The 57,671-nt window shown below is 49.2% G+C and carries 53 protein-coding genes and 1 tRNA gene (2 of these 54 running past the window's edge); 37 read left to right on the forward strand and 17 right to left on the reverse strand.

Annotated features, from left to right (window positions below; translation table 11 throughout):
* From Q1A54_RS18010 to Q1A54_RS18085, 16 genes are all read left to right on the forward strand, one after another.
* Positions 1–337: the final stretch of a pyridoxal phosphate-dependent aminotransferase family protein gene (locus Q1A54_RS18010; RefSeq protein WP_299990885.1), read on the forward strand. It extends 905 nt beyond the left edge of the window; 337 of the gene's 1,242 nt are visible here — the last part of the coding sequence; its start codon lies off the left edge, out of view; it ends in the stop codon at positions 335–337.
* Complete coding sequence (locus Q1A54_RS18015) at positions 315–1,436, forward strand: hypothetical protein (protein ID WP_299990887.1); 1,122 nt, start codon at positions 315–317, stop codon at positions 1,434–1,436. Before Q1A54_RS18010 ends, Q1A54_RS18015 begins: the two co-directional genes overlap by 23 nt.
* A complete protein-coding gene (locus Q1A54_RS18020; protein ID WP_299990889.1) occupies positions 1,433–2,425 on the forward strand; it encodes an NAD(P)-dependent oxidoreductase in 993 nt (330 codons plus the stop codon). The genes Q1A54_RS18015 and Q1A54_RS18020 overlap by 4 nt, the downstream gene beginning before the upstream one ends.
* Positions 2,426–2,464: 39 nt before the next feature.
* The gene (locus Q1A54_RS18025; RefSeq protein WP_299990891.1) at positions 2,465–3,793 is read left to right on the forward strand and encodes an inositol-3-phosphate synthase; all 1,329 of its coding nucleotides are present in this window, start codon (positions 2,465–2,467) and stop codon (positions 3,791–3,793) included.
* Between the two features lie 9 nt (positions 3,794–3,802).
* Positions 3,803–4,264, forward strand: a complete 462-nt coding sequence (locus Q1A54_RS18030; protein ID WP_007657790.1) for a phosphatidylglycerophosphatase A — start codon at positions 3,803–3,805, stop codon at positions 4,262–4,264.
* Positions 4,265–4,636, forward strand: a complete 372-nt coding sequence (locus Q1A54_RS18035; protein WP_299990893.1) for a GtrA family protein — start codon at positions 4,265–4,267, stop codon at positions 4,634–4,636.
* Positions 4,623–7,226: a DUF5686 and carboxypeptidase-like regulatory domain-containing protein gene (locus Q1A54_RS18040; RefSeq protein WP_299990895.1), complete on the forward strand. Its 2,604-nt coding sequence runs from the start codon at positions 4,623–4,625 to the stop codon at positions 7,224–7,226. The genes Q1A54_RS18035 and Q1A54_RS18040 overlap by 14 nt, the downstream gene beginning before the upstream one ends.
* Positions 7,227–7,244: 18 nt before the next feature.
* A complete protein-coding gene (locus tag Q1A54_RS18045) occupies positions 7,245–7,964 on the forward strand; it encodes a CDP-alcohol phosphatidyltransferase family protein (RefSeq protein WP_196120660.1) in 720 nt (239 codons plus the stop codon).
* 16 nt (positions 7,965–7,980) lie between these two features.
* Complete coding sequence (locus tag Q1A54_RS18050; RefSeq protein ID WP_299990898.1) at positions 7,981–8,541, forward strand: DUF4833 domain-containing protein; 561 nt, start codon at positions 7,981–7,983, stop codon at positions 8,539–8,541.
* Between the two features lie 7 nt (positions 8,542–8,548).
* Positions 8,549–9,169 (forward strand): sterol desaturase family protein, encoded by a 621-nt coding sequence (locus Q1A54_RS18055; protein WP_299990900.1) that lies wholly within the window; start codon positions 8,549–8,551, stop codon positions 9,167–9,169.
* 1 nt (position 9,170) lies between these two features.
* On the forward strand, positions 9,171–10,121 hold the full coding sequence (locus Q1A54_RS18060; protein WP_299990902.1) for a phosphatase PAP2 family protein: 951 nt from the start codon (positions 9,171–9,173) through the stop codon (positions 10,119–10,121).
* 37 nt (positions 10,122–10,158) lie between these two features.
* Positions 10,159–10,788 carry an HAD family phosphatase gene (locus Q1A54_RS18065; protein WP_299990904.1) on the forward strand — a complete coding sequence of 210 codons (630 nt, stop codon included), beginning with the start codon at positions 10,159–10,161 and terminating at the stop codon, positions 10,786–10,788.
* Positions 10,789–11,123: 335 nt separating this feature from the next.
* A complete protein-coding gene (locus Q1A54_RS18070; RefSeq protein ID WP_299990906.1) occupies positions 11,124–12,035 on the forward strand; it encodes an ABC transporter ATP-binding protein in 912 nt (303 codons plus the stop codon).
* Positions 12,032–15,679, forward strand: a complete 3,648-nt coding sequence (locus tag Q1A54_RS18075) for a M1 family aminopeptidase (RefSeq protein ID WP_299990908.1) — start codon at positions 12,032–12,034, stop codon at positions 15,677–15,679. Before Q1A54_RS18070 ends, Q1A54_RS18075 begins: the two co-directional genes overlap by 4 nt.
* A gap of 75 nt (positions 15,680–15,754) precedes the next feature.
* A complete protein-coding gene (locus Q1A54_RS18080) occupies positions 15,755–17,272 on the forward strand; it encodes a histidine kinase (RefSeq protein WP_299990910.1) in 1,518 nt (505 codons plus the stop codon).
* Positions 17,273–17,315: 43 nt separating this feature from the next.
* Entirely contained in the window at positions 17,316–17,990 is a 675-nt protein-coding gene (locus tag Q1A54_RS18085; RefSeq protein WP_299990912.1) for a LytTR family DNA-binding domain-containing protein, read from the forward strand.
* Between the two features lie 90 nt (positions 17,991–18,080).
* Here the strand turns inward: Q1A54_RS18085 and purL are convergent, their stop codons facing one another.
* Positions 18,081–21,761 carry a phosphoribosylformylglycinamidine synthase gene (purL, locus tag Q1A54_RS18090; RefSeq protein WP_299990914.1) on the reverse strand — a complete coding sequence of 1,227 codons (3,681 nt, stop codon included), beginning with the start codon at positions 21,759–21,761 and terminating at the stop codon, positions 18,081–18,083.
* Positions 21,762–22,354: 593 nt separating this feature from the next.
* Here purL and tyrS point away from each other — a divergent pair.
* On the forward strand, positions 22,355–23,551 hold the full coding sequence (gene tyrS, locus Q1A54_RS18095; RefSeq protein ID WP_299990916.1) for a tyrosine--tRNA ligase: 1,197 nt from the start codon (positions 22,355–22,357) through the stop codon (positions 23,549–23,551).
* 106 nt (positions 23,552–23,657) lie between these two features.
* On the opposite strand, the gene Q1A54_RS18100 is transcribed toward tyrS, so the two are convergent.
* The 3 genes from Q1A54_RS18100 to Q1A54_RS18110 form a co-directional block, all read right to left on the reverse strand.
* On the reverse strand, positions 23,658–24,323 hold the full coding sequence (locus tag Q1A54_RS18100; protein ID WP_299990918.1) for a hypothetical protein: 666 nt from the start codon (positions 24,321–24,323) through the stop codon (positions 23,658–23,660).
* Entirely contained in the window at positions 24,320–24,667 is a 348-nt protein-coding gene (locus Q1A54_RS18105) for a PadR family transcriptional regulator (protein WP_007657775.1), read from the reverse strand. The genes Q1A54_RS18100 and Q1A54_RS18105 overlap by 4 nt, the downstream gene beginning before the upstream one ends.
* 199 nt (positions 24,668–24,866) lie before the next feature.
* Entirely contained in the window at positions 24,867–27,347 is a 2,481-nt protein-coding gene (locus Q1A54_RS18110; RefSeq protein WP_299990921.1) for a tetratricopeptide repeat protein, read from the reverse strand.
* Positions 27,348–27,666: 319 nt separating this feature from the next.
* Here Q1A54_RS18110 and mug point away from each other — a divergent pair, with 319 nt between their 5' ends.
* The 3 genes from mug (at position 27,667) to Q1A54_RS18125 (ending at position 29,731) form a co-directional block, all read left to right on the forward strand.
* A complete protein-coding gene (gene mug / locus Q1A54_RS18115) occupies positions 27,667–28,230 on the forward strand; it encodes a G/U mismatch-specific DNA glycosylase (RefSeq protein ID WP_299990923.1) in 564 nt (187 codons plus the stop codon).
* Between the two features lie 145 nt (positions 28,231–28,375).
* On the forward strand, positions 28,376–29,281 hold the full coding sequence (locus Q1A54_RS18120; RefSeq protein WP_299990925.1) for a cyanophycinase: 906 nt from the start codon (positions 28,376–28,378) through the stop codon (positions 29,279–29,281).
* A gap of 15 nt (positions 29,282–29,296) precedes the next feature.
* Positions 29,297–29,731: a hypothetical protein gene (locus Q1A54_RS18125; protein WP_299990927.1), complete on the forward strand. Its 435-nt coding sequence runs from the start codon at positions 29,297–29,299 to the stop codon at positions 29,729–29,731.
* Here Q1A54_RS18125 and Q1A54_RS18130 read toward each other — a convergent pair.
* Positions 29,728–30,195: a DoxX family protein gene (locus Q1A54_RS18130; protein WP_196120645.1), complete on the reverse strand. Its 468-nt coding sequence runs from the start codon at positions 30,193–30,195 to the stop codon at positions 29,728–29,730. The two genes, Q1A54_RS18125 and Q1A54_RS18130, sit on opposite strands and share 4 nt — an antisense overlap.
* 195 nt (positions 30,196–30,390) lie before the next feature.
* Here Q1A54_RS18130 and Q1A54_RS18135 point away from each other — a divergent pair, with 195 nt between their 5' ends.
* From Q1A54_RS18135 to Q1A54_RS18150, 4 genes are all read left to right on the forward strand, one after another.
* Positions 30,391–30,966 carry a TetR/AcrR family transcriptional regulator gene (locus Q1A54_RS18135; protein ID WP_299990929.1) on the forward strand — a complete coding sequence of 192 codons (576 nt, stop codon included), beginning with the start codon at positions 30,391–30,393 and terminating at the stop codon, positions 30,964–30,966.
* A gap of 164 nt (positions 30,967–31,130) precedes the next feature.
* Positions 31,131–32,465, forward strand: coding sequence for a TolC family protein (locus Q1A54_RS18140; protein WP_299990931.1), 1,335 nt, complete (start codon positions 31,131–31,133; stop codon positions 32,463–32,465).
* Between the two features lie 18 nt (positions 32,466–32,483).
* Positions 32,484–33,629: an efflux RND transporter periplasmic adaptor subunit gene (locus Q1A54_RS18145; protein WP_299990933.1), complete on the forward strand. Its 1,146-nt coding sequence runs from the start codon at positions 32,484–32,486 to the stop codon at positions 33,627–33,629.
* Between the two features lie 35 nt (positions 33,630–33,664).
* Positions 33,665–36,859 (forward strand): multidrug efflux RND transporter permease subunit, encoded by a 3,195-nt coding sequence (locus tag Q1A54_RS18150; RefSeq protein WP_196120641.1) that lies wholly within the window; start codon positions 33,665–33,667, stop codon positions 36,857–36,859.
* A 117-nt stretch (positions 36,860–36,976) separates the two neighbouring features.
* On the opposite strand, the gene Q1A54_RS18155 is transcribed toward Q1A54_RS18150, so the two are convergent.
* Complete coding sequence (locus Q1A54_RS18155; RefSeq protein WP_299990936.1) at positions 36,977–37,225, reverse strand: hypothetical protein; 249 nt, start codon at positions 37,223–37,225, stop codon at positions 36,977–36,979.
* Between the two features lie 93 nt (positions 37,226–37,318).
* Complete coding sequence (locus Q1A54_RS18160) at positions 37,319–37,789, reverse strand: hypothetical protein (protein WP_299990938.1); 471 nt, start codon at positions 37,787–37,789, stop codon at positions 37,319–37,321.
* Between the two features lie 763 nt (positions 37,790–38,552).
* On the opposite strand from Q1A54_RS18160, the gene Q1A54_RS18165 reads away from it, so the two are divergent.
* The 5 genes from Q1A54_RS18165 (at position 38,553) to Q1A54_RS18185 (ending at position 44,645) form a co-directional block, all read left to right on the forward strand.
* Complete coding sequence (locus Q1A54_RS18165) at positions 38,553–41,222, forward strand: PAS domain-containing protein (protein WP_299990940.1); 2,670 nt, start codon at positions 38,553–38,555, stop codon at positions 41,220–41,222.
* A 40-nt stretch (positions 41,223–41,262) separates the two neighbouring features.
* Entirely contained in the window at positions 41,263–41,895 is a 633-nt protein-coding gene (locus tag Q1A54_RS18170) for a response regulator transcription factor (RefSeq protein WP_196120637.1), read from the forward strand.
* A 452-nt stretch (positions 41,896–42,347) separates the two neighbouring features.
* Positions 42,348–42,704, forward strand: a complete 357-nt coding sequence (locus Q1A54_RS18175; RefSeq protein ID WP_299990942.1) for a hypothetical protein — start codon at positions 42,348–42,350, stop codon at positions 42,702–42,704.
* Between the two features lie 69 nt (positions 42,705–42,773).
* On the forward strand, positions 42,774–43,184 hold the full coding sequence (locus Q1A54_RS18180) for a response regulator (RefSeq protein WP_299990944.1): 411 nt from the start codon (positions 42,774–42,776) through the stop codon (positions 43,182–43,184).
* 159 nt (positions 43,185–43,343) lie between these two features.
* Positions 43,344–44,645 carry a DUF5690 family protein gene (locus Q1A54_RS18185; RefSeq protein ID WP_299990946.1) on the forward strand — a complete coding sequence of 434 codons (1,302 nt, stop codon included), beginning with the start codon at positions 43,344–43,346 and terminating at the stop codon, positions 44,643–44,645.
* 30 nt (positions 44,646–44,675) lie between these two features.
* On the opposite strand, the gene Q1A54_RS18190 is transcribed toward Q1A54_RS18185, so the two are convergent.
* The 3 genes from Q1A54_RS18190 to Q1A54_RS18200 all read right to left on the reverse strand — a co-directional run bounded on the left by Q1A54_RS18190 (position 44,676) and on the right by Q1A54_RS18200 (position 45,676).
* A complete protein-coding gene (locus tag Q1A54_RS18190) occupies positions 44,676–45,047 on the reverse strand; it encodes a hypothetical protein (protein ID WP_299990948.1) in 372 nt (123 codons plus the stop codon).
* Positions 45,020–45,316 carry a hypothetical protein gene (locus tag Q1A54_RS18195; protein ID WP_299990950.1) on the reverse strand — a complete coding sequence of 99 codons (297 nt, stop codon included), beginning with the start codon at positions 45,314–45,316 and terminating at the stop codon, positions 45,020–45,022. The genes Q1A54_RS18190 and Q1A54_RS18195 overlap by 28 nt, the downstream gene beginning before the upstream one ends.
* A 192-nt stretch (positions 45,317–45,508) precedes the next feature.
* The gene (locus tag Q1A54_RS18200; protein ID WP_299990952.1) at positions 45,509–45,676 is read right to left on the reverse strand and encodes a hypothetical protein; all 168 of its coding nucleotides are present in this window, start codon (positions 45,674–45,676) and stop codon (positions 45,509–45,511) included.
* A gap of 214 nt (positions 45,677–45,890) precedes the next feature.
* Between Q1A54_RS18200 and Q1A54_RS18205 the strand changes: the two genes are divergently transcribed.
* Entirely contained in the window at positions 45,891–46,754 is an 864-nt protein-coding gene (locus Q1A54_RS18205; RefSeq protein ID WP_299990954.1) for an SDR family oxidoreductase, read from the forward strand.
* 79 nt (positions 46,755–46,833) lie between these two features.
* Here the strand turns inward: Q1A54_RS18205 and ygiD are convergent, their stop codons facing one another.
* From ygiD to Q1A54_RS18225, 4 genes are all read right to left on the reverse strand, one after another.
* Positions 46,834–47,667 carry a 4,5-DOPA dioxygenase extradiol gene (ygiD, locus tag Q1A54_RS18210; protein WP_299990956.1) on the reverse strand — a complete coding sequence of 278 codons (834 nt, stop codon included), beginning with the start codon at positions 47,665–47,667 and terminating at the stop codon, positions 46,834–46,836.
* Positions 47,668–47,783: 116 nt separating this feature from the next.
* The gene (locus Q1A54_RS18215; RefSeq protein ID WP_299990957.1) at positions 47,784–48,236 is read right to left on the reverse strand and encodes a DoxX family protein; all 453 of its coding nucleotides are present in this window, start codon (positions 48,234–48,236) and stop codon (positions 47,784–47,786) included.
* Positions 48,237–48,256: 20 nt separating this feature from the next.
* Complete coding sequence (locus Q1A54_RS18220; protein WP_196120627.1) at positions 48,257–48,829, reverse strand: YceI family protein; 573 nt, start codon at positions 48,827–48,829, stop codon at positions 48,257–48,259.
* Positions 48,830–49,035: 206 nt separating this feature from the next.
* Positions 49,036–49,614, reverse strand: a complete 579-nt coding sequence (locus Q1A54_RS18225) for a Crp/Fnr family transcriptional regulator (protein ID WP_299990960.1) — start codon at positions 49,612–49,614, stop codon at positions 49,036–49,038.
* Between the two features lie 410 nt (positions 49,615–50,024).
* Here Q1A54_RS18225 and Q1A54_RS20380 point away from each other — a divergent pair, with 410 nt between their 5' ends.
* The 3 genes from Q1A54_RS20380 to Q1A54_RS18235 all read left to right on the forward strand — a co-directional run bounded on the left by Q1A54_RS20380 (position 50,025) and on the right by Q1A54_RS18235 (position 52,225).
* Positions 50,025–50,192 (forward strand): hypothetical protein, encoded by a 168-nt coding sequence (locus Q1A54_RS20380; protein WP_366915839.1) that lies wholly within the window; start codon positions 50,025–50,027, stop codon positions 50,190–50,192.
* 340 nt (positions 50,193–50,532) lie between these two features.
* Positions 50,533–51,057 (forward strand): DUF488 family protein, encoded by a 525-nt coding sequence (locus Q1A54_RS18230; RefSeq protein ID WP_299990963.1) that lies wholly within the window; start codon positions 50,533–50,535, stop codon positions 51,055–51,057.
* Positions 51,058–51,259: 202 nt separating this feature from the next.
* On the forward strand, positions 51,260–52,225 hold the full coding sequence (locus Q1A54_RS18235) for a DUF5996 family protein (protein WP_299990965.1): 966 nt from the start codon (positions 51,260–51,262) through the stop codon (positions 52,223–52,225).
* A 457-nt stretch (positions 52,226–52,682) separates the two neighbouring features.
* Here the strand turns inward: Q1A54_RS18235 and Q1A54_RS18240 are convergent.
* Positions 52,683–52,754, reverse strand: a tRNA-Glu gene (locus tag Q1A54_RS18240).
* A 183-nt stretch (positions 52,755–52,937) separates the two neighbouring features.
* Here Q1A54_RS18240 and gap point away from each other — a divergent pair.
* The 4 genes from gap to Q1A54_RS18260 all read left to right on the forward strand — a co-directional run bounded on the left by gap (position 52,938) and on the right by Q1A54_RS18260 (position 56,331).
* A complete protein-coding gene (gap, locus tag Q1A54_RS18245) occupies positions 52,938–53,930 on the forward strand; it encodes a type I glyceraldehyde-3-phosphate dehydrogenase (RefSeq protein ID WP_196120622.1) in 993 nt (330 codons plus the stop codon).
* Positions 53,931–54,115: 185 nt separating this feature from the next.
* Positions 54,116–54,961, forward strand: a complete 846-nt coding sequence (locus tag Q1A54_RS18250) for a universal stress protein (RefSeq protein WP_299990969.1) — start codon at positions 54,116–54,118, stop codon at positions 54,959–54,961.
* Positions 54,962–55,083: 122 nt separating this feature from the next.
* On the forward strand, positions 55,084–55,965 hold the full coding sequence (locus tag Q1A54_RS18255; protein ID WP_299990973.1) for a diacylglycerol kinase family protein: 882 nt from the start codon (positions 55,084–55,086) through the stop codon (positions 55,963–55,965).
* An 18-nt stretch (positions 55,966–55,983) separates the two neighbouring features.
* A complete protein-coding gene (locus tag Q1A54_RS18260; protein ID WP_299990975.1) occupies positions 55,984–56,331 on the forward strand; it encodes a translation initiation factor in 348 nt (115 codons plus the stop codon).
* 169 nt (positions 56,332–56,500) lie between these two features.
* Here the strand turns inward: Q1A54_RS18260 and Q1A54_RS18265 are convergent, their stop codons facing one another.
* Together Q1A54_RS18265 and kdsB are read right to left on the reverse strand one after the other, a co-directional pair.
* Positions 56,501–56,926: a hypothetical protein gene (locus Q1A54_RS18265; protein WP_299990977.1), complete on the reverse strand. Its 426-nt coding sequence runs from the start codon at positions 56,924–56,926 to the stop codon at positions 56,501–56,503.
* Between the two features lie 169 nt (positions 56,927–57,095).
* Positions 57,096–57,671 carry the 3' portion of a 3-deoxy-manno-octulosonate cytidylyltransferase gene (gene kdsB, locus Q1A54_RS18270; protein WP_299990979.1) on the reverse strand. 168 nt of this gene lie beyond the right edge of the window, so 576 of the gene's 744 nt are visible here — the last part of the coding sequence; its start codon lies off the right edge, out of view — the gene reads right to left on this strand; its stop codon occupies positions 57,096–57,098.

Raw genomic sequence — 57,671 nt, forward strand, 5'->3', positions numbered from 1 at the left:
CCGTGAGCAGCTTTGGCTTAACACCAACTATGCGATAGAACTCCTGACGGCCGCTGGCCTGGAGCTGGGCCCGACGGAAACACCGATCATTCCGGTATATGTCCGGGACAACTACCAGACCTTTATGGTGACGAAATTGCTGCAGGACAACGGTATTTTTGTGAACCCGGTGGTAGCGCCGGCAGTTCCTGCTGATTCTACCCTGCTGCGTCTCTCCATTATGGCTACACATACCTTCGACCAGATCGAAGAGGCGGTTACTAAAATTGCTGATGCATTTAAACTGCTCGGCATCAACTCCCGAAATACATCTTATGAAGAGAGTACTGCCTGTTGATACCAAGCAGCAATTGAAAGCCTTCATTGACTTTCCGCATGCCCTATATAAAGACGATCCGCACTACGTGCCGGAGCTTTATATGGCGCAAAAGGATCTGTTGACGCCAGGCAAACATCCGTTTCACGACCACTCCGAAGTACAGCTATACCTGGCCTACGATGGTGACAAACTCGTCGGGCGGATTGCGGCTATACTCAACAACAATCACAACGCCTTCAACAATAGCCGGGACGGTTTTTTTGGATTTTTTGACTGCGTGAATGACGGAGCGATAGCCAGTATGCTCATTCAGAAGGCACAGCAATGGCTGCTGGCAAAGCAGGTGACCACCATGATCGGCCCGGTGAACTTCTCTACAAATGAAACCTGCGGCTTGCTGGTGGAGGGTTTTGAAAGCTCGCCGGTGGCCATGATGCCCTATAACTACAGTTATTACATACAGCTGCTGGAGAAGCTGGGCTTCCGGAAAAAGGTGGATTTGCTGGCTTACCAGTTCCTGTCAGAAGGCTACAACGACAAAGCTGCCCGCATGGCAACAGCTCTACAGGAGCGTTTGGCACAGAAAGGCATTATCATCCGACCGATCAACCTGAAAAACTATAAGCAGGAAGCAGAGAGCCTGCGTGAGATCTACAACTCAGCCTGGGACAAGAACCTGGGCTTCGTGCCGATGACACCAAAGGAGTTTGACTACATGGCCAAAGACCTGAAGCTGATCGTGGACCCGGATTTCTGTCTGATTGCCGAGCATAACGGGAAAGTGATAGGCTTTTCACTGGCTATACCTGACATCAACCAGATCCTGAAAAAGATCAGAAGAGGACGTTTGCTGCCAACCGGTATTTTTAAGTTGCTGCTGTTGCGCAAAAAGATAACGGCCGTGCGGATCATCGCGCTGGGCGTGGTGGAAGGGTATCGAAAAATGGGGATAGAGGCCTGTTTTTACGGCGCTGCCATGCATAAGCACCGGGAAAAGAAGATGCATTCAGCTGAGGCCTCCTGGATACTGGAGAATAACGTGCTAATGAACCAGGGGCTGCTGAAAATGGGTGCTACACCTTATAAAAAATACAGGATCTACGAGAAGGCGATATGAAGGAGCGTGTACTGATAACGGGAGCAAGCGGCTTTGTGGGGCACCACCTGGTGGAGGCTGCCGTGCAGGCAGGGCTGGAGGTATACGCCGCCGTACGCCCTTCCAGCGAGGTAGCGCACCTGCAGGCTTTTGACATCCACTACACTTCCCTGCACTTCAACGTCTCCGCAGCACTGGTAAAGGAGCTGGAAGAGAAGCAGTACCATTACATCATCCATGCGGCGGGCATCACCAAAGCCAAAAGCGAGCAGGAGTATAACAGTGTAAACGCCGGCTATACCCAAAAACTGGCTTTGGCAGCTATGGAGGCCGATATACCACTGAAGAAGTTTGTCTTCATCAGCAGTCTGGCGGCGCTGGGCCCGGTGGTATACAGCGACACAACGCCTATACATGAGCAGAGCAAGGCACAGCCGGTAACGGCCTACGGCAAAAGCAAGCTCCTGGCCGAGCAGTACCTGGCGGAGCTAAAGGATCTGCCCCTGGTCGTGCTGCGTCCGACGGCGGTGTATGGTCCGCGGGAGAAAGATATTTTCATCGTTCTCAAGACCCTGAACCTGGGGCTGGAGCCCTACATCAGCAACAAGCCGCAGTGGCTGAGCTTTGTGTATGTGAAAGACCTGGCAAGGGCGGTGATGCAGGCACTGGGCGCAGAAATACACCATGCCTGCTACAATGTGTCCGACGGCAACAGCTACGATCGTTACGCCCTGGCTACTATTACCAAGCGCATTCTGGGCAGGAAGGCCATACGCTTTCATTTACCGATGGGGGTGGTAAGTGTGATGGCCCGGCTACTGGAGGCAGCCTACGCGAGCAGCAGTAAAATGCCGGCCCTGAACAAAGAGAAGCTCAACGAGCTGGCCGCCGAGAACTGGAACTGCAGCATCGACCGGATCCGGCAGGACCTGGGCTTTGTGCCGGAGTACGACCTGGAGAAAGGGCTGGCACACACATTAAAATGGTATAAAGAAAACAATTGGCTATAAGTATTGATTTAAAACAGTTTTAGACTTTAAGTGAATAAGATGGAATATCAAGTAAAACCAGCCGAAGGGCGCTTGGGTATCCTGCTTCCGGGACTGGGAGCAGTTGCCACCACATTTATTGCAGGAGTAGAGGCGATCAGAAAAGGTTTCTCGCAGCCTGTAGGTTCACTTTCTCAGATGGGCAACATCCGCCTGGGTAAGCGTACAGACAACCGCAACCCGCTGATCAGGGACTTTGTGCCACTGGCAAACCTGAACGACATCGTTTTTGGTGGCTGGGACGTGTACGAAGACAACGTATTTGAAGCGGCCGTAAACGCGAAAGTGCTGGAGCCGATGCTGCTGCACTCGATCAAGCCGGAGCTGGAGGCCATTAAGCCGATGAAAGCTGTGTTTGATAAAGCCTATGCTAAAAACCTGGATGGTACCAACGTAAAAGAGGCTGCTACCAAATACGAATTGGCCGAGGCGCTGATGGACGACATGCGTACCTTCAAAGAGGAGAACGGCTGCGACCGCCTGGTGATCGTGTGGTGTGGCTCTACGGAGGTATACACCGAAATAAGCGATGTGCACGAAACAGTAGCTGCTTTTGAAGAAGGCCTGCGCAACAACGACCCGCGCATTGCACCAAGCATGATCTACGCTTACGCGGCGATCAAAATGGGTGTGCCTTATGCAAACGGTGCTCCTAACCTGACAGTAGACATTCCGGCACTTCTTGAGCTGGCAAAAGAAAAAGGAGTAGCCATTTCCGGCAAAGACTTCAAGACAGGTCAGACGCTGATGAAAACCATCGTAGCGCCAGGTCTGCAGGCTAGAGCGCTCGGCATCAACGGCTGGTTCTCTTCTAACATCCTGGGTAACCGCGATGGTCTTGTACTGGACGATCCGGATAACTTCAAGACAAAAGAAGTATCGAAACTGGGCGTGCTGGAAGACATTCTGCACCCGGAGGACAACCCGGAGCTGTACGGCGATCTGTACCACAAGGTACGCATCAACTATTATCCTCCTCACGGCGACAACAAAGAGAGCTGGGACAACATCGACATCTTTGGCTGGCTGGGTTACAAGATGCAGATCAAGATCAACTTCCTGTGCCGCGACTCAATTCTGGCTGCACCGATCGTGCTTGACCTTGCCCTGTTCACCGACCTGGCGCAGCGCTCAGGTATGAGTGGCATACAGGAGTGGCTGTCGTTCTACTACAAGTCGCCGCAGACAGCGGAAGGCCTGCGTCCGGAGCATGACATCTTCAAGCAACTGATCAAGCTGCAGAACACCCTGCGCCACATCATGGGCGAAGACCTGATCACGCACCTTGGCCTGGACTACTACGAAGACATGGTAGAAGAGTCGCTGTAAGCTGAATATATGCTGAAATTACACAAATTGGTTTCCACCAGCCTGGGCATTGGCTACATAGGCAAGGGGGGCGGTACAGTAGCTGCTGTGGCGGTCTGCCTGTGCCTGTATGCGCTGCCGCAGGCAGGTGGAAGCCAGCTTGTTATCTGGCTTCCTGTCATCACCCTGCTGCTCACGGTGCTGGGCGTTTGGTCGGCCAACGAAGTAGAGCCGCACTGGGGCAAAGATGATAAGAAAGTAGTGATAGACGAAGTGGCAGGCATGCTGATCACCATGCTGTTTATACCTGTGTCGCTCAGCACCCTGCTGGCCGGACTGGTGTTGTTTCGCTTCTTTGATATTGTGAAGCCGCTTTATATCCGAAAGCTGGAGAAAGTGAGGGGAGGATTAGGCGTGATGCTGGACGACGTAGTAGCGGGTGTTTACGCAAATATTGTTTTACAAATATTGCTTTACCTGAAGCTATTCTAAATGTTTACCTTTCTGAAGGCGCAGGCTGCTTCTCTGGTAGCTTCCGCTGTCGACTTTCTGGTCACAGTGCTGGTGGTGGAACTGCTCGGCATTTGGTATGTGGCAGGCACCGTAACAGGTACTATTTCAGGGGGCATAACACATTTTGCACTCGGCCGGAACTGGGTGTTCCAGGCTTCACATAAAACTGTGCCGTCTCAGGCAGCTAAGTATCTGATCATCTGGAAGGGGAGCCTGGTGCTCAACGCATCAGGGGTGTATGTGATCACGCACTATGGTGGTCTGCCTTACCTCTATTCCAAAATTATCACCTCTCTGCTTGTTGGCTTTTTCTACAATTACATTTTTCAAAAACGATATGTATTCAAATAAGAATATGTATAGCGTATACCTATACCGGCTGATTTGCTTCATGCTGCTTATTGCGGCAGGAGCACAGGCCACACCAGTGATGGCCCAGGGCCTCACCACAATTAAAGGCACCGTTAAAGACGCTGCCACCAACGAGGCGCTCATCGGCGTTTCTGTTTTTATACCTGGCACCAGTACTGGTACCAGCACCGACTACGAGGGAAACTTCCAGATCCGGACAAACCAGATCGTTAATAAAATACAATTCTCATACCTGGGATACCAGACCGCCACGATGGCCGTGACGCCGGGGCAGGAGCAGACGCTGCACGTGAAGCTGCAAACCGATGCCAAAGTGCTGAACGAAGTAGTGGTGGTAGGTAAAAAGCGCAAGGTAAAGTATAGCAACAAGGATAACCCGGCGGTTGACCTGATCAGGCTGATCGTGGACAACAAAGCCAAGAACAGGCCGGAAAGCTACGACTACGTGCAGTATGAGCAGTACGAGAAAACACAGATGTCGCTGGTGAACACACCGGAAAAACTGAAGCGCAATCTTCTGCTGCGCAAGTACGACTTCATTACTAACAACATCGACACTACCGTGCTCGCGGGCAGAGCGATTCTGCCTTTCTTTATACAGGAGGAGCTGACGGAGCAGTATTACCGCAAGTCGCCGCAGACGCGCAAGACCGTGGTGAAGGCCGAGAAGAAAGTAGACTTCGGGGAGTTTGTCGACAACCAGGGCATCATGGCCTACATGCAGCACATGTACCAGGACGTGGACATCTACGACAACAACATCACCATCCTGACAAACCAGTTCCTGAGCCCGATCGCCGACATGGCGCCTACGTTCTACAAGTTCTACCTGAAAGACACGGTGACAGCCGAGGGTGGTCAGCAACTGGCCAGACTGCAGTTTGAGCCGCGTAACCCATCAGCCTTTATGTTTACCGGCAGCCTGTACGTGACGCTTGACGGCACCTACGCCGTGCAGAGTGTGGACATGGAGGTGAGCAAGGGCGTAAGCATCAACTGGGTGCGCGACCTGAAGATCAAGCTGGACTTTGAGAAGAACCCGGACGGCCGTTACCACCTGAGCAAAAGCGGACTAAAAGCCGACTTCGGACTGACGCAGAACAGCGACATGGGCTTTTATGGGGAGCGTGTGGTGTCGTTTAAGGACTACAAGATAAATGAAGCACAGCCAGCCTCACGCTACGAAGGTGAGGCCATTGTGCGGGCGCAGGAAACTGCCGGACACGGAGAGGACTTCTGGCAGGCCAGTCGGCACGACTCACTTTCGGCCGTGGAGGTGAATACCTATACCAACATCGACAGCCTGGTGAACATGAAGTCTTTCAGGCGCACCATGGACTGGGGCACCGCCCTGATCGCGGGGTATAAGCGGGCAGGTTCCAAGATCGAGATAGGTCCGATCAACACTTTCTACAGCTTCAACCCGGTGGAGGGCTTCCGTCTGCGCTTTGGTGGACGTACGACAAACAACTTCAGTAAAAAAGTAATGCTGGAAACTTACACCGCCTACGGTTTCAAAGACGAGAAGTGGAAATACTACCTCGGCGGCACCTATTCGCTCACCGACCGCTCCATCTGGGAGTTTCCGGTTAGGGCAATTCGGGTGAGCTATCAGAAAGACACCAACATACCGGGTCAGGAACTGCAGTTTGTGCAGGAAGACAATTTCCTTCTTTCCTTTAAGCGTGGCGAAAACGACAAGTGGCTCTACAACGAGACCTACAACATCGATTACCTGCGGGAGTTCGAAAACCACATGTCATACCGCATCGGCTTCCGGAACTGGAGACAGGCCCCGGCCGGTTCACTGCAATACATCCCGGTAGGCGATGCCACCGGTGAGGACGAATCGCTGCCACTCCAGCACCTCACCACCACTGAGGCTTCGCTTGAACTGCGCTGGGCTCCGAACGAGCAGTTTTTGCAGGGTAAGATCTACCGCACACCAGTTGCTAACCGGCACCCGGTGTTTACGCTGCGGGCGGCTGCCGGTCTGAAAGGTACGTTCGGGGGACAGTTTGAGTACCAGAAGGTAGCCCTGAATGTGAGCAAGCGCTTCTACCTGTCGCAACTGGGTTATTCGGATGTAGTAACGGAAGGCGGCTACATTTTCGGGCAGGTACCATTCCCGCTGCTGTCGATTCACCGTGCTAACCAGAGCTATTCTTACCAGCTGCAGTCTTACAACCTGATGAACTTCCTGGAGTTTGTGAGCGACCAGTATGCCAGCGTGCACATCGACCACAGTTTCAACGGCTTTATCTTCAATAAGCTTCCTTTGATCAAGAAAACGAAGCTGCGGGAGTTTGTCACTTTCAAGGCGCTGTATGGCAAAGTGCGCGAAGAAAACATGCCTCACGAAAACCCGGATCTGCTGCGCTTCCCGACAGATGCCAATGGTTTGCCACTCACGTATACTCTTGAAAACAAGCCTTATATGGAGGCGAGCGTAGGTATAGGTAACATTTTTAACTTCTTCAGAATTGACGTAGTGAAGCGTCTGACCTACCTGGATCATCCAAATGTGTCCGATATAGGTATAAGGGGCAGGTTTAAGTTTGATTTTTAATACTTACAACATAGAAGTATGGACATGAAATCAGTGCGCGACGCGTTGCAGCAGGGAATCTACACGGTGATTAACCCTTTTGTGCGACTTCTGATCAGGCTGGGGTTCACACCCAACGCTGTTACCACCACCGGGCTTATCCTGAACATCGGGGTTGCGGCCATTTTTATCTGGGGTGGCGAAACCAGCAACAGGGGTGAGCTCGAATACGTGGGCTGGGCCGGAGCGCTGGTGCTGTTTGCCGGCGTGTTCGACATGCTCGACGGGCAGGTGGCCAGGCTGGGCAATATGAAGTCCACTTTCGGGGCCATGTACGACTCGGTGCTCGACCGCTACAGCGAAATGATCATGTTCATGGGCATCTGCTATTACCTGATTTCGCACCACTACCTGCTCAGTTCACTCTTTGCCTTCATCGCCCTGATCGGCTCGATGATGGTGAGCTATACCCGGGCCCGCGCCGAGGGGTTGGGTGTGGAGTGCAAGGGCGGCCTGATGCAGCGACCGGAGCGGGTCGTACTGATTGGGGTGTCGGCTATCGCCTGTGGTGTTACCTACTACTTTGTGGGGGCCGATTACAAGGTATACGTGCCGGGTATCCCGTTCCATGTGTTCGAGACCATGTCGGTGTTTACGCTACCCATTACCGTGATGGCGGTGATGACGAACATTACGGCTTATAATAGGCTAATGGACTCCAAAAAAGCCATGGAGCAGAAGGAGATGGCAACACGCTAAGAAGAAGCTTAACAACGTGAGAAAAATATTTTACCTGGCACTCCTGCTGCTTTACGCAGGTATAGGCAGTGCCAGCGGCAACAGTCTGGCAGGTATAGCCGAAGCAAAAGCCGACACACTGCCGGTGCCGAAGGGCATCAAAGAGCTGCTGTTTTACGTGCAGCGCGACCCGAATGCCAACACGGTGGTGTACGAGCTGAACCGGACGGCGCAGGGAGGGCTGAACGATACGGAGCCGATTTACCCGTTCTGGATTCGGTATGCGGATGGGGGAGAGCAGAAAGAGCTGAACTACATTCAGCGCAAATTTGCCTACGGTGTGAACACCAAAAAACTGGGCAAAGACCACTATGAGGTGAAGTTCGTGAGTTATGGCAAACTCGCCCTATACCTGCGCAAGGCAGGCGATGGCAAGTACCGTGTCTATACCACCATAAACAAGAAAGAAGCTATACTGGACCGCGTGTTTGTGCGGATCGAAGGCGGTACATTTTGGGTGCCCAATGTGTTGTATGTTGAGCTGAGCGGCCGCGATGCCGCTACCGGAAAGGCAGTAACAGGACGATTTAAACCTTAGTTTACAGATGAAAAAGAATTTCGTGTCTAACTCGCAGGAGTCTGTCAGGATGTTCAGATATGATTGGATGGAAGCCCTGTCCAAAGTGCACTGGACGGTGCCGCTTTACATTTACGTACCGGTCATCCTCTTCCTGAGCTGGCTAGCGCTGTACGGGGAGCAACTGTCTGTGCTTAACTTTATAGGCTATGCCGCACTTGGCCTGTTTGTCTGGACGCTGACCGAGTATGTGCTGCATCGCTTCGTGTTCCATTATGTGCCGAAGGCGAAGTGGGCCCTGCGCCTGCACTTCATTTTCCATGGCGTGCACCACGACTATCCAAACGATGCCAGGCGGTTGGTGATGCCGCCGTCTGCCAGCATTCCCATGGCCACGGCGCTGTATTTTTTGTTTGCATTGGTGTTGTCAGGCGGAGAACTTTATGCTTTTTTTGCGGCCTTTCTGCTGGGCTATCTGTTCTATGATATTTCGCATTATGCCCTGCACCACTTCAACTTTAAAGGTGAGTTCTGGAAGAAGCTAAAAAAGCACCACATGCTGCATCACTACTCCGATGCTACAAAAGGCTACGGGGTGAGTTCTTCTCTCTGGGATAAGATTTTCGGTTCTGATTTTGACAAAAAATAAAATGAGTTTAACAACTACGGCAACAGAGGGGAAGGCGAAAGTAACACGGAAGAATGCCCTTGTTGTAGCTGCCCTTACGATCGGTTACCTGCTGCTCTCGTACCTGCTGGTGGGCTTCAAGTCTGATCAGCTGGTGCTGGTGGGGCTGGCAAACGCCCTGTATTTTGCGACGCCCATCACCCGTAAGTTTATCACCGGCTTCTCGATCTTTATCGTGTTCTGGGTGCTTTACGATTACATGAAGGCCTTCCCGAACTACTGGTTCAACGCCGTACACATCGAGGACCTGTACAATGCCGAGAAAGCAGTGTTCGGCATCCGGAATGCCGAAGGTATACTGAGCCCAAATGAATTCTGGCAACAGCACAGCAACGCCTTTCTGGATGTGATGAGTGGTATCTTCTACCTCAGCTGGATACCGGTGCCGCTGGCCTTTGCCGGCTTTCTGTTTTTCTGGAACCGGCAGCAGTTCGTGTACTTCTCGCTCACGTTTCTGCTCGTCAACCTGCTGGGTTTTGTGGTTTACTACCTCTACCCGGCTGCACCGCCCTGGTATGTGGAGCTGCATGGCTTCGAGTTCATCTCCAAAACACCCGGTAACACAGCTGGTCTGGTGCGCTTCGATGAGTTTTTCGGCATAACAGTATTCCATTCGCTCTATGCCAAGGGCTCCAATGTGTTTGCCGCCATGCCTTCACTTCACTCTGCTTATCCGCTCATCGTGCTTTATTATGCTTTGAAGAACAGGCTGGGGGTAGTAGCTAAAGTGTTTTTCACCATCATTACGGTTGGTATCTGGTTTGCGGCCGTCTATACCTCGCACCACTACGTGCTGGATGTGCTGGCAGGTATAGTATGCGCTTCCTGTGGCATCCTCTTGTTCAACTGGCTGGTGGCCAGAGAAGGTGCTGTGAGCAGAGCCATTGGCCGGTTTGTAGCCGCCATTCGCTAACAAGGCCTGTAACCAGGCAAAACTTAATCTACACAACATGACAGAAGACAACTTCGCCATACAAAACAAGCGTCTCTATGAGCAGCTGCTTAGGCTAACAGCAGGGGACTACCAAGCCTTTCTGTACGACTGCGACGGTACGCTGGCAGATAACATGCAGGCACACAAAGATACTTACGTAAAAGTCGCTGCCGGTCAGGGCATCACCATTGATCCTGCCATTGTAGACGAGTTTGCAGGGCTGCCTATACCTGCTGTGGTTGTTGAGATCAACAAGCGGTACGGGAGCAGCTTCGACCCGGAGGCATTTGAAAGATCAAAATCTGAGCTGTTCTACCACGAGTTCATCTCCGAGACAAAGCCCGTGCAGTTTGTGGTAGACCACCTGGTAGCCCATGCCGGCAAAGTGAGGATCGGAGTGGTGTCAGGTGGCTCCAGGAAGATGATTCAGAAGACGCTGGAGGTGCTGCAGATCGACCACCTGGTAGAAGTGCTGGTATGTGCCGACGACACAGGGAAGGGCAAGCCTTTTCCAGATCCGTTTTTGCTGGCTGCAGAAAAGCTGGGCGTAGCACCCGAACATTGCCTGGTGTTTGAAGACGGAGTGCCCGGCGTGCAGGCTGCTGAAGCAGCAGGTATGCAATGGGTGAGGGTAGACGAGATATAGGGGACAGGCCATCTACTTTGGATTTATGTGAAAATCAGAAATAGCGCTAATTTTTAGACGAAAGTAAAACCGCTCCTGTCGTTCAGGAGCGGTTTTTTTTATGGCTTTGGCAACGAATACCTCAAAGTAGAAACAAGAGTTGGACTGTATGAACAGGTTACAATAGCTACCGCGTTGGAGGGCAAAATCAAACCGATCCTCCGTTTATCACATCTTTTCAGCGTTTCATCACTTTTAGTTGAAGTCCTGTTTGCTGTTTTCTAATCTTACTCCTGTTAAAGGCCTGGTAATCAGCTGGGCGGGTGCAAAAGGAACAAGACCAGACAGAAGAAACGATGAAATTAACGATCAGAAACATCTCCAAAACCTATCCGAATGGGGTGCAGGCCCTGCACAACGCCAGTTTGACAATTCCAGCAGGTATGTACGGATTGCTGGGACCGAATGGCGCCGGCAAATCCACATTGATGCGCATACTGGCCACGCTGCAGGAGCCGGACGAAGGGCAGATCTTATTCGGAGACATCGACGTGGTGCGGCAAAAAGAGAAAGTGCGCGAAACGCTGGGCTATCTGCCGCAGGAGTTCGGCGTGTACCGAAACGAAACAGCCGAGCACCTTCTCGATCACTTCGCCATCTTGAAAGGGATCACCAGCCGTGCCGACCGCACCGAGGTGGTACAGCAACTGCTGCGGCAGACCAACCTTTGGGAGGTACGCAAACAGAAGCTGGGTGGCTACTCAGGCGGCATGCGGCAGCGCTTTGGTGTGGCAGTGGCCTTGCTTGGCAACCCGAAACTGCTGATCGTGGATGAACCTACTGCCGGGCTGGACCCTTCGGAGCGTGTACGGTTTCTGAACCTACTCTGTGAGTTGGGTGAAAACAGCATCGTGATTCTTTCGACGCACATTGTGGAGGATGTATCGGAGCTGTGCACGCACATGGCCATCATCAATAAAGGGGAAATACTCTTGGAAGCAGAGCCGCTGCAGGCAATAGATGCCATGCAGGGGCAGGTATGGCGCAAGGTGATCCGGAAAGAGGATCTCACGGAAATACAGCGTACACATGCCGTTATCTCGACCAGGTTGCAGGCCGGGAAGTTTGTGGTGCGCGTCTGCAACAGCAGTTTGCCAGGCATAGGGTTTGAGCCTGTGGAAGCCACACTGGAAGATGTTTATTTCAGCACGATGGCCGGGCTTAGCGGCAAACAGCAAGTGCAAGCCGGAAAGGAGGTGGTGCTATGATGTTCTGGGCGATGTTCCGGTTTGAGCTGCGCTACCTGCTGCGCCGCGTTTCCACCTGGATTTACTTCGGCATTTTCCTGCTGCTGACTTTTGCCATGGTGCTGAGCTTTACCGACAATGTATACAGCGGTGATTATTTCCTGAACGCACCCGTTGTGATCGCGGGTATTTCGGCAATCGCCAGTTTGCTGGCACTGTTGGTGATAGCAGCCGTGTCCGGCGAAGCAGCGACACACGACTTGCGGGCCAGAATAGATCCACTGCTGTTTACAACGCCTGTCAGTAAGTTTGCCTACCTGGGTGGTAAGCTGATGGGGGCTTTTGCCGTGGTCGCACTGGTCATGCTGGCGCTTCCGTTGGGCCTGTTGCTGGCGCTAGTGGTGCCAGGTATAGACGCTGCCCTTTTTGGTCCGTTCCAGTTTTCACCCTACCTGAGTTCCTTTTTGGTGATCGCACTTCCCTCTGCCTTTGTGGCCACGGCTATCCTGTTTTCGCTGGCCTTGCTGAGTCGCCAGGCCATGCTGAGCTTCTTGGGCGGCGGACTGCTGTTTATGGTGGCGCTGATAAGTAGAGAGATGCTGGCAGACCATCTGGGCCTTTGGGATTTAGCCAGGCAGCTGGACTTCTCCGGCTTTACGATCGTAAGTGAGTTCCGGAAAACACAGACTCCCCTCGACATCAATACCCAATTGGTGCCGCTAGGAGGCTGGCTACTCTGGAACCGATTGCTCTGGCTGCTGATTGCGTTTGGCTTTATGGCTATTGCCTACGGTCGCTTTCGATTTGCACACCATGCCAGTTCAGGTTGGTGGAGCCGGATCATGAAGCGCAAATCAATAGAGGCACCGATCGTAGAGGCAATACCGATTGCCGTTCCAGAGGTTCAAAAGAACTTCCGGTTGCGCTCCCGGCTGCGTCAGACGGCTGCCATCGCTTTACAGACCTATCGGGAGAACATGAAAAGCTGGGGCTGGCTGGTGTTGCTAGGTATAGCGGGACTACTACTGGTGCTTTTGCCGGAGTGGCTGGAGGGCTCGCTCGGAGTGCCGACAATTCCCACGACTGCCCGCATTACAGCCATTTACAACCTGTTCATGTTACGCCTGGTGGTAGTAGCGGTCATGGTGGTATACGCCGGGCAGCTTATCTGGCGTGAGCGGGACGCCCGCATCAGTGAAATAACCGACGCGACCCCCGTACCTGACTGGGTTTTGCTGCTGAGCAAACTGGGAAGCCTGGTTTTGATGCTGCTTAGTCTGCAACTAGTTTTTCTGCTGGCAGGTATAGCCACGCAACTATCGCAGGGATATGAGGTGCTGGAGATCGGCCTATACCTGCGCATGCTCTTCGGACTACAGTTGACAGACTATTTACTGCTTGCGATACTGGTTATGACCGTTCACGTGATGGTGAATCATAAATACCTGGCACACATCATCGCTTTTGTTGCCTTTCTCTTTGGTATGTATGCCCAGGAACTGGGAGTGGACAACAGGCTATGGGTTTACGGTGCAGACTTAGGCTGGTCTTACTCAGATGTGCGTGGTTTTGGGTCGCAGTTAACTTCTTGGTTTTGGTTTAAACTATACTGGGCAACCTGGGCGCTGTTGTTGGTGCTGCTTACTTTCAGGCTTTGGGTGAGGGGCCGGGAAACAGGTATAAGCCAGAGGGTACGTCGCGCAGTGCTACACCCGGCAAAATCACTGGTGTTGGTAGCTGTTTTCGGCTTGCTGGCGATTTTTTCGCTGGGTGCTTTTGTGTTCTACCAGACGGATGTGCTGACTGAGCAACTGTCAAAAGAGGAGCTGCTTGCACGACGAGCTACTTACGAACTGCTCTATGGAAAGTATCATGGTGTACCGCAGCCAACGCTGACAGCCATCAGCCTGCATGTAGAGTTTTTTCCGGATCAAGAGGAAGCGTGGGTGAGCGGAGTTTATACCCTTCAGAACAGAAGCCAGGTCGCCATTGACACGATACACATTGCCACAGCTTATGGGGTAGATACCAGGGATATGCAGTTGAGCCAGGCTACCAGAACGCAACTTGAAGATCAGGCGCATCGCCATTCCATTTTCATCCTCGAAAAAGCCCTGCAACCTGGCGACTCGCTGGAACTGAGTTTTGATCTGCAGTACAAGCCAAGAGGCTTTGCCAGGAAAGGGACAGACCATGCCGTGACAGCAAATGGCAGCTACTTTCTGAACCATGCGTGGCTGCCTGCCATCAGCTACCAGTCAAACCGGGAACTGTACCTTGCACGTGACCGGCAGGCACATCAGCTTCCTCCAAAACCGGCTATTCAGCCACTGCAGGATGGGGAAGTGCAGCAATATAACGCTGATCAGGCGCGAATCCGCTTTGAGGCAGTGGTCGGTACTTCCGCAGACCAAACAGCCGTTACAAGCGGCGCCCTACAGCATACCTGGACAGAGAACGGGAGGCGCTACTTTTACTACGTGGCTGACACACCCATACGCAACCTCTACACTTTCTATTCGGCTGCCTATGCCATGCGCGAAACCGAGTGGCAAGACATTCTGGTCCAGGTGCTATACCACCCGGCACATGCCCATCAGGCGGATCGGCTACTCCAAAGTGCGGAAGCGTCGCTGACATACTATACCCGTCACTTTGGGCCTTACCCGCACCGCCAAATCCGCTTGGTCGAGTATCCCGGGGCAGGAGGCGGGGCATCGGCTTATCCGGGTACCATTGCCCTGACGGAGAATTTCTCCATGCTGAACCCTGACGAAGACTGGCGGGATATAGACCTTGTTTTTGCGGTAGGAGCACATGAAGTGGCGCACCAATGGTGGGCGCATCAGCTGGTGCCGGCTGCTATGGAAGGAGCTGCCCTGCTGACCGAGAGCCTGGCCTGGTACAGCGCACTGGGAGTGGTAGAAGCCACTTACGGCGCCGGGCATCTGGAGAGGCTCCTGTGGGTGATGCGCCAGTCCTACCTCACACCCCGCTCCAAGGCAGATGTGCCGCTGCTGCAGGCTTCGGATCCCTTTTTGGCTTACAGGAAAGGCCCTTTTGCCATGTATGCCTTAAAAAAATACCTGGGAGAAGAGCAGGTGAACCGGGCCCTGCGCAAGCTAATGCAGAAGTTCGGTTCAGGGGAGCCTCCCTTGCCCACTTCCCTGCATTTGTACCGCGAACTGCAGGCCGTCACACCGGATTCATTGCAGTACCTGTTGGTCGACCTGTTTGAGAAAAACACTTACTGGGATCTGGAAACGAAGCAGGCGGTAGCAGTTCCGATAGCGGATGGACAATGGAACGTGATCCTGGATGTACGGGCGCAGAAGTCGGTGGTGGACACCTTGGGCAGGGAAACGGCTATACCTGTACATGATCTGGTAGAAGTAGGGGTGTACGCAGCTGGTCAGGAAGGTCAGTTGGGAGAGTTGCTATACCTGGAGAAACACAGGTTGCATGCAGAGGAACAGCAAATTCAGCTTACCGTTCCCGCCAAGCCCGCCCACGCAGGTATAGACCCGCGCAACCTGCTGATCGATCTGGAGATGATGGACAATGTCAGAAAGGTGACCATTGAGAAACCGGCTGCGCCTGTAAAAGCCCTGTATGTACGACAGTCAGCGCAGCTAATCAATTTCATGCTGGATACCATGTTTTAACACCATCCGTCACAAAATTAACCGCATTCATCACATTTTTTGTTTATACTCAACGCTTTAATTTATCATTGTTTTATGAATGATATGACACTGGACAACCACATCGCTAAGCCACTCCAGACGGCTAAAATAGAGTTCTGGGTGGCTACTGCCATCTTTGTTTTTTCGATCTTTTCGCTCTCTACTTCTTACGAACCTAACCAGTGGTTTTTTGAAAGGGCAGGGATCGAGTATCACTTTTACAAGCATTATTTCTGGCCACAGCTGATCCGATATACCTTGCTATACCTGGGCTTTCTGTTCCTCAACTTCAGGATCATACCCAAGCTGATGCAGAAGGAACGCGTGCCCCTTTATTCCCTGCTGCTGCTTGGGCTATACCTGACCTATGCCTTCGTGGCGGGCGTGCTCGACACCTATACCAAAAGCTACCTGTTAACCTGGGATTATAGTGGTGAGCAAGACTATGGCCTGATCTTTCAGGATAGCTTCCGTCATGCGCTGTTTCTGTTGCTGCTGGTCGGTATCTACACCTTTATCAAGTACAGTGGGCTCTACCTGATTGCCAATGCTACGGCAATCTCGGCCCGTTACCGGATTATCAACCGCGACACGCTAACGGCCTTTATCATCTGGATGATCAGTGTGTTTTTACTGATGGTTTTCAATTTAGAGATGGAGTTCACGCTGACCCTGGCGATCGTATCGCTTAGCGCCTTGCTGCTATATTGCGGTGCTTTCTATTATCTGATCCCGAATGCGCTCAAGTCAGAACGTCCTTTCAGGAAATACCTTCTCGTATCACTACTGGTAGTCATACTGGCCTATTTGCCGGTTGCATTTTTGCTGCTGATGTTCTTTCATGACGAAGACCACGCTTTTGGCCTGAGCTTTTTCAACTCCCTGTTCCAATTGGTGGTGACAGTGCCTTTTGTCTGGTTTCTGTTTAAGCGCCAGATGAAGGGGAGAGAGGAAGTATTTGTACTCAAGAAGGAACTTGGATCGACAAGTGCCAACCTCGATTTCCTGCGTTCCCAGATCAACCCGCACTTCTTGTTCAATGCCCTGAACACGCTCTACGGTACAGCTTTGCAGGAAAACAGCGAACGCACCGCGCAAGGTATACAGATGCTGGGTGACATGATGCGCTTTATGCTGCACGAAAATCATCAGCAAAAAATCCTGCTCTCCCGCGAAATCGAGTACATGCGCAATTACATTGACCTGCAGCTGCTGCGCACCTCGGCCTCGCCAAACATCTCGATCGAGACGAAGATAGAAGAGGTGGTAGGAGATAAGTACATTGCCCCGATGTTGCTCATTCCTTTCATTGAGAACGCCTTTAAACACGGTATCAGCCTGAAGCACAAATCCTGGATCAGGATCACCTTGCATACCGATAAGGATAAGCTGTATTTTGACGTATATAACAGCAAGCAGAAGAAGTCTGAGCAGGATCCGGAGAAGGATAAATCAGGTATAGGGCTAAAAAATGTGAAGCAGCGTCTCGAGCATTTGTATTCGGACAGACACGAACTGATTATCCGCGATACGCCGGAAGAGTTCTTTGTGCACCTCACACTCCAATTATAAGTATATTTAAAGCAGGTATAGCATACAAGGTATAGCAACAGGTATGAAAGCAATAGCAATAGACGACGAGCCAATGGCGCTGGAAGTGGTACGGGCACATGCTGCCAAGGTGCCTTACCTGGAGCTGGTGGGTTGTTTTACGGATGCCTTTCAGGCGCTGGAGTTCCTGCAAAACGAACCGATTGACTTGCTGTTTTTGGATATCAAAATGCCGGACATCTCTGGACTAGAGTTTGTGACGAGCCTTCAGAAAAAGCCGATGGTGATCTTCACGACGGCTTACTCTGAACATGCCGTCACCAGCTTTGAGTTGGATGCAGTTGATTACCTGCTGAAGCCGTTCTCGCTGCCCCGGTTTATCAAGGCCTGTAACAAAGCACAGGAATTGCTGCAACTGCGCGGTACGACAGCTCCGGTGAAAGATTACCTCTTCCTCAAAACTGGTTACGAGCAGGTAAAGGTGCACTACGACGAGATCCTATACCTGGAGGCGGCGGGCAATTATGTGACGTTCGTGCTGGAAGGAAAGAAACTGCTCTCGCGAATGACCATACAGGAACTGAGCGAGCAATTGCCTGCTGATAGTTTTGTGCGTGTGCATCGTTCGTATATCGTCGCCAAAAAGCAGATTGATAAGATAGAGCGCCACCAGGTATGCATCAAAGGAAATGAAGTGCCGGTAGGAGCATCTTATATGCAGCAGCTGCACAGTATCTGACCGTTATACCTGAAAATAGTAGATTTTAGCTTATAAAAAAGGCGCTCCGGGAATTCCCGGAGCGCCTTTTTTATAAGGTGATTGCTATACCTATTGGTTCGCTTCCAGCCACTTTCTGGCGTTCACGAAGGCTTCCATCCAAGGCGATACCTCATCGTGACGTCCTTTCGGATAGTGCGCCCACTGCCACTGCAGGAGCGAACGTTCGATATGTGGCATCATCACTAGGTGACGTCCTGTTTCATCGCAGATCATGGCAGTGTTGTAGTCAGAGCCGTTCGGGCAGGCCGGATAGGTTTCGTACGCGTACTTTGACACGATCTGGTATTTGTCCTCGGTGTGCGGCAAGCTAAAGCGACCTTCGCCATGTGATACCCAAACACCCAATGTAGCACCGGCCAGGCTCGAAAGCATCACCGATTTGTTTTCCTGGATGGTCAGGGAAGTAAAGATACTTTCGTGTTTCTGGCTCACGTTGTGCAGCATTCTCGCTTTCTGATCGTGTCCCATCGTGATGAAACCAAGCTCCACAAACAGCTGGCAGCCGTTGCATATACCTACCGATAGCGTGTCTTCGCGCTTGAAGAAGTTCTCAATGGCAGTCTTCGCTTTCTCGTTGTACATAAAGGCACCGGCCCAACCTTTGGCAGAACCCAGTACATCCGAGTTAGAGAACCCACCCACGGCACCAATGAAGCGGATATCCTCCAGGGTTTCTCTTCCTGAGATCAGGTCGGTCATGTGCACGTCCTTCACGTCGAAGCCGGCCAAATACATGGCGTTGGCCATTTCGCGCTCCGAATTACTGCCTTTCTCCCGGATGATCGCCGCCTTGATTCTTGGCTTAGAACTGTCGATGACTGGTTTTTTGCCGTCAAATCCTGCCGGGAAGGTGTAAGTCAGTTCGTGCTTTTTATAATTCTCAAAACGCTCTCTGGCGCTGTGAGGACCACTTTGTTTGATGTCTAGCAAATAGGAAGTCTTGAACCAAGTATCACGCAGCTGTGCGATGTCAAAGCTGTAGGTTGCTTCGCCGTTTTTAAGCTCCAGCGTAGCGCTTAAAGTGCTCGTGCCTATTTTATAGAATGGAACATCGTTCGCTTTCAGAGTTTCTTCAATGTCTGCCGAAGCCTGGAATACGATACCAATGTTCTCGGCAAACAGTACTTTGATGCTGTCTGCTTCGCCCAGTGACGTGAGGTCGATGGAAGCGCCCAGATTATTGTCGGCAAAGCACATTTCCAGCAGGGTGGTGATCAAACCGCCGCTGCCAATGTCATGACCTGCCGCTATTTTATCTTCTTTGATCAGCTGCTGCAGCGTGTTAAACGCATTCTTGAACAAGGCCGCATCAGTGATATCAGGCGTTTCGTTACCTATCTTGTTGACAACCTGCGCAAAAGAAGATCCACCCAGTTTGAAGGTATCGTTGGTCAGGTTGATGTAGTAAATGTTGCCGCCGTTGTGCTGCAACACCGGCTCTACCACTTGGCGTACGTTGCTGCAGTTACCGGCAGCTGAAATGATCACTGTACCTGGTGCTATTACATCCTCGTCCTTGTACTTCTGCTTCATAGATAGCGAGTCCTTGCCGGTCGGGATGTTGATGCCCAGGGCAATTGCGAATTCAGAACAGGCCTCTACTGCTTGATACAGACGAGCATCTTCTCCTTCGTTCTTGGAAGCCCACATCCAGTTAGCAGAAAGTGAAACGCTTTTCAGGCCGTCTTTCAGCGGAGCCCACACGATGTTTGAAAGTGATTCGCCGATCGCATTGCGGCTACCCGCTGCCGGATCGATCAGGGCTGAGATAGGGGCGTGGCCAATGGAAGTAGCTATACCTTCTTTGCCCTGGAAGTCCAGTGCCATCACGCCGCAGTTGTTGAGTGGCAATTGCAGCGGGCCAGCGCATTGCTGCTTCGCTACACGGCCACCCACGCAGCGGTCCACTTTATTCGTGAGCCAGTCTTTACAAGCAACAGCTTCCAGTTGCAGCACCTGCTCCAGGTAGGTATGCAGTTGACTTTGTTCGTAAGTCACCGCCTGGTATTTCCGGGCAACGGTCTTGTCGTTCATCACCACTTTAGGCGAGCTGCCAAACATGTCGCTCAGCTCCAGGTCCATCGGTTTCTGGCCCGTAGAGGCAGACTCGAAAGTAAAACGGTGGTCGCCGGTCACGTCGCCCACGGTATACATCGGAGCACGTTCACGCTCCGCTATCTTTTGCAGGGTTTCAATATCTTTTTCGCCAATCACTAAACCCATTCGTTCCTGCGATTCATTGCCGATGATCTCTTTGGCTGAAAGGGTAGGGTCGCCTACCGGCAGTTTATCCAGGTCTATTTTACCACCTGTTTCTTCCACCAGTTCTGAAAGGCAGTTTAAGTGGCCACCCGCACCGTGATCGTGGATGGAAACAATTGGGTTGTGCTCGCTCTCCACCATGCCACGAATGGCATTGGCTGCACGCTTCTGCATTTCCGGGTTAGAGCGTTGAATGGCGTTCAGTTCTATACCTGTCCCATGCTCGCCGGTGTCGGCAGACGATACGGCTGCACCACCCATACCGATGCGGTAGTTCTCACCACCCAGGATCACAATTTTATCACCCGTTTTCGGGTGTCCTTTCTGAGCCTGGCTTGCTTTGCCGTAGCCAACGCCACCTGCCAGCATGATTACTTTGTCATAGCCCAACTTGCGTGGAGCCTCGATCTGATCCGCTTTTTCGTCGTGCTCAAACGTCAGCACCGAACCCGTGATCAGCGGCTGTCCGAACTTGTTACCGAAATCAGTCGCACCATTGGAAGCCTTGATCAGGATATCCATCGGCGTTTGGTAGAGCCACTTTCTTTCCTGCGTCGCTTGTTCCCACGGACGGTCTTTCTCCAGTCGCGACAAAGCGGTCATGTACACGGCAGTACCAGCCAGCGGAAGGGCACCCTGTCCACCGGCCAGGCGGTCGCGAATCTCACCACCAGAACCTGTAGCGGCGCCGTTGAAAGGCTCTACTGTGGTCGGGAAGTTGTGTGTTTCTGCTTTGATCGAAATAACCGATTCAAAATCACTCACCTGGTAATAATCAGGCACATCGGCACGCTTCGGTGCAAACTGCTGCACCACAGGCCCTTTGATAAAAGCCACATTATCTTTGTAAGCCGAAACGATATCGTTCGGGTGGGTCTCAGATGTTTTGCGGATCAGTTTGAACAGAGAGCTTGGTTTCTCTTCGCCATCGATCACAAACTTGCCGTTGAAGATCTTGTGGCGGCAGTGCTCTGAGTTCACCTGCGAGAAGCCGAATACTTCAGAATCAGTTAGCGGACGACCAACTCTTTCAGATAGCTTGTTCAGGTACTCCACCTCTTCCTCACTCAGCGAAAGCCCTTCCTGTTTGTTGTAAGCCGAAATATCCGTTACCGGCTGCACAGGCTCCGGCTGTATGTTGATCGTGTAAATCTCCTGATCAAGACCCTTGTACTTTTGCGATAGCATCGGGTCAAAATCCGTGAAATCCTCCGTTACGATGGCAAACTCTTCGATCCGGATTATACCTTCGATGCCCATGTTCTGGGTAATTTCCACGGCATTGGTACTCCAGGGCGTGATCATGGCAGCACGTGGGCCAACAAAAAAGCCACTCAGCACAGTTTCCTGCTTTAGAGTGGCGTTGCCGAATAACCATTCCAGTTTTTGGATGTCAGTAGCGTTCAGTTCACCTTCGCTTTGTAAGGCGTACACTGTATCAGGTTGACTAAAAAAGAAGTGAAGCATGCTTAGTTTTTATTTCTATACGCAAAGATACGGTTCAAATTGAGATAATTGGGCAGGTAGGGGTGCCAGGTTCAGAGGCATTTCTAGCGTGATCATATTGCCAGCACGACAATATGTACTTACTAACTGAGGTAACAGTGTGGAGAGAAGGATCTCCTGATTGTTGCTCATCTAAATTCGAATTTTCCTGGATTGCCAATTTCAGTCCAAAAGTAAGGATATTTTTCGGAGAAGCGTAGGAGAGAGCGGGGTATAAAGTTTTGAGACTGAAAAAGCCGGTACCCTTTGTTTAGTTTGGAGGCGTGGATCGGGGCCAGTCAGTGAAAAATATACTTACAGAAGGAAGAACTTTTAAATACTTGTAATAGTTGAGAGGAAATAGCAATTTTGCATTGTTATACATAAGATGACAAAACAGCAGCACATATTGCCATACCCATTCTACAACGATTATTACACCCTCGTGTATGTCTGGGAAAGGTATGTGCATTGCTGTACTGCATAGCATTGTAAGTAAAAACACTTCTATACCATGAGCCCAGGCATCCGCCTGGGCTTTTTTTATGTCCAAAATTTTAAAAACATCCCCAAAAATGAATGCATTAAAAGAAAACATAGAGATTTTTCTGCCTGAAAACGGCCTGGAGCAAAAGCTGGAGCAGGCCGAGCGGGAGAACCGCAAACTGGTTATTAAACTGGGTTTTGACCCAACGGCGCCCGACCTGCACCTGGGGCACGCCATCGTGCTGAAGAAGCTGAAGCAGTTTCAGGACCTGGGCCACCGCATCGTGATCGTGATCGGCAGCTTTACAGCCCGGATTGGCGACCCTACCGGCAAGAACAAGTCACGACCGCCACTCAGTAAAGAGGATGTAGCGGTTAATGCACAGACTTACGTGAATCAGCTTTCCAAAATCCTGGACGTGAGCCGCTGCGAGATCGTGTACAACTCCGACTGGCTCGACGCACTGCAGCTATCTGAAATGATACAGCTGCTGTCGAAAGTGACGGTGGCGCAGATCATGCACCGCACCGACTTCAGCAAGCGTTTTCAGGAGAACACGCCCATTGCCATGCACGAACTTTTCTACCCGATCATGCAGGGTTTCGACTCGGTGAAGATACAGGCCGATATAGAAATGGGCGGCACTGACCAGCTCTTTAACTGCACCATGGGACGACAGCTGCAGGAGACTGAGGGTATGTCTCCACAGATTGTGATGTGCATGCCTTTACTGCGCGGTACCGACGGGCACGAGAAGATGAGCAAGTCGCTCAACAACATCATCGGGCTGACAGACGAACCAAACGAGATGTTCGGCAAAATCATGTCTATACCTGACACGCTGCTACCCGACTACCTGCAACTGGTAACTGATTTCAGCCAGGCCGAAAAGCAGGAATGGCAGGAGAAACTGGCGCAGGGAGAGAACCCGATGACGCTCAAAAAAGCCATCGCCCTAAACGTGATCGGCCAGTACCACAACGAGGAGGAAGCTATGAAGGCGCAGGAGTTTTTTGCGCAGCGCTTCCAGAGCAAGACATTCCAGGAGAAGAATTTCACACCGGTGAGCCTGCAAGAACTAGAAGGTATAGAAAGCGAAGTAACGGTGATTGACCTTTGCAAACTATTACTCCAAAACGAAAGCAAGGCCAACCTGAAAAGGCTGATCGATGGGGGAGGTGTGACCGTGAATGATGAAAAGGTGCTACATGCGCAGGAGAAGGTAAAACTAATGCCAGAGACTAAAATCAAGCTGGGGAAGCGGCATTACTTTGAGTTGGTGTAAGGTGTAGCAGCGTAAAATAAGCCAACGCCACGCAAGGTGTAGATTGCGTGGCGTTCGTTTGCTACAGGTATAGCGTTGTAGATTGATACCCTTGCTAACACATAGCTTAGGCAAAGGCAGCAGGATATATCTTTTGGGCTCTCTGCTTAATTTTAACTATCGTGTCGATGTAAGCAATGGTTAGGATGAAAGAGATGGTGATATGCAGGGCATAGGGCCAGATGGCTTCCGGGATCAGTTTTTCTAGGACCATATAGTTCAGGTACATCGGGAAATACATCAGCGGCATAAACCCATAGGTATACTGCATGATTGACAGCTTCTTTTGTAAGTTCCTTCTTAGGTAAACAAACTCCTTTACTGCAAAATACAGAATGGCAGCCGTGAGCCCTCCCAGGCTGACCAGTTTGACCATAGCTGGATCGAGTGAGGTGAGCGCCAATTGGAAACCGACGAAAAGTGCAAGCGAAAGCAGCAGGTAGGGCAGTTTAAAGAAACTTAAGAAAGTCCGTAGCCACAGCAGCATATGCTCTTTTTGAATGGCAGCTACCCGCTTTTCATACACATCCGTAAAGCCGAAAATGCCAAAGCTCTTGTATACCTTCTGAATCGCCTCGTCGAGGGTCAGCTCAGGATTTTCTTCCCATTGTTTCTCGATGTCAGATGCAAGGTGGTCGACCAGCTCCGTTTGAATATCATAGGTATCTACAAACTTCTTCTGTAAGAAGGCATACAGTTTTTCGATGTCTGTGGCTGTCAGTTCCTTTTTCATGCTTTTGAGGGATTAGCTAAGTTAGTGTTCATGATCAACTGCATTTGCTCAATAAAGCCTTTCAGCTCGGCCAGCTTATCCGCTGTTTCTTTTTTGCCTGCCTCTGTCAACTTATAGTATTTCCGCATCCTGTTGCCGATATGCACCATCTCTGCCTGCAGCAGCCCTTCGGCCTCGAGTTTGTGGAGCGAAGGGTATAGGGCGCCTTCGGTAATATTGAGTTCTCCGGCTGTCAGCTCCTTAACTTTCTGAGTTATTTCGTACCCATACATCCTGTCGTTCTCTTCCAACAGCTTTAGGATGATGGTCGAGAGACTGCCTTTATAAAGTGAACTGTTTTTCATACTGCAAATATATAAGAATGTTTTGCATAAGAAAGTTATGTATAAACTTTTAAGAGGAAAATTCTAAATCGAGATCAAAGCTGGAGGGTGCTATAAAGATAAAACTGGGTAAAAGCCATTATTTTGAATTGATGTAAGTTAAGGGAGAGGAGGAAAAGAAGCCGACACGCAGAGTATAGGCTGCGTGTCGGCTTATGCATTACTTTTCATTCAAAAGAACTTTCTTCATAATATGAATTGAGCTTATAAAACATATATCTGACTTAGTTTTATCAAGACTGTTTTTTAATTCTAATCCAGGGTGAACGTAGTTTCTATAAACTCTGGACAAATTTGTAAGATGAAAAAATTCAGTTCCTAATAAATTATTTTGTTCAATAAATATAATTAAATCAGAAAGAACACAGTCATATAAGTTTTTGCTTACGCTGCCACCAGATGGTTTTGAATAAGTAATTCTTTTTAACTTCTTTTTCTCACAGAAGTAGGTAAGTATCAATTCTACAAAAGAACCTGAAAGCACTACAGTAGATTTTATATTTCCTATCAAATGGTTAAAAACCAGTTCGTCAAAGTCTCTTGTTATTAGTGTTTTATACTTCTTCCCTATTTTGCTTATTTTTTTGCTTAATCTAAAGTATTCAATTTCATCTAGTTTTTGGATAGATAAATTCTCTAATCCATTAGTCCAGCATAGTGGCATTGAACTTTCAGATACAATTGATCTTAGTTCTTCAATTTTATTTTCAAGAAGTGGATTAACCAGGTAATACGGAATATTGTATTCATCAAATTCGGTTGTATCTATTAAATAATTTTTAGCTAGCCAGTTACTTCTAAGTGAGTTAGCTTTAGTCCTCGTTGTTTTCATTAAGACGGGAAACATTTCATCTTGTATTGGTACTCTCCAATTATCAAAATCTTCTTCTTTCTTAATGTTAAGTAAAAATGTATGTAGTGTTTCTATGGAAAAGAAGTTTTCTTCCTTGAGCGAGTTTATAGAATTAGAAAAGGTTTTTTCAATAGCTAATCTCTCACTCTTCGCCCTATCAATAATCTTTTTTCGTTCAAGAGCTAATGATAAATTTTTTTGTGCTAGTTCATTTTTCTCGTCTAATTGAAGAGCCTTATTATATAGTTCTATTGCTTTATCTATCTTGTCTTCAACTTTATAAATATTAGCTAGATTGTTTAAAACAGAACTATGCTCTCCATTAATTTCAATATATTTATTATAAATATTTTTGGCTTTTTCTGTCTTTCCAATTTCGTTGAAAGCATATGCAAACTCAAACCAAGAATTGATTTCCTCCAACTGCTTGCTGCTAAATTGGCCATATAATTTTGCTATTTCCTTATAATATTTCCTAGAGTGTAGTTCATCTAATATGTCACTAAGGTAGTCACAAAATAAATTCTTAAAACTGTAATGTTGTTCTAGATCTAAACTTAGATGTGACAATAGGGAAGATACGCTGGCATTTTTTTCAAAACTATCACTAAAATAGTCAGAATATGAATATACAAGTTCCTGTATAAGGAAGTCATATTGCCAAGCGTCCAAACTAGAAATAGCTTTTCTTAATGTCACAAATCGTTCTGGTGCTGCTTGGTCAAGCTTATGTAGTAAGCATTTAATTAAATTTATACGACCAACAAGTTCTTCTTCGTGATTTTTCTTTTCTACTTGATTCAAAATTTTAACTATTTCCTTATATGGGAATATTATCTCTGGTACCCTGGGAGAGTGTGGATCTAAATAAATAGGTTCGTCTCCTAACCAATCATTAAATGGAAATACCTCGCTAGTCAGATTAAGAGATTTTATTAAATATTCAATTTTATCGAAAGATTTAGCAATATTAAAAGTAGAGAGTAATCCAAAAAATCCAAACCAACAATCTGAACTTTCACTTTTAGCAATAAATGCTAGCTTGTAGTATTCTTCAGCTTTTTCATGTAAGCTTTGTTGATAATAAGTATTAGCGATTGCAATATTTATAGCGAAATGAGAATCTTGATTATCACAAAGGACCATAGATTTAGAAAAATATTCTAGTGCCTGAGAATAGTCTTTTTGACCAGCATAATACTTCCCTAATTCATACATAACAGTAGATGAACTTAAATCTTGATTAACTGCCTCAGATAGAGTGCAGAACTGTTCTGCATATTTATGCTTCCTTTTGTATATATCAGAAAGTGTAATGTAATACTCTGGATTTTTAGGAAACGTGATTAGAGCACTTTTATAGAGGCTTATTTTCTTATAGTCATTTTTGTATAAAGTGTGAAGTTCAGAGATAACACCTTCTGGGAAATCTTTATATTTCAAAGCCGCTTCATATTTTCTAATTGCCAACTCCTTATCATAGAATTCATTTTCTCCATCAAAGAAATAATCATTATGAATTTTTCCCAGTAGATAATTTATCCAACCACCTGACTTCTTATCAGTATCTTTTAACAATGCTAACTGTAGTTCTTTCTTAGAGCTACTATAATCATTACGGTTAAAGAATATGCATCCAAGGAGATAATTATATCCTAATTTTTCGGGGAAATCTTGCTTAAGCCTAATACAAATTCGTTCCGCATCTTCGAGTTTTTGATTTTCAAAAAGTTGCCATGCTTTTTTAATTTCTTCAGCGTATTGGTCTTTATCTCCTGATTGACTCATTATTCCTACAGTACAATTAATATCTACTGATTTTTTTAGGTGTATTCTATAAAAGACTATTAATTAGCTAATATACCAAAACCCTTACTCTTTCTATGACTTTATTAATTGATTATGTATTGTAGAACATATAATAAATTGGCTTAAGTTTTACACTATTACTCACTTGTTTTAAGTCAACAACATAACTAAAAGTGTAGAACTTGAAAGAGCTACAGCTTAAACTAAAATCTATGTTCTTTTTACCCAGATTTACCAAAGCCCAAGGTGTGCCAACCAAATTATAACTGTAAGCACCTGGTATTAGTAAAGCAAAGGTATGCAACCTCAAAAACGAAGACCTACCAAAGAAGAGCTGGCAGCCGCCAACGGAAGAACACTACCTGATATCATTGCGCCCAACCTCAAAGTCCTTTTCTGCGGTATCAACCCGGGGCTTTACACGGCTGTGATAGGGCATAACTTCGCCCGCCCGGGCAACCGTTTCTGGCCAACCCTGCATGCTGCCGGTTTTACGCCCCGGCTATACCTGCCCGAAGAAGAAAAAGGCTTGCTGGACCTGGGCTTTGGGATCACTAACATCGTGGATAGGGCAACAGCCAATGCCGCTGAGTTATCAGCTGTGGAGCTGATAGAAGGCGGGATCAAACTGGTGGAGAAAGTGATCGCGTATCAGCCACAGGTGCTGGCTTTATTGGGGATTTCAGCCTATCGTGTGGCTTTCGGGAAAGCAAATGCAGGTATAGGTATGCAAGAGCAGACCATCGGGAACACCAGGCTATGGTTGCTGCCTAATCCCAGTGGCCTGAATGCGCATTTCCCGCCACAAAAGCTGGCACAGGTATACCAGGAGCTGAGGGTGTTTATCGATGGGATGACATAGAAAAATCTGATCTGATTACTTAGCAAAACAGGTAATAATTCAGACGCGCGGTACTGCGCAAAATGCCCCGCTAAAGCCCCAACTTATAGGCCAACCGGTAGTATATAGTATATCATTGATCAGCAGTATTTTAATGGTAGTATGAATGGCAGCAAAAAGTAAATCTATAGAAAAGAAGGCCCGGCAGCTGGGCTTTCCTATACCTAAGGGTACACTGCTGGCCATAGGGGGCAAAGAAAGTAAAAGCGAAGAAGAGCGTCCAGAATCGCAGGACGAAAACTCCAGTTTTATAAGTGAGCAAATACTGAAGCGATTTGTAAAAGAGCTGCAGGGAAAAGATCCGTTAGTGTTAGTGGTACCAGCTGCCTCCAGTGAACCTGAACCGATTGCAAAGGAGTATGTAAAGTTATTTAGAGAACTAGGAGTTAATACTGTCCAGGTAGTGGATGTCAGGACCCGCGACGAAGCCAAAGACCCCGAGAAAATAAAACTGATTGACAAAGCGGCCGGCATCATGCTAACCGGGGGCGATCAGCTCCGGCTGACATCCATCCTCGGCGGTAGCCCCTTTATGGAACGCATCAAGGAGCGGTACATGAATGAAAAGCTCGTGGTGGCCGGTTCCAGTGCGGGCGCTTCGGCTATGTCGACCAACATGATCTACAAAGGCGAGGCGCAGGGCGGTATGCTGAAAGATCAAATGAGTGCTACCGCCGGACTCGACCTGCTCAAAAACGTTGCGATTGATACGCATTTTATAGACCGCGGCCGCATTATACGCATGGCGCAGGCAGTGGCTCAGAACCCGGGTTGCATCGGTATTGGTTTGGAAGAAGACACGGCCATACTTGTAAAAAAGGGGATGGAGATAGAGGTGGTAGGCAGCGGACTGGTTACCATTCTGGATGGCATGGACATTAGCAGCACCAATATTTACGAAATAGAATCAGGTGATCCCTTTACAATTTACGACCTGAAGATGCACCTGCTGGGCAATGGTAAAACCTATACGATTCCTGCTTTCAATGAAGATATAAACGATAGAGCATAATAAGCGGCATGGAACATGATTCTACAAAAATTTGAGAAGGCGCTTGAGCTGGATTTCGTGACTATACGGCATTTTCCTGATCAGAAATTGTTCTGGAGTGATTGGCGTGGCATTATACCGAGAGAACCACTCCGTGAAGCCATGCATTTTGCCAGTCAGTTTATAATAGAAAATGAGATTGAACTGGTATTAGTGGACTATACCCACATGTTGCCACCATCGTTGCAGGACCAGAACTGGATTGCTACACACTCTGCTGCGATACTGCAGTATAGTAAGCTAAAGCGTGTAGCAAACGTGATGGGTTACGATATTTTCCAGCAGATATCCATCGAAACGATCAATGAAATAGCCTACAGATATCCCTTGCCTTTCGAGTCCCGTGATTTTATGTTCAAAGACGATGCCTTCGAATGGCTTTTTAGTACTGAGGAAGATCAAGCCGCTTAAACATCCTGATCTTCTTCTGGTTGCCTTTGCCGCAGCACCTTGTTATCAACGGAGTAGCGGCCCGGGCCTTTCACCATGAAGAAGAGGAGCAAAGCTGTGACAGTCAGGGACAAAATTAACTCGGTGTTACCCAGACTAATGCCACCGCGCTGTGGGTTCACGATCAGCAGCGCACCGACCAGAATCGGAATCTGGCAGAGCAGAGCCAGTCGCGTAAGCATCCCAAAAGCGATCATCAAGCCACCTACTATGTGTACCATACTGGTGAGGAAATGGGCCTTACCGGCAGAGAGAACATCCTGGCTGGAACTGAAGATGTAGAACACATCCGTGGTATGCTCCAGGAAGAGCAGGCCTTTGACAAACAGGAACAGTCCGAGCAGAATTCTCAGGGCATCCATCCAGACTGGGTTGTTGGCGCTGTTGACGCGAGGGGTGTGGTGGAGTTCATGTGCGAGTGCCATGGCAGTGGGGTTTAAGTGAAAAGAGCGCTATATCTATATTTACGTTCACAGCTGCTGTCCCGTTTATTTGCCATGCTTTTAAAGTAGTTTGACCAGAAAATTCAGTTTTTTGGCGGAACAGCTTTCACAATTGTAGCTACAAACGTAGCTTTGCAGACCGAATGAACATTCAATTGGGATTAAAAGGGGATTTGAATGGAGCCGATTGCAGACAAGAAGAAAGCCATATTCATAAGTACGATGGAACTGGTCCGCGACAAGGGCTTTCATGGTACGCCAATGAGTATGGTCGCCAAGCACGCCGGTGTGGCAGCGGGTACCATTTACCATTACTTCGAGAGCAAAGAGCAGCTCATCACCGAACTGTTTGACTACGCACAGCAGCAGGTTATTGAAGTGGTGGAGAAGGAAACCTGTGCCGCTATACCTTTCAAAGAATGCTTCTTCAACCTATGGGGTGGACTCTATACCTTTTACCAGAACAATCAGAACCTGCTCAGGTTCTTCGAGCAGTTTGTCAACTCTCCTTACAGCGCTGCCAGGCCACCGCTTGAAGAAGACAAGTTCTATACCTTGCTTTTCGCCTTTTTTGAGCGGGGCATACAGGAAGGATTGCTGAAAGAAGTGAGTCCTAAGATACTGGCTACGCTCACCCACAGCAGTGTACTCTCTATGGCCAAACTGACAGGCAGCGGTCGACTCCATCTGGATAGAAAAGAGCTCGAACAGATACTGCAGCTTATTTGGGACGGCATCGCCTTTGACCGTTAGCCGCCGACTTTAGCAGATAAAATTACCTTTACACTGATGTTTAAACAATAACAATAAGCGCCTGAATGAAATAAGAAAGAAAAAACTAAAGTGGGTACGGCACCATCAGTTACTGCACCTGCACGTTTAATACTCAATCAAAATGCTGAACACCAAAATTATACATGAAATTAACTACCTATTTTAAACAACTGCTGATTGCCTGCCTGCTGGTTCCGGGCGCCCTGATGGCGCAGGACAAGACAGGTATAGCCGCGACGGACAGCCTCACCCTGGAGCAATGCGTAGGCTATGCGCTGGAAAACCGGGCGGCGATGGAGCAGGCACTGATCGATGAGCAGATCGGTGAGCGGGAGATCAGAGCCAGTCTTTCGGGCTGGTTTCCGCAGATCAATGCCAACTTCGGGAGCACTTACAACATCAAAAGACCCCAGCAGCCAATCGGAGGGGAGATCATCACCTTCGGTCAGAAGTATAACTCCAACCTGGCGCTGCAGGCCACACAGAACATTTTTGACAACAACCTGCTGCTCGCCTCCAGAGCATCCCGCTCCAGAAAACTGTTGCTGGATCAGCAGGTAACCGATACCCGCATCAATACAGTGGTAGAAGTGAGCAAGGCTTTTTACAACGTGCTGCTCACGCAAGAGCAGCTCCGCATCCTGGATCAGAACATTTCGCGCCAGGAGAAGCAGTTCAACGACGCCCGCAGCCGCTACGAGGTTGGTCTGGTTGATAAAACAGACTACCAGCGTGCCGCCATCACACTGGCCAACATCCGGTCAGACCGCAAGCGGGTGCAGGAGAACATCAAGGCGAGCGTAGCCTACCTGAAGCAGCTGATGGGCTATCCGGTGGAGCAGGAGCTGAACCTGACCTACCATTATGCCCGCATGGAGCAGGAAGTACAGGTAGACACCACCGAGCTGATCGCCTTCGACAAAAGGGTGGAATTGCAGCAGTTGCAGACGCAACGTGAACTCCTGAAGCTGAATACAGCCTTTAATCGCTGGAGCTTCCTGCCAACCGTTTCGGCTTTTGCTAACTACAACCTCCTGTACTTCAACAACGAGTTCGCCAACCTCTACGATCAGCATTTCCCGAACTCGTCGGTTGGTTTGCAGGTAGCGTTGCCGATTTTCCAGGGTACGAGAAGGCTGCAGAACCTCAAGATTGCACAGCTGCAGGAAGACCGCCTGGATGTGCAGATCGAAGATGCTCGCAGGGCCATCAACACCGAATACCAAACGGCCCTAGCCAATTACAAAGGGGACTACACAGAGTGGCGCACAGTTCAGTCTAACCTTGAAATGGCCGAAGAGGTGTACGAGATCATCAAGCTGCAGTACGACGAGGGCGTGAAAGCTTACGTGGACCTGATTGTGGCCGAGACGGAACTGCGTACCACCCAGCTGAACTACTACAATGCCCTTTACGGCGTGCTCTCCAGCAAACTAGACCTGCAGCGCGCCCTTGGAAACATAGACATCAACCGATAAAATCAGAGAAACAGGATAATGAAAAATAAATACACCTGGCTGTTCGCAGCCATCATCAGCCCGACTATGCTTGTGTCTTGCGGCGGTGACGATGCCGGACAGCAGCAGATGAACCCTGCGGCCATGGCCATTCCGGTGAACACGATTCAGGTAAAGCAGCAAAGTGTAACCGGCCGCGATACATACCCGGCCAGGGTGGTGCCGCTGCAGGAAGTAGAGCTGCGTCCGCAAGTATCAGGGTATATCACCAATATTTTTGTGCAGGACGGACAGCGTGTCAAAAAAGGGCAGAAGCTATACGAGATAGACCAGAACAAATACCAGGCAGGTATACAACAGGCACAGGCCAGTCTGCAGAGCGCCAAAGCCAACCTGGCCCGCGCTGAGAAGGACCTGGAGCGCTACGAGCGCCTGGCCGAACGCGACGCCATCGCCAAGCAGCAGGTAGACTATGCCCGCACCGAAGTGCAGACCGCCCGCGCACAGGTTTCAGCGGCTCAAGCTCAGGTGAGCAGCGCAGGCACCGATCTGAGTTACTCGACCATCACAGCGCCATTCAGTGGCGTGATCGGTATTTCGCAGGTCAGGGTAGGAGCGCAGGTATCGCCAGGGCAGCCTTTGCTGAACACCGTGTCGTCGTCTGACCCGATCGCAGTCGACTTTGTGATCAACGAAGCCGAGCTTGGTCGCTTCAGCAACCTGCGTCAAGGCAACCAACCGGATTCACTTTTCACGATTCGCTTTAATAACGGCGAACAGTACAAGCACAATGGCAAACTGGTCGCCATTGACAGAGCCATTGGCCGTCAGTCAGGTACTACGACCGTGCGTGTGCAGTTCCCGAACCCGGATGAAAGACTGATACCAGGTATGACCGTGAGTCTGGACGTGCTGAACCAGGACCTGGGTGACCAGATCGTGATCCCTTTCAAGGCGGTGACAGAGCAGTTGGGTGAGTACTATGTATATGTGGTGCAAGGTGACTCCGTGGTGCAGCAGAACGTGCAGCTGGGAACACGCGTGAACGGCAACATTGTCGTGCGTGAAGGCTTGCAGCAAGGGCAGCAGATTGTGACTGAAGGTATACAGCGACTGCGCCAGGGAGCTAAAGTACAGCTCGAAGGTCCTGAGCAGGGTCAGCCACAGGCGGGTGCCGCCAGATAAACAGAGATAGGTCTTTCAGAAGATTAACAAGCAAGATGATTTCAGAAGTATTTATAAGAAGGCCCGTCACCGCCATGGTGATCTCGATTGTGATCGTGCTGGTGGGATTGCTGGCCATGATGAATTTGCCTGTCACGCAGTACCCGGATATTTCGCCGCCTACCGTATCGGTATCGGCTAACTATACTGGCTCTGACGCCCTGACGGTAGAGCAGTCGGTGGCCACGCCGGTGGAGACGCAGATCAACGGTACGCCTGGTATGGCTTACATCACTTCCACCAACACGAGTACCGGCCAGATGAACATGTCGGTTACCTTTGAGGTGGGCACCGATATCGACATTGCGACGCTGGACGTGCAGAACCGGGCCAGCATTGCGCAGCCGACCTTGCCGGAAGAAGTAAGGCGACTGGGCGTGACGGTGCGTAAGCGTAACCCGAGTATCATGATGGTGATCGGTATCTACTCGCCGAACCGCACCCACGATATCCAGTTCCTCGACAACTACACCAACATTTACATCAAGGATGCCCTGATGCGTGTAAGCGGGGTGGGGGATATCACCTCTATCGGGCAGGATTTCAGTATGCGCCTCTGGCTGCAGCCGGATAAGCTGGCGCAGTATAACATTGGGGCCAACGAAATCACAGCGGCCATACAGGAGCAGAACCTGCAGGTAGCAGCCGGTACGGTAGGCGGTGCGCCGCAGTATAACACTCAAGCATTCCAGTACCCGATCACGGTAACCGGCCGACTGCAGACGCAGGAGGAGTTTGGTGACATCATTGTGCGCACCAATCAAACCGACGGTTCGGTGGTATACCTGCGCGACGTGGCCCGTATCGAGTTCGGTCGCTTTGACTATGGTCGCCAGTCTAAGATCAATGGCAACCCGGCTACGATGATGCTCCTGTACCAGGCACCGGGCAGTAACGCCCTTGAGACCGCTGAAGGCATCTATGCTGCCCTTGACGAGTTGAAGGCTTCCTTCCCGGCTGACGTGGACTATATCGTCTCGTTCGAGACGGTATCAGTAGTGCAAGTGTCGATCAACGAGGTGGTGAAAACGCTGGTAGAGGCCCTGATCCTCGTGATCCTGGTGGTGTTCCTGTTCCTGCAGAGCTGGCGCGCGACGCTGGTACCGATTCTGGCTATACCTGTTTCCATCATCGGTACCTTCGTGTTCTTCATCCCGCTGGGCTTTACCATCAACACGCTCACACTCTTCGGTTTCGTGCTCTCGATCGGTATTGTGGTGGATGACGCCATCGTGGTGGTGGAAGCCGTGCAGCACTACATCGACCACGAAAAGCTCTCTGCCAAAGAAGCGACCCGCAAGGCCATGAAAGATATCACGGCGCCGGTTATTGCCATTGGTCTGATCCTGGCGGCGGTATTTATACCTGTGGGCTTTATACCTGGTATCGTGGGTAGATTGTACCAGCAGTTCGCGATCACGATTGCGATCTCTGTATTGATCTCCGCCTTTGTGGCCCTTACCCTCACGCCGGCACTTTGCTCGCTGATGCTCAAGCCGATGAACGTGAACAAGGACTCACGCGGCATCAACAAGTTCTTCTACAACTTCAACAATTGGTTTGCCCGCACCACCGAGCGCTATTCGGTAGGGGTGCGCAAGAGTATCAAAGCGACACCGCTGGTGCTGATCATCCTAATCTGTATCTATGTGGGTACTTTCGGACTATTTGCCACTAAACCAACCGGCTTTATACCTACCGAAGACGAAGGTCGTATGTTCGTGTCAGTGGAGCTGCCGGAAGGCGCCTCTATGAGCCGTACTTCGGAGATACTCGAGGAGATTGGTAACCAGTTGGGTTCTGTGGAAGCGATTCGAAACTATACCTCCATTGCTGGCCTGAATGCGATTAACTTCTCTTTCAAGTCAAACAGCGGTACCTTCTTTGTGCAGCTGGAGCCATGGGACCAGCGGAAGGACGAGGCTTCGCACCTGAATGGGGTGATGGCTGAAGTGCAGCAGAAGATTGCAGGTATAAAAGAAGCCAGCGTACGTCTTGTAGCGCCCCCTGCTATACCTGGTTTGGGGCAGTCAGGCGGTTTCACCTTCGTGCTGCAGCAGCGCCGGGCCGGTGATGTGCGTGAGCTCGAACAGGTGATGGGACAGTTCCTGGCAGCTGCCAATGCACGTCCTGAGATTGGAATGGCCTACAGCTTCTTCACAGCAAAAACACCGGGCTACCACATTGACGTGGACCGTGAAAAAGCAAAGCGACTGGGCGTGAACATCGCTGATATTTACTCGACGATGTCTACCTACATGGGTAGCCGTTACGTGAACGACTTCACGCGCTACGGCCGTAACTTCAGGGTAGTGGCGCAGGCCGACACTTCCTACCGCATGGATATCGAGAGTTTGAAGCAGTACTACGTTATGAACAGACAAGGACAGTCCGTGCCGCTCAGTGCGCTGGTGACCTCGCGGGTAGTAGAAAACGCAGCGGTGATTTCTCACTACAACCTGTTCCGCTCTGTCGATATCAATGGTAGTGCCGCACCAGGCTACAGTAGTGGTCAGGCACTGGATGCATTGGAGGAAGTAGCCGCCGAGGTACTCCCTGCCGGTTATGGCTACGAGTTCACCGGCCTGAGCCGTGAAGAGCGTGCAGCGGGGGCGAGTACGATCTACATCTTCTCGCTCTCCATCTTGCTGGTGCTTCTGTTGCTGGCAGCGCTTTATGAAAGCTGGTCAGTGCCGTTCTCCATCCTGTTTGCGATTCCGCTGGGCATGTTTGGGGCTATATTGGCGCTCACCTTACTGCCTAAGTTGGACAACAACGTGTACGCCCAGATCGGTATGATCACGCTGATTGGTTTGGCAGCGAAAAACGCCATCCTGATCGTGGAGTTTGCCAAGGAACGTGTAGACCGGGGTATGGATCTGATTGAAGCTACGATTGAAGCCGTGCAATTGCGTCTGCGCCCGATCATCATGACCTCACTCGCCTTTATCCTGGGTGTGGTACCATTGGCGCTTGCCGCCGGTGCAGGTGCCGTATCACGGCAGACCATTGGCTGGGTAGTAATTGGTGGTATGTTAGCCGCTACCTTCCTGGCTATCTTTGTGGTGCCGGTACTGTATGTAGTGATCACCCGCATTGCCTATGGTAAAAAAGGTCTGGCTGAGCTTCGAGCCAAAGGCGGTGACCTGCCGGATAATGATGGCGGTGATCCGGCTTATGTGAATCCGTAATTGTTTTTGATAAAGGACAAAATATTTTTGTTTATGATAAATGAAAAGCCCCGGCCATTTGGTCGGGGCTTTTTGCATTTGCCTGAAGCTATACCTATATCTGTTGGCAACAACCTTTTATTCCATTCTATCAAATTTCTCTTTTTCTTCTCTATAAATTCTATAAGTCCAAATTGATAACAGTATCAATAAAACGCCAAGAAGCATTCCGCTAAACCCTGTTATCGTTCCTTGCTGAATATTCCCAAGTCTACCAGCAGTCAACCCTACAGAAACCTGATTAGTGAATTTCAAATAGGCACCGATTGAGAATATTGTAAAACCAGCAATTAGTGTAATCCAGAATAAAGCTTTATAAATTTTCATTTTACTTCATTCATTAATGTCGAAATAAGAATAAAGCTCTACAATGATCTTGTATTGCTGCCGTCTATACCTATACCTGATATAAGTATAGCGCTACTCTTTTACCTTCTCCATCAACCGCTCTATCCAGAAGATCAGAAACAGGGCAACCAGGTTGACGCCGATGAATTTCTGGCCCAGGTCGGTGCCGACGCTAAAGTGGAAGGAGGAGAGGGCTAGCCGGAATTTAAAGATCCAACCTGCTACCATGTCCACACCAACCCCGATACGAAGTCCCGCTACATACTGGAAGGCATAGGTGCCAAAGGAAAAGTACACGACTTGCAGCACTTGGTTAACGATGGAGAGCACCAATCCGCGTCGGGGATTGCGGAAAAGCATACGACCGCAAAGGATGGAAAAGATGTATAGGCCACCGGCAAAAAGGCCGATGCGCATGGCCATTTGGTCTACCACCATCTCGCCGCTTAACAGCACCCAAACAGTGAGTGCTATACCTAAAATACCACCGATGAACTGGTAAAGCGCAATGGCTTTTATCTGGTTTCTGATCTGTTTATTCAAATTAATTTGTTGCTTATTCAAGCTGTGCGTTATAGTCTGCAAGTTAGCAAAATTACCGCTGTTCACCCCCTCAGACAGTCGTGGTCTTCTATGCTTTTACCATCATGTTAGGTTTCAGGAAATTGTCTACAACGGATGGTACTCAGTATCCACTTGTGAAAAAAAATTGTACATCTTAATTACCAGATTTTTGGCAACAAGGCAGTAAAGCAGTTGCTGGTTACTACATAGTACTCGAGCAATCCTTTTTCTTATTCCTGATAGGGCATCTAGCTCTGTATGAGTAGTTACGGGAGGTTTTGAGAAGTTTTCATTTTTAATGATTAAGCTAAAGTTATATAAATTTTTGAACTACTTGGCAGGTCTAGCATACACCGGTTAGCACATCGCAAAAAGAGGGTTTAAATATTTTAAAGGCACTTTTTCTGAAACTGACTTGTTGATAGGTTTTGCTGCTGAGTTTCTTCAGTCCTGAAACCAGCCGAAGTGCTTAAAATTTTAATGTGTTTTTTTAAGGTTTTGCCTTAGAAAACTTACCAAGCGAAAATCTATGCATCAAGCCTTTGCCCATCCATATTCAGCAGCTTACCGACCCCTTCATGGGTCTGAACAACCTCCACTCTCAAAGGGAATTTATTAGCGGATTTCCTTTCAGCTCAGCTGAATTTCAGTCATTACCTATTTAGCAACTAGTACGAATGCCCTACTGCTTTAACTCACTTCTCCTAACCGATCGCTGAGTTAAAGCACAAGTTTGAAACCTATGAATAATATGCCATTTGAAAACCTGCCAGGCAGCACAAGCCCGGAGTCTGGTGCTGTGCTTTCTCCATCAACAGAAAGCGCAAGTGTGCACGCTATACCCTTCCTCCATATTTTTCAATCCCAGAGTGGCTCCAGCCTGCTGCTCTCTCCGCAATTTGTGGTAGAGGCCGCTACTGACGCGCTCTTAAAAGAGATTTTCATGTCACGGGAGGACATTGTAGGCAAGTATCTGTTTGATGCTTTTCCTGACAATCCCGGCTCCTCTCATGCGTTCGCCTCCATTAACCTGAGAGCTTCTTTGGAGCAGGTACTGGCGACGGGCAAACCCCACCGGATGGATTTGCAGCAATATGATATTAGTGACCCTCAGCAGCCTGGCCAGTTTTTGGAGCGTTACTGGAGCGTAATCAACATTCCCATTTTCGATGAACGAGGTAAAGTTGCTTACATACTTCATGAAACCACCAACGTATCAGATCACATTGTTACGGAGCGTAAGTTAGCAGAGAGCCTTGTGAGGGAGGAACGGGCCACTGCGCTCGGTGACCAACAGCGATTTCGTTTGGAGCGTTTGTTTGAGCAGGCACCTGCTGCCTTAGCAATACTGGAAGGCCCTGATTTTGTATACAAAGAGATAAACGAAAGCTACCAAAAGCTGTTTCCGGGGCGTAAACTGGTAGGGCTGCCACTATTCGAAGCACTTCCAGAGCTAGAGGGCCAACCAATTGCGGAAATCATACGGAATGTTTACCAGACAGGTGTCACTTTTGAAGGAAAAGAGGTCTTGGTTCCGGTAGCGCGCTATGAAGATCAACCGATCGAAAATATCTATTGGAATTTTATTTATCAGGCTATTTACAATACGAAAGGTGATGTAGATGGCATTTTGATTTTTGCGCTGGATGTTACCGAGTTTATTCAAACAAAGCAGGAGTTAGAGCAGAAATCTGAATCGCTGCTGGAGTTGAACCGCGAGCTGGAAGGCCGTGTGAAGACACGAACCCGCGAGCTACAGTGGGCTGAAGCAGAGGCTGAAAGGCAGCGTAAGCGGCTGGGAAATCTATTCATGCAGGCGCCTGCAGCCATTTGTATTGTCGAAGGACCGGAGCTGGTGTATACCTTAGTCAACCCGGTTTACGAAGGGCTCTTTCCGGAACGGAAACTGCTGGGTAAACCTATATTGGAAGCACTGCCTGAGATAGAGCATAATCCTGTCTATAAGAGTTTCAGAGAAGTGTATGAACAAGGCATTACCCACGAGGAGTCTGAACTGCTTATACCTTTTGTGCGGCCTGCGGATGGTGTAATTGAAGACAGGTACTTTCGGTTTATACTACAGGCCAAGTTTAACGATCAAAAACTGGTAGATGGTGTGGTCGTTTTCGCGCTTGAAGTAACAGAACAAGTAAAGGCAAGAATTGCGGTGGAAGCAAGTGAGCAGCAACTGAAACTGATCACTGATTCGCTTCCGGTTCTGATTGGTTACCTGGACCGGGAAGAGCGGTATCGCTTCACAAATAAAGCCTATGAAAAATGGTTTCCGGTAGTCTCGCAGGAGTTGCTGGGGAAAACTGTCCGGGAGGTAATAGGGGAGCCATCTTATCACAATGTGAAAGCCAACATACAGAGGGCCCTGGCCGGAGAAATGTTGGACTTTGAGGCAACTATGCCCTACCGGGAAGACTTCGTGAAGCACATTCAAGTGAGTTATATACCTGATCGCAGGGGAGGCGTGGTACACGGTTTCTATACCTTGGTAACGGACGTAACAGAGCAGGTGAATGCCCGCAAAGCACTGGAGGAAAGTGAGCAGAAGGCTAAAACGATGGCAGAAAAACTAGCGGTAACGAACCATGAACTGAACCTGGCCAACTCAGAACTTGAAGACAATAACCGCGATTTAGAGGATCGGGTGATGAGTCGAACGGCTGCTTTGCAAAAAACGAATGAGCTGCTGAAAGAGCACATAAAAGAACGTAAAAAGACGAGCGAATCCCTTTCCAAATCGCATGAGCAGCTGCAGGCACTTACCCGTCACTTGCAGGTAATGCGGGAAGAGGAGCGCAAGTATATTTCACGTGAATTGCACGATGAACTTGGACAGGCTTTTACAGCTCTCAAAATTGATGTAACATTGCTGCTTAAAACCCTCGCGAAAGGGCAGGTGGAGCAGGAGTTGTTGCAAGAAGAGTTGCAGTCCATGATGAAAACCATCAATAGTTCGATTGCATCGGTACGAAAGATTGTAGCGACTCTTCGGCCTGCAGTACTGGACAATTTTGGCTTGGTATCCGAACTAGAATCACAGGCACAGGACTTCCAGAAGCGTAGCGCCATCCAAATGGATGTACTCTCTTATGTGGACTATGTCGAACTGGAAAACGAGAAATCCATCGAGGTATTCCGAATCATGCAGGAATCTATGACGAACATCGTGCGGCACTCCGGAGCCTCCAAGGCTAGCATTCAAATAACGAAGACGAACAGCCACTTCTGTTTTACGATTGAAGATAATGGCAAAGGACTGCAAGATGACAAACTATCTGGAACACGAACTTTCGGACTTCTGGGAATGCAGGAGAGAGCCGAAAGAATTGGTGCGAGTTTGTCCATAGAATCGAAGCAGAACAAAGGGACACGCTTGATTCTTGAAGTGCCTTTTAATTGAATAGAACTGTAAACCATTCATTTTAAACTTACCTGACAGGATGATTAATTTATTAATCGCGGACGATTATGTGCTGATTCGGGAAGGACTTAAAAAAGTTCTTAGAAACGAGCCCGATATCACAGTGGTGGCGGAAGCCACCAACGGGGCAGAAGTATTGAAAAAGTTGAAAAAGAGCGAAGCAAACTTTGTCGTGCTTGACATCAACATGCCCGTAAAAAGCGGCTTGGATGTGTTATTCGACTTAAAGCGCATGTTTCCTCAATTGCCAGTGCTCATTCTGAGTATGTACCCCGAAAAAACATATGCCCTGCGGTCTCTGAAAGCAGGAGCCTCCGGATACCTATGCAAAGAGAGCGCTGCAGAAGAACTGGTCATGGCTATAAAGAAGGTATGGAACGGCGGCAAGTATATCACAGCCTCCCTTGCAGAACTATTGGCAGATACGCTGGTAGGCGACAATAAACTGCTGGTTTCTCATGAAACACTTTCAGACAGAGAGTTTCAGATCATGTGCAAGATTGCAGAAGGAGAATCATTGAAATCCATTTCAGAGAACCTGAGTCTGACGCTGAGTACGGTAAATACGTACCGAAATCGGATAAACGAAAAAATGAAGTTCTCGTCCAATACGGACCTTATCCGCTACTGCATTCAGAACAAACTCATTTAGCCTACTTGAAAAAAACTTTAGGCTGCCATTCATAAGTATTTGCAGCAGCTTGCCGGTACTTAAGCTTTGTCGTAAAAAATGCGACAAAGCAATCCCCATTTTCGTGACACGTCTTTAGCTATTCAGCCCAACAATTCGGGTATAGGTTAGATTACCTTTGTATATAGTATAGCTTTTCACATTATAAGCGCCAGTGACAGGTAGCCTGTTTGCCGCGTAAGTGAAGCCCGCAACCAATACCCCTTGTTCGTCTATTTGCGGGCTGTTCCCTCTGTTTCATTGTTAAGCTATATACTACAATCGTATTCAACTAGTGCTTTTCGGAACAAAACATTATCGAAAATCTAAATCAAATACCTACTGGTCTGCCCATCAATCTGGAGAAGACTTTTGTAAATGAATTTGGGAAAACTTACAGTAAAGTTACCCTACACGCAGCACAGCGTGCTCTTGTGATGGAGTGGTATGGCTATACCACAAAACACCAGATAGAAGTAGTGGCTATATGGGTAGAGTCGCTCATACAGCAAATCCCTTTTGAAAACTTACTGAATGACTGCAGTGCTCTCATCTCTGTATGGGATGATTCCATTGATTGGTTCTCACAGGTATGGCTTCTGAGAATGAGGCGCCTGGGTGTGAGTAGCTTTATCCATATAGCGAAGCCCAACAGCTTCGGAGAAAGAATCGGGCGCTACCTGTGGCTTAAGAAGCATCCTGAAATGGAGTTTCTTTTTTTTAGCACGAAACAGGAAGTTGCCATGTGGTTGAAACTGCATGATAAGGAAGATAACATTTCAGTTGACTGACTGCAAGTACCAGGGTATACAGTACCTGATCAGACTCACAGTAGAAACTAGCCTTACTTACTAATTAACATGAATAAGATTCCCTGCATACTGCTCGTGGACGATGATGAAACCACGAACTATGTCAATACGCTGATCATAAAAAAGAGTGGAATTGTTGAGGAGATAATGGTGGCACTCAATGGGCAGCAAGCCCATGCTATTATCCAGAATCATTTCAGCACAGATAACCCCGAATGCAAGTCAGATATTCCACTGATTGTTCTGCTTGACATCAACATGCCCATCATGGACGGACTGGAGTTCATGGAGTTTTTTGATTCTTTGGAGGACAGAATAAAAGAAAAAGTAACTGTGATCGTGCTAACAACTTCCAGTCATCCAAACGATCTGGAGAAAATGTACGAGTACGGTGTACAGGGTTTTATTAATAAACCACTGCAACGGGAGGAACTCGAAGAGTTGGCTAATTTGCAGTAAGCAGAAATCAAGTGCTCAACCAAGTGACTTAAAATCTGAGATAAGTCTGATCATCAGAAAACCAAAACAAATCTTAGCACTTGCGCAATAATTTCATTGCTATTGACTACATTCCCATTAAGAAGGTAAAATCACTATTCTGGAAATAATGGAAAAGGCATGGCAGCATTCATAAATAAGAACAGTAGCCAGATTAAAGTAGGGCTTTACGCTGCAGTGGTGGTGTTCTTTGCTTACACCATGATCTTTGGTTTCAGGAAATCGTTTACAGTCGCCACTTTCGACGGGATTGAGATTGCCGGTTACAGCTACAAAACGATTCTGGTCATCAGCCAAATGCTGGGTTACCTGCTGGCCAAATTCTACGGCATCAAGTACATCGCGGAACTCAGACGAACAGGCAGAGGCACCGTGATTCTGCTGCTGACAGGTATCGCCTGGCTCAGCTGGCTGTTTTTTGCCCTGGTGCCGGCACCCTATAACATTGCTTTTCTCTTCATCAATGGCTTCCCGCTTGGCATGCTCTGGGGTGTTGTTTTCTCTTATGTCGAGGGCCGCAGAAGCACCGACTTTATTGGTGCAACATTAGCAGTGAGCTTCATCTTCGCCTCCGGTTTTGTGAAGTCTGTTGGTGCCTGGCTGATGGTGCAGTTTGGCGTATCGGAGTTTTGGGTGCCATTCTACACCGGTTTGGTGTTTGCCCTACCACTCTTGCTATTTGTTTTCCTGATGGAAAGGATTCCACCACCCAGCGAAGAGGATGTGAGGCTGAGAACCGAGCGGGCTCCTATGACGGAGAATGACCGGAAACGCTTTATCAAAGAATTTTTGGCCGGTATAGTTGTTTGCGTCATCATCTACTGCTTTGCGACGATCTTCCGGGATATACGCGATAACTTTGGCGCAGAAATGTGGATCGAGCTGGGGTATATTGATCAGCCTGCCATTTTCTCGAAAACAGAGACACCGATCACGCTGATCATTCTGGTATTGATCGGCAGTATGGTGTTGATCAAAAACAATTACAAAGCACTGCAGACAGCGCATGTTTTTATCTTGTTGGGGTTTGCAATCGCCGGTATTTCCACAGCGCTTTTTGCCGCACAATCACTGGACCCGGTTTGGTGGATGATGCTGGTCGGGCTGGGCTTATACATGGTGTACATCCCGTTTAACGCCGTCTTTTTCGACCGCCTGATCTCCGCCTTTAGATATACTGGTAACGTAGGTTTTCTGATCTACCTGGCTGATTCATTTGGCTATGTGGGCAGTGTCGGGGTGTTGTTCAGCAAAGAGATCCTGCAGGTACAGCTGAACTGGGTGACATTCTTCTCTAACAGTGTAATCTGGCTATCTGCCATTGGGATTCTGCTAACCGCTTTTTCCATGGTCTATTTCGGGAGGAAGTATGAAAAAATGCGGATAAGAGAAGTGAGCGAGACAAAGGCAGTTCAAGTATGATTTGCTGGTTATAAAGAAGCACCAGCGCTGTTACTTGTTCAAAAACCGGTAGAAGATTACGCCACCTACCGCGTAAAGTGCCGCGTCCACCCAATCGGAGGTATAGCGGGGCATAAACTTCGGAAAGAACACCTCAAAGGCCAGTGAAAAGTAAACCACTGTAAAAGCTACTTGGTACCAGGAGAGGCGCAGCTGGGGGCCATAAAAGAAGTGCAGTATAAACAGCGTGACGGTGAGCACCAGCGGCAGGCAAAGCAGATCGTCCAAGTAGTGCTGCACCCACCAGGCTCTCGGCAGTTCCAGCCAGCGCCATACCACATGCACCAGGTATACCGCTGCCAAAAGCCAGAACAACGGGCTGAGGGTACTCCAGTTTATCCGGCCAGCAACGCGATCAGCCATAGGATAAAGGAGATAATGGAGACGAAGGCGATTTGCAGGCCAAGCCCAATTCTCTTAAAGAACCGGATATACCAGGGTTCGTTAGGGTCTATCTCGATCATTTTTATAGAAAAACGCTCATCTTCCTCCTGTCGACGTTGCTCGCGTGCTTCCTGTCGGGCAACAGCCACCGGGTCAAGCACACTGTTACAGTGCTCGCAGCGGTCAGTGGGGTTTTGGTTCCAGCGGGACCATTTACCGCAGTTAGGACATTTTCTGCTTGCGCTCATAGGTATTCAGGTATAGTCTTCCACATCAGTTCAAACTGAAGTGGGTATATCAGGGTTCAAAATTTATTTCGCTCAACTGAGCTATGCAAAGGTACTCTTTTTAGCTGCTTCTTTTGTTTCTGATAAGGCTGATACGCCCATCCGCTTCAACTTGGGCCGCCTAAACCACCTTTGCATCCTCTATACCTGTTTTTAGAATATACTCCTCACTTCTTCTGTCAGAAACTCATGGCGCATGTTACGGCGCAGTAGTTGGCCATCCTTTGCACCGAGCAGTGGCGGGTAGGATATGCGCTTTTCTACAAGAGGCGGGTAATAGTTCACGAAGTTGATGATGAGGACAAGAAAGAGTAAATCCATGGTGGCCCTGCACCTTAGCCCGGTGGGGTAGGTACCTGTTAATTTCCTTTAGTATTCTCTCCTTATTTTGAGCGCCCTGCCGGGTGATACAGCGTCAGCGTATACGGCACATGCATCAACCTGAACTCCCTTCACACCATTATCGGAAGTAACGGTACACTGATTTTATAGATTCAGCGTACAAATCAAAAGTCTAACTTAAATAGCAAGCAGGATGAAAATAGGAATAACCGGAGCTACGGGGCACCTTGGACGCCTAGTCGTAGCAAAAATGAAAGAAAAAGCAGCCGCCGATGATCTGGTTGCGCTCGTACGCTCCCCTGGTAAGGCAGCCGACTTGGGTATAGAAGCCCGTGAAGCTGATTATGACAAGCCCGACACACTTAATCGTGCCCTGGAGAGTATAGATACCCTGCTGCTCATATCAGGAAGTGAGGTGGGAAAGCGTGCCACACAACACAAGCGCGTCATAGAGGCGGCAAAGAAAAATGGCGTACAGCGTATCGTTTACACCAGCCTGCTGCATACCGACAACACATCCGTTAGTCTGGCAAAAGAGCACCTTGCCACAGAACAGGCCCTGAAGGCTTCCGGAATTCCGCATACCCTGCTGCGCAACGGCTGGTACACCGACAACTATACGGGCTCCATTCCGGGCGCCCTGGCCGGCGGTGCTTTTATTGGCAGCGCAGAGGAGGGCAGGATTTCGGCGGCCACGCGCGAAGACTATGCCGAGGCGGCGGTTGCCGTCCTGACCAGCGAAGGACATGAAGGCAAGGTATATGAACTGGCCGGTGACGAAGCGTTCACCCTCAGCGAGTTTGCTGCGGAACTATCCCGCCAGGCAGGTCAGGAAATCCCTTACAAGAATTTGCCTGAGTCTGAGTATGCGGCTGTGCTTGCCAGCTTCGGTATACCTGAGGAAATGGCAAAGGCAATCGCCGGCTGGGATGTTTCCGTGTCGAAAGGCGATCTGTTCGATGATAGCCGGCAGCTTTCCAAATTAATAGGGCGGCCCACCACACCGCTTTCCGTTGCAGTGAGGGATGCCTTGGAAAATGCACCGAAAGTAGGATAGATTTGCTAAGGATTAGGCGCAATACGGGAATGCGAAGATAATTAAGTCGTTTAAGTAGAAAAGGTAGCATGATGCGGTATTAGCCGATCATCACCGAGGTCATGGTTAGGGAGCCGCCCACCACTTTGTCGTTAAAGAAGGAAACGTCATCCTTGCTGCCTTTCAAGCCCAGGGTATAAAGCAAAGGCCAGTAGTGCTCGGGAGTAGGTATAGCGAGCATGGCTTCGCGGCCCAGCTGCTCGTACCTGATCAGCTTGTCGTGCTGCCCGTTGCGGATGAGGTCTTTAAAGGTGGTGTTCATCTGCACCGCCCAGTCAAAGCCATACTCTGCTTCGTTTAGTTTATCCCAGGCCACCATGCGCAGGTTGTGCACCATGTTGCCGCTGCCCATGATGAGGACGCCTTTTTTGCGAAGGGCAGCCAAGTCCTTAGACAATTCATAGTGGTACTGCGGCCCTTTAGTATAGTCGATGCTGAGCTGCAGCACCGGTATGTTGGCCTCGGGGTACATGTGTCGGATAACGGTCCAAGCGCCGTGGTCGAGTCCCCAGTCGTGGTCCATTTCCACAGCGGTAGACTTGATGATGGAAGCCGTTTCCTTCGCCAGTTCCGGGCTGCCTGGTGCCTTGTACTGCACATCAAACAGCTCCTGCGGGAAGCCGCCAAAATCGTGGATGGTCTTCGGGAAGTCCATGGCCGTGATGCGGGTGCCTTTACTCAGCCAATGGGCCGATATCACCAGCACTGCTTTGGGTGTAGGTATATCTTTCGCCAGCTGTGCCCATTTCTGGCTGAATTCGTTGTCCAGAATACCGTTCATGGGGGAGCCGTGGCCCATAAAGAGGACCGGCATCAGCTGCTCCTGCTCACCCAGGCTATCTGTAAATATATTGAAAGCTGATAATGTCGTCATACCTGCTACTCCTGTTAAAAGTGTGTTAATAAAGTGTTTCCGTTGCATGGCAGCCTGATCTATTTTAAAAGTGCTTCCAAGAGGAATTTAACCTGGAAGCACCCATTAAATTCTGCTTACTGTAATGAAAGCGTTCTGACATAAGTTGGTTTTAGTACCGTTCGCAGGAGCAGATAGTCCAGCGAGTACCTGCCGCTGCCTGTCAGTAGTAAGGCGACATAAGGCATCAGGTATAGGAGCCCCAGTTCCTGCCTGGCAAAGGGGTCTGCCCCATGTACCACAAACAACGCTACCAGCATAGTGATGATTAGCGGGATGGTTGCCAGCCTGGTGCCCAGCCCTACCAGAATCAGCAGGGAGCAAAGCACTTCGGAGAATACTGCCAGGGCAAGCGACGTTGTTGCGCTAAGACCCAGGACGGCCGGAAACTGAGCCGGACCGTCTGAGAAAAGCATTTCCAGCTTTGGCCAGCCGTGCACAAGCATCAGGGCTGCTACGCCTGCACGGGTGATCAGAAGCGCCACGTCAATGTTGTTGGCGCTCTGGTACACGTTTAATAGCTTTTTCATGGCTGATTCTTAATGATAGATTACTGGATAAACTCACCGTCCGCCTTGATGCGCACTTCGTCGCTGATCATTGGGGCCGGGAAACCGCTGCCTAAGTTAAAGTCGGAACGCTTGATGGTACCTGTTACCTGGAAACCTGCGGTCTGCTTTTTGTTCATGGCGTTCTCTACTGTGCCGTTGTACTTCATGTCCATGGTAACGGGCTTGGTCACGCCGTTCAGTGTCAGATTGCCGGTCAGCTTGTAGCTGTCTTTGCCTGCTTTCTTTACAGAAGTGCTTTTGAAGTCCATGGTCGGGTACTTCTCTACGTTGAAAAAGTCCGGGCTCTTCAGGTGAGTGTCTCTATCGGCTACTCTCGTATCGATAGAAGCTGTTTTGGCGGTCATTTCTACGACTGCGTCACTGAAATCCGGCTTCGTGGCAGTGATTTTTACATCGAAGTCATCAAAATGACCTGATATATCGGAAATGCCCAGGTGTTTTACTGTAAAGCCAAGCTGTGAGTGTGCGTCATCGTTTGTCCAAACGGTGTTCAGGGTTGTAAAAGCCGTCAGTGACAGAAATGCGAATAAAATTAAGGATATCCTTTTCATGCGGTTTATGATTTAAATAGTGTTTATAAATTTATTATGATTCGATTATAGGTGCAGGATTTTCCAGCCAGTTGTAATCGTACTCCATGTTCGGCTGAATCCTTTTAATAATACAAAGGTACGACCACGGCATGCCTCGATGCATTGAGCCTGGTCAAGAAAGAACATTGATCCAAATCAATGCTTTTAGGAAGTAATGCGGATTGTTACTTTGAGGAGATGCGTTTTCGGATACGGCTCAGGGTCTCAGGGGTGAGGCCCATGTAGGAGGCGATCATGTGCTGGGGAACGCGCTGCGCGATGTGCGGGTATAAGGCGATGAATTCCTGGTAGCGCTCTTCCACGGACGCGCTGATAATGGAAGTCAGTCGGCGCTGCATGGCCAGGTAAGCGCCTGTAATATTCAGCCTGGTGAAAGTTTCGTATTTGGGCATTGTCTGCAACAGCTCCTCATGGGCCGATTTGCTGATGATCACCAGCTCCGAGTCTTCAAGGGCATCGATGTTGTAAGTGGCGGGCTCTCCTGTCAGGAAACTATATAGGTCCGAGATCGTCCAGCCTTCCAGGCCAAACTGAATGATGTGTTCATTGCTGTTCTCGTCTACAGAGTAGGCGCGCAAGGCCCCTTTCTCTACAAAGGCGATTGCTTTGCATACATCGCCTTCCTGTAACAGGAATTGCTTCTTTCTGAGCTTTTTAAGGGTCAGGTAGGTTTTTATTTGCGCCTCTTCCGCTTCCGTTAGCTGGACTTTACTGTTCAGATGCTGAAAGAATAGCTTGTACATCACTGTTATGATTGATTTACAGTAGGGTAGAGTCTGCTGATCCTGATGTCAATCAAACACCGGGCTCTTGAACTGGGAGCTAATTTACGATTTTATTTCAGCCATTCAGTTTCCTTCGCCGGCTTCACTCCCGGAAAGCCAGCCATGCCGTGTTAATGCTCGCTGAATGCCTGGCCACTTACTTTATCATTACGAGCAATTAGCACTTGCAGCCAAGTTAGCAGGAGAGGGCCTTCCTGCTTAGATCCCTAATTTTTGAACAGGCGGTGCTAAACCAATAGAGGTGGTTTCCAAACCCAGCAAAGCCTTCTGTAACGACTCCGAGATGCCTGACTCCTGTTTCGGCTGGCGCTTCTATACAAAACGATGCCGGTCTTACTTGCTTTGCCAGGAAAAGTGTTGTAGCCGCCCTGGGAAAGGACCAGGTTTTTGACGTCCCCATGATGACAGCCAGCGAGGACTTCTCCTATTACAGAAAGGTAGCTCCTGTCTACTTTATGACACTTGGCATTGGGGAAGGGGCAGCTAACCACAACCCAAATTCACGGTGGATGAAAGCGCCTTGCAAAACGGAGTGAAAGCTCAGGTACAGATAATCCTGGACTACCTTAATAAGTAGACTAGGTTTTGAGCCAAATCCTGTCAAGAAGGGACGAACCTGAGCTTCACTTTAGCCAACTTTTCCTTCCGCCTGCAGTATGAAATGCTAGACAAGACAGCCTTCTTATGAGGCCGAGCTAAAAGCAAATGGGGATAATTCTGGAACAAGCTCATAAGGCTATGCCGGCGGCGAATGGACGCTAGAGAACGGCTCAGCTGCGACTGCGGCTGCGGGTTGAAAGCGATCGTGTAGTACTGAAGCGGGCTGCCCTACAATTGGAAAAGGTATAGAAGAAATTAACGGGAAGAGGAACATATATGTCAGTAACCAACAAAACTATCTGGACCTTCGGTCATTCTACCAGAAGCCCGGAGGAGTTTGTGGCAGCACTACAGTCATTTCAGATTGAGGTGCTGGTGGATGTGCGCCGGTATCCCGGCTCTAAAAAGTACCCACACTTCAACGTGTCGGCCCTGGAGACCTACTTGCCCGAAGCCGGAATCAGGTATATGCCTGAGCAGGAGCTAGGCGGTCGTAGGAAGCCCAGGCCTGATTCTCCCCACTCCGTCTGGAGAAGTGAATCCTTTCGCGGCTATGCTGACTATGCTGAAACTAAGGAATTTGAAGATGCAATAGCAAAGCTGAAGGAGGTCGCCACCCAAAAGAGAACCGCTTATATGTGTTCCGAAGCCGTGTGGTGGCGGTGTCATCGCGCCATCATCTCGGACTATCTTAAGGAAAGGGGCTGGACTGTGATGCACATTATGAATGAGGGGATAGCTAAAGAACACCCATTCACCTCAGCGTACCTGGAAACGCATCCCGTAAAGGAAAAGGCCTAACAATGTTGACTGTCAGTATTTTGAGTATGGCCCTGGTATCCTGTATGGTGATTACCAGGTATATTTCGATGAGAAGTTGACAGCAGAGCAGTGGGGCAAGCTTAATAAAATAGCGCAAGCATGTCCGCTATACCGGCCTTTAAACAGGCCCCGTGATATCATCACGCTACTGGATTGATTATCCGTTCGAAAATAATTGCCTATGAAAACAACATGGCCTAAACTGTCTTTTAAAGAAGCTCAAAAGACCTATGAAACGATACACCTGTGGACGCAGATCGTGGGGAAGATCAGACTTGTCAAAACGCCCTGGATCAATCATTCCTGGCACGTCACACTCTATGTAACTCCAAATGGACTTACCACCTCAGACATCGTGGCCGGGGATAAACATTTTCAGCTAGACTTTGATTTTATACACCATCAACTGCAGCTAAAAACCAGTGCTGGTGAAACAAGCAGCATTGACCTGAAAAAGCTGTCGGTGGCAGGGTGCTATAAGCAGGTACTGGATGCCCTGCGGGAAGCAGGTATACAGGCAGACATTTACCCTGTCCCGAATGAACTGGAAGACCCCATTCCCTTCCATAAAGATGAAACGCATGCCACCTACAACCCTGAACACGCAGCGGCTTTGCACCAGGCCTTCCTTCGGGTGCACGATGTTTTTACCCGGTTCAGGGCAGAGTTCAGTGGCAAGTGCAGCCCCGTGCATTTCTTCTGGGGCAGTTTCGATCTGGCGGTGTCACGCTTCTCTGGTCGTGACGCACCGAGGCATCCCGGAGGCGTACCTAACCTACCCGATTGGATTGCGCAGGAAGCTTATTCCAAAGAGGTTTGTAGCTGCGGCTTTTGGCCCGGAAGCGAGGCATTTCCGGCGGCCGCGTTTTACAGCTACATTTATCCGGAACCGGAAGGGTATAAGGATGCCCGCATAAAGCCTGAACTGGCCTACTACCATTCGGAGCTCCGGGAATTTATTCTGCCTTACGATGCAGTGCAGGAGGCCGATGACCCGGAGTCGGTGCTGCTGGACTTCCTGCGCAGCACCTACGAGGCGGCAGCTGACCTGGCACGGTGGGATCGAAAAGCGCTGGAGCAGGAGAACTTCGACAACCGTAGAAAAGCAGATCGCAGTGCTTACAAGCAGGTGGATAAAGATGCATAGAGTGCCTTGATTCCGGCAAGCGAGAATGGCCACCTGGATTGGTAAAACTGCTGGCCAATAGCGAGGAGAGCAAGTAAAATTAAGAGAGACCGCTATACCTTTGCAAGTATAGTAGCCTTTTGTGCTAAGGCAGGTGGGATTAAGTTCCGTGGTTTTGCGGTGTTCTAAACTTAGGACAGTAAGATTTTCTATGACGGACTTTAAGATTTTGCCCTATTCGGTGAGCTCATATTGAACTGTAACTGGCTAGGTATCCAAAACAGTCCTTTTTACGAGCTTATTAATTCCCATTTCCTTTAGTTCTTTACTCAACATCTATCCCGAAATATCCTTACATCTCTTAAGATGTGATAAGGCAAGAATAAAGGGCTTAGCAAAGTATCAAACCTTTTTGCTAGGCTTGAAATGAAAAAGCCGCTTAATTTGAGAATTAAGCGGCTTTTTAAGCTTTACTGTGTAGTCCGTAGGGGAATCGAACCCCTGTTGCCAGAATGAAAATCTGGAGTCCTAACCCCTAGACGAACGGACCATTCTGTCGTATTGTGGTGCAAAGATAAGGCAAAGCACTTACAAGGCAAATATTTTTTTGCGTTTTCAACCTTATTTTACGTAAATCGTTAGGAGTCAGGCAGGAAAAAATATATTGGTTTTCCTTATCCGTAATCGTAACTTCGCACCATCAAATTTTAAAAACAAATCAATCCCAAATACCATGTCTAAAATTAAAGTTGCAATTAACGGTTTTGGCCGTATCGGCAGACTTACTTTTAAGGCCCTTCTGGAGAAGGACAATGTAGAGGTAGTAGCGATCAACGACCTGACCAACACCAAAACATTGGCTCACCTGCTGAAGTATGATTCAGTACACGGCCGTTTTAATGGTACAGTAGAAGCCACTGACAACGGTATTATCGTAAACGGCAGAGAGATTCAAATCACAGCTGAGCGCGAGCCGAAGAACCTGCCTTGGGGCGATCTGGGCGTTGACGTTGTGCTGGAGTCTACTGGTCGTTTCGTTGACGAGCAGGGCGCTGGTGGTCACCTGGAAGCTGGTGCCCGCAAAGTAGTTATCTCAGCTCCTGCCAAAGGCAACATCCCAACTGTGGTACTGGGTGTGAACGAAGACATTCTGACTGGCGACGAGCGCATCGTTTCCAACGCTTCTTGTACTACTAACTGCCTTGCGCCAATGGCGAAAGTACTTGACGATACCTTTGGTATCGAGAAAGGCTATATCACAACTGTACACGCTTACACTGCTGACCAGAACCTGCAGGATGCACCACACAGCGACCTGCGCCGTGCCCGTGCTGCTGCTTATTCTATCGTGCCTACTTCTACAGGTGCTGCCAAGGCCGTTGGTCTTGTACTGCCTCACCTGAAAGGCAAACTGGACGGCGTGGCTATGCGCGTGCCTATTCCGGATGGCTCTTTGACTGACTTAACTGTAGTGCTGAAGAAGCCAGCTACGAAAGAGGAAATCAACGCTGCTATGAAGAAGGCTGCTGAAGGTGAAATGAAAGGTATCCTAGAGTATACAGAGGATCCGATCGTTTCAATTGACATCGTAGGCAACACACACTCTTGCATCTTCGATGCAGAGATGACATCAGCTAACGAAACACTGGTGAAAGTAGTAGGCTGGTACGACAACGAGGCTGGCTACTCTAACAGAGCTGCTGACCTGATCACAAAGCTTGGCTAATCACCTGGTTTATACCTCATTCCTGCAAAAGCCCGCCATTCTGGTGGGCTTTTGTGTTTTAGTGGCGATTATAAAAGAAAAACACTATATTTCATCAGGAATGACATTTGTCATAGTACAGGCGTATACAGGCCTGTATTTTTACATCTGAAATAGAACAAAGCATTATAAAACCGCACAAAATTATGAGAAGAATACTTGTACCAACCGACTTTTCCGACCAGGCCCGCAACGCCTTCGAAGTAGCTGTTGCCATTGCCCGCCAGACGGGTGCCGCCATCAAACTGCTGCATGTGGTCGAAATGCCTTATTCCTACTCTTTCAGTGCAACCGGTGACCTGGTAGGCGGAAACGGAATGGAGCAGGTATACATGATGAAACTGCTTGAGAACACCAAGTACCGTATGGCTGAACTGGAGCGCTCTGTGGAGCACGAAGGGGTGGAAGTGGTGCAGGAAGTAGACGCTGATAACGTGATCCGTAAAATCCGCCGTGTGATCAACGATGACAAGGTGGACCTGGTAGTGATGGGCTCAAAAGGCGCCAGCGGTATGGATGAATTCCTGATCGGATCCAACACCGAGAAGGTGGTGCGTACTGCCGAGTGCCCGGTGCTCACTGTGAAAGGACCAATCCCGAACCTGCAGATCCGAAACATCGTGCTGCCTTCTGATTTCAAGCGTGAGATCGGAACGGCTGTGGAGAAGTTCAAGTATTTCCAGCAGATGTTCGGAGCAAAACTACACCTGGTTTACATTAACACGCCGGGCGCTTTCGAGTCAAGCAGTAACCTGCGTGCACGCATGCAGAAGGCTGCTGAGCGCTACGGACTGCAAAACTTCACGATCAATGTTTACAATGATACGATTGAGGAAGACGGCATCCTGCACTTTGCAGAGGAGACCGGAGCAGACCTGGTGATGATGGCCACACACGGCCGTACCGGCCTGTCGCACCTGCTTAGCGGCAGCATCGCCGAAGACTTGGTAAACCACTCCGACATTCCAGTACTCACCTTCCACCTGAAATAAGTAACTGAACAGGTATAGACGGGAAGCCCGGCAAATGCCGGGCTTTTTTATTCTCCGAAGGAATGGGTTAATTTGCGTAGAATTAACCCAGATAGCAGCGTCTTTGGCCTGTCCGTCCGTATATGAGCAAACGTCCCCATTTCCGGTTCATCATCAATCCCAAGTCTGGCCCCAGCAGCAAGGTAGATGTAGCCGCCCGCATTAAGCTTCACCTGGACCACGAAAAGTTTGACCACGATATCGTGTACACGGACTATGCCGGACATGCACCCGAACTGGCCAGGCAGGCGGCTGAGCAGGGCTGTGAGGTGGTGGTAGCTGTTGGGGGCGACGGTACCATGAACGAGGTGGCACAGGGGCTGCTGCATACTGAAACGGCCTTGGGCATCATCCCCAGGGGGTCTGGAAATGGACTGGCCCGTCACCTGCAGGTACCCCTGACTGTTGATGCCGCTATCCGCTACCTGAACCACGGACATCGTTCTAAGATAGATAGCGGCATCATCAACGGACGGCCATTCTTCACAACCGCAGGTATAGGGTTTGATGCCTATATCAGTTCGGTGTTTGCGGGGAGTAAGAAGCGCGGCCTCAGGACTTATGTAGAACTGATCCTAAAAGAGGTGCGCAACTACCGCCATCTTCCTGTAAAGGCCGTTATTAATGGCAAGTCCATCGAAACGGAGCTTTTTGTAATGGCCTTTGCCAATGCGGCGCAGTACGGCAATAATGCCTATATCGCCCCTATGGCTGACATACGGGATGGTATGCTGGATGTATGCCTGGTGCGTAAACTGGATATGTTCAAAGCGCTGCAACTGAGCTATGCGATGCTGGCCAACAGACCAGCCAGTGCCGACAGCGCTGAGTACTTTAAGACGGAGGGCGTCACGGTGCAGACTGACCACGAAATGATGCACCATGCGGATGGGGAGTATCTGGGCAAAGCCCGGGAATTTGAGGTGCGAATGGTGCCACAGTCACTGCACGTGGTAGCACGCTAAACATAGGAGACTAAGATTATGAGCGACAAAAATAAAAAAGGCAGACAGGGAGTGGTATACTCCACCAGTTCTGATTTCAGTTACCAATACGAGCAGGAGCATGAAGCCGAGACGCTTCCGCCACAGCAGCAGAACCTGAAAGTGATGCTGGATAAGAAATCCCGTGGAGGCAAGCAGGTAACGCTTGTAACAGGCTTTGTAGGGACAGAAGACGATCTGAAAGAGCTGGGCAAGCTGCTGAAGAGTAAATGTGGCGTAGGGGGTTCTGCCAAAGATGGAGAGATCCTGATCCAAGGCGATTTCCGCGACAAAGTGCTGCAGGTACTACAAGCCGCAGGCTATAAGGCAAAGAAGGCAGGAGGATGATTTGAGTCCGGGAGTTTGATTGTAGCGACATGACGCTGTCATATCAAGGTGCTGCGAAGCATGACTTTGCCCCCAAAGGGAAAGGTGGCAACCTATCCGAAGCGTGCACTAAACAATCAGCAGTAAACAATTCTATCCATCCCGAAATCTGGCTGGAGCCTTTCAACTCTCAAAATCCTAAACTCTTCAACTTACTCACCGGCCCCTGGAGGTGATAAAAGTTGGCTGACTTCTGCACAAACAGACGACCGGCCAGGGCGGGAGCTTTTGGTGGCCGGGGTTTGTATACCTGCACGGCTCCCTTTTCTTTACCAGGTATACGTTCGTAGCCAATCTCCTCAAGTTTCTGATCAAGCGCTTTGGAAGAGATGCTTTTCACCGGTATTCTGATTTCCGTGCGCCTGTACCACACCAGCAAGGCAATCGTGAACAGCAGCGAGAAGATTGCCGAATTCACCAGGATCTCATTTATCGCCCCGGTAGCGTCTTCCCCGAACCTGCCGGATATTCCAAACCAGGCCGCAGTCAGCAAAGCATACATCCCGAAGAAGTATAGACTCAGCTTCACAAATCGCTGCAAGGTGTAGTTTTTCATGAGTGGAACTGTGGAATAACTAAGGTTGAATGAATACTGATTTGGATGCTGTTTTGTTTAAATAGGTATGTGGTAATCAGTGTTTTGTGGTGCTTTATGTTAGTTTATAGATTAAGAAATAGTTTGCTTAAATGGAGCATCTTTGACACCCCATCAGTTAATCATTGTCCTACAACCATTCACCGTTTCTTACCACCTTCTCCAAATCCTCTGGGGTGTCGATGCCGATGGTTTCAAACTCCGTGATAGCGGTGGTAATGCGGAATCCGTTCTCGAGCCAGCGCAATTGCTCCAGTGACTCGGCCAGTTCCAGGCTAGAAGGGGGCAGCTGGGTGATCTGCTCCAGTATGTCGGTGCGGTAGCCGTAGATGCCGATGTGCTTGTGGTAGGTATGCTGTTTGTGCCAGATGTCGTTGGGTACGTTGCGGCAATAGGGAATAGGCTGCCGGCTGAAGTACAGGGCTTCCCCATGGCCGCTGATGACTACTTTAGGCGCATTGACATTGAAGAGTTCTTCCGGGGTGTTGATCTTTTTGACCAGAGTAGCCAGTTGCGTCTGCGGGTTGTTGAAACAGGTGGCCAGCAATTCGATCTGCTCAGGCTTAATGAAAGGTTCGTCGCCCTGGATGTTGATCACATACTCAAACGGCTGGTCGTGTAACTGATAGGCTTCGAAGCAACGGTCGGTGCCGCTCTGATGGTGCGCTGCCGTTAGCACAGCCTTGCCTCCGAAGCCGTGTACATG

Origin of the sequence: uncultured Pontibacter sp., from assembly GCF_947502515.1 — a bacterium.
In the GTDB taxonomy this organism is placed as follows: Bacteria; Bacteroidota; Bacteroidia; order Cytophagales; family Hymenobacteraceae; genus Pontibacter.

Bases quoted from the DNA above. Each gene is read 5' to 3' on its own strand.
- Q1A54_RS18015 (WP_299990887.1), top strand. From the start codon at position 315: ATGAAGAGAGTACTGCCTGTTGATACCAAGCAGCAATTGAAAGCCTTC.
- Q1A54_RS18020 (WP_299990889.1), top strand. From the start codon at position 1,433: ATGAAGGAGCGTGTACTGATAACGGGAGCAAGCGGCTTTGTGGGGCAC.
- Q1A54_RS18025 (WP_299990891.1), top strand. From the start codon at position 2,465: ATGGAATATCAAGTAAAACCAGCCGAAGGGCGCTTGGGTATCCTGCTT.
- Q1A54_RS18030 (WP_007657790.1), top strand. From the start codon at position 3,803: ATGCTGAAATTACACAAATTGGTTTCCACCAGCCTGGGCATTGGCTAC.
- Q1A54_RS18035 (WP_299990893.1), top strand. From the start codon at position 4,265: ATGTTTACCTTTCTGAAGGCGCAGGCTGCTTCTCTGGTAGCTTCCGCT.
- Q1A54_RS18040 (WP_299990895.1), top strand. From the start codon at position 4,623: ATGTATTCAAATAAGAATATGTATAGCGTATACCTATACCGGCTGATT.
- Q1A54_RS18045 (WP_196120660.1), top strand. From the start codon at position 7,245: ATGGACATGAAATCAGTGCGCGACGCGTTGCAGCAGGGAATCTACACG.
- Q1A54_RS18055 (WP_299990900.1), top strand. From the start codon at position 8,549: ATGAAAAAGAATTTCGTGTCTAACTCGCAGGAGTCTGTCAGGATGTTC.
- Q1A54_RS18060 (WP_299990902.1), top strand. From the start codon at position 9,171: ATGAGTTTAACAACTACGGCAACAGAGGGGAAGGCGAAAGTAACACGG.
- Q1A54_RS18065 (WP_299990904.1), top strand. From the start codon at position 10,159: ATGACAGAAGACAACTTCGCCATACAAAACAAGCGTCTCTATGAGCAG.
- Q1A54_RS18070 (WP_299990906.1), top strand. From the start codon at position 11,124: ATGAAATTAACGATCAGAAACATCTCCAAAACCTATCCGAATGGGGTG.
- Q1A54_RS18075 (WP_299990908.1), top strand. From the start codon at position 12,032: ATGATGTTCTGGGCGATGTTCCGGTTTGAGCTGCGCTACCTGCTGCGC.
- Q1A54_RS18080 (WP_299990910.1), top strand. From the start codon at position 15,755: ATGAATGATATGACACTGGACAACCACATCGCTAAGCCACTCCAGACG.
- Q1A54_RS18085 (WP_299990912.1), top strand. From the start codon at position 17,316: ATGAAAGCAATAGCAATAGACGACGAGCCAATGGCGCTGGAAGTGGTA.
- purL (WP_299990914.1), bottom strand. From the start codon at position 21,761: ATGCTTCACTTCTTTTTTAGTCAACCTGATACAGTGTACGCCTTACAA.
- tyrS (WP_299990916.1), top strand. From the start codon at position 22,355: ATGAATGCATTAAAAGAAAACATAGAGATTTTTCTGCCTGAAAACGGC.
- Q1A54_RS18100 (WP_299990918.1), bottom strand. From the start codon at position 24,323: ATGAAAAAGGAACTGACAGCCACAGACATCGAAAAACTGTATGCCTTC.
- Q1A54_RS18105 (WP_007657775.1), bottom strand. From the start codon at position 24,667: ATGAAAAACAGTTCACTTTATAAAGGCAGTCTCTCGACCATCATCCTA.
- Q1A54_RS18110 (WP_299990921.1), bottom strand. From the start codon at position 27,347: ATGAGTCAATCAGGAGATAAAGACCAATACGCTGAAGAAATTAAAAAA.
- mug (WP_299990923.1), top strand. From the start codon at position 27,667: ATGCAACCTCAAAAACGAAGACCTACCAAAGAAGAGCTGGCAGCCGCC.
- Q1A54_RS18120 (WP_299990925.1), top strand. From the start codon at position 28,376: ATGGCAGCAAAAAGTAAATCTATAGAAAAGAAGGCCCGGCAGCTGGGC.
- Q1A54_RS18125 (WP_299990927.1), top strand. From the start codon at position 29,297: ATGATTCTACAAAAATTTGAGAAGGCGCTTGAGCTGGATTTCGTGACT.
- Q1A54_RS18130 (WP_196120645.1), bottom strand. From the start codon at position 30,195: ATGGCACTCGCACATGAACTCCACCACACCCCTCGCGTCAACAGCGCC.
- Q1A54_RS18135 (WP_299990929.1), top strand. From the start codon at position 30,391: ATGGAGCCGATTGCAGACAAGAAGAAAGCCATATTCATAAGTACGATG.
- Q1A54_RS18140 (WP_299990931.1), top strand. From the start codon at position 31,131: ATGAAATTAACTACCTATTTTAAACAACTGCTGATTGCCTGCCTGCTG.
- Q1A54_RS18145 (WP_299990933.1), top strand. From the start codon at position 32,484: ATGAAAAATAAATACACCTGGCTGTTCGCAGCCATCATCAGCCCGACT.
- Q1A54_RS18150 (WP_196120641.1), top strand. From the start codon at position 33,665: ATGATTTCAGAAGTATTTATAAGAAGGCCCGTCACCGCCATGGTGATC.
- Q1A54_RS18155 (WP_299990936.1), bottom strand. From the start codon at position 37,225: ATGAAAATTTATAAAGCTTTATTCTGGATTACACTAATTGCTGGTTTT.
- Q1A54_RS18165 (WP_299990940.1), top strand. From the start codon at position 38,553: ATGAATAATATGCCATTTGAAAACCTGCCAGGCAGCACAAGCCCGGAG.
- Q1A54_RS18170 (WP_196120637.1), top strand. From the start codon at position 41,263: ATGATTAATTTATTAATCGCGGACGATTATGTGCTGATTCGGGAAGGA.
- Q1A54_RS18180 (WP_299990944.1), top strand. From the start codon at position 42,774: ATGAATAAGATTCCCTGCATACTGCTCGTGGACGATGATGAAACCACG.
- Q1A54_RS18185 (WP_299990946.1), top strand. From the start codon at position 43,344: ATGGCAGCATTCATAAATAAGAACAGTAGCCAGATTAAAGTAGGGCTT.
- Q1A54_RS18190 (WP_299990948.1), bottom strand. From the start codon at position 45,047: ATGGCTGATCGCGTTGCTGGCCGGATAAACTGGAGTACCCTCAGCCCG.
- Q1A54_RS18195 (WP_299990950.1), bottom strand. From the start codon at position 45,316: ATGAGCGCAAGCAGAAAATGTCCTAACTGCGGTAAATGGTCCCGCTGG.
- Q1A54_RS18200 (WP_299990952.1), bottom strand. From the start codon at position 45,676: ATGGATTTACTCTTTCTTGTCCTCATCATCAACTTCGTGAACTATTAC.
- Q1A54_RS18205 (WP_299990954.1), top strand. From the start codon at position 45,891: ATGAAAATAGGAATAACCGGAGCTACGGGGCACCTTGGACGCCTAGTC.
- ygiD (WP_299990956.1), bottom strand. From the start codon at position 47,667: ATGACGACATTATCAGCTTTCAATATATTTACAGATAGCCTGGGTGAG.
- Q1A54_RS18215 (WP_299990957.1), bottom strand. From the start codon at position 48,236: ATGAAAAAGCTATTAAACGTGTACCAGAGCGCCAACAACATTGACGTG.
- Q1A54_RS18220 (WP_196120627.1), bottom strand. From the start codon at position 48,829: ATGAAAAGGATATCCTTAATTTTATTCGCATTTCTGTCACTGACGGCT.
- Q1A54_RS18225 (WP_299990960.1), bottom strand. From the start codon at position 49,614: ATGTACAAGCTATTCTTTCAGCATCTGAACAGTAAAGTCCAGCTAACG.
- Q1A54_RS18230 (WP_299990963.1), top strand. From the start codon at position 50,533: ATGTCAGTAACCAACAAAACTATCTGGACCTTCGGTCATTCTACCAGA.
- Q1A54_RS18235 (WP_299990965.1), top strand. From the start codon at position 51,260: ATGAAAACAACATGGCCTAAACTGTCTTTTAAAGAAGCTCAAAAGACC.
- gap (WP_196120622.1), top strand. From the start codon at position 52,938: ATGTCTAAAATTAAAGTTGCAATTAACGGTTTTGGCCGTATCGGCAGA.
- Q1A54_RS18250 (WP_299990969.1), top strand. From the start codon at position 54,116: ATGAGAAGAATACTTGTACCAACCGACTTTTCCGACCAGGCCCGCAAC.
- Q1A54_RS18255 (WP_299990973.1), top strand. From the start codon at position 55,084: ATGAGCAAACGTCCCCATTTCCGGTTCATCATCAATCCCAAGTCTGGC.
- Q1A54_RS18260 (WP_299990975.1), top strand. From the start codon at position 55,984: ATGAGCGACAAAAATAAAAAAGGCAGACAGGGAGTGGTATACTCCACC.
- Q1A54_RS18265 (WP_299990977.1), bottom strand. From the start codon at position 56,926: ATGAAAAACTACACCTTGCAGCGATTTGTGAAGCTGAGTCTATACTTC.